43 protein-coding genes (1 of these 43 only partly in view) are annotated in these 57,671 nt (G+C 33.0%); 22 read left to right on the top strand and 21 right to left on the bottom strand.

All coding sequences use genetic code 11. The annotated features are described in order from the left end of the window. Nucleotides 1-379: 379 nt before the first annotated feature. The 7 genes from AAGD29_RS04185 to AAGD29_RS04155 form a co-directional block, all read right to left on the bottom strand. Nucleotides 380-952, bottom strand: coding sequence for a malonic semialdehyde reductase (locus AAGD29_RS04185; protein WP_341758638.1), 573 nt, complete (start codon nucleotides 950-952; stop codon nucleotides 380-382). A gap of 109 nt (nucleotides 953-1,061) precedes the next feature. After that, entirely contained in the window at nucleotides 1,062-1,274 is a 213-nt protein-coding gene (locus AAGD29_RS04180) for a hypothetical protein (protein ID WP_341758637.1), read from the bottom strand. Then, a complete protein-coding gene (locus tag AAGD29_RS04175) occupies nucleotides 1,255-2,133 on the bottom strand; it encodes a hypothetical protein (RefSeq protein ID WP_341758636.1) in 879 nt (292 codons plus the stop codon). Before AAGD29_RS04175 ends, AAGD29_RS04180 begins: the two co-directional genes overlap by 20 nt. Before the next feature lie 13 nt (nucleotides 2,134-2,146). Further along, nucleotides 2,147-2,479, bottom strand: a complete 333-nt coding sequence (locus AAGD29_RS04170) for a ferredoxin family 2Fe-2S iron-sulfur cluster binding protein (RefSeq protein ID WP_341751628.1) — start codon at nucleotides 2,477-2,479, stop codon at nucleotides 2,147-2,149. 16 nt (nucleotides 2,480-2,495) lie between these two features. Next, nucleotides 2,496-4,307, bottom strand: a complete 1,812-nt coding sequence (gene hscA, locus AAGD29_RS04165) for a Fe-S protein assembly chaperone HscA (protein ID WP_341758635.1) — start codon at nucleotides 4,305-4,307, stop codon at nucleotides 2,496-2,498. After that, a complete protein-coding gene (gene hscB / locus AAGD29_RS04160) occupies nucleotides 4,298-4,798 on the bottom strand; it encodes a Fe-S protein assembly co-chaperone HscB (protein ID WP_341758634.1) in 501 nt (166 codons plus the stop codon). Before hscB ends, hscA begins: the two co-directional genes overlap by 10 nt. Nucleotides 4,799-5,097: 299 nt before the next feature. Then, nucleotides 5,098-6,339, bottom strand: a complete 1,242-nt coding sequence (locus AAGD29_RS04155; RefSeq protein ID WP_410521179.1) for an MFS transporter — start codon at nucleotides 6,337-6,339, stop codon at nucleotides 5,098-5,100. 166 nt (nucleotides 6,340-6,505) lie between these two features. On the opposite strand from AAGD29_RS04155, the gene AAGD29_RS04150 reads away from it, so the two are divergent. The 8 genes from AAGD29_RS04150 (at nucleotide 6,506) to lptB (ending at nucleotide 15,260) form a co-directional block, all read left to right on the top strand. Then, a complete protein-coding gene (locus AAGD29_RS04150) occupies nucleotides 6,506-6,811 on the top strand; it encodes an RNHCP domain-containing protein (RefSeq protein WP_341758632.1) in 306 nt (101 codons plus the stop codon). Between the two features lie 793 nt (nucleotides 6,812-7,604). Continuing rightward, nucleotides 7,605-8,324, top strand: a complete 720-nt coding sequence (locus AAGD29_RS04145; RefSeq protein WP_341758631.1) for an outer membrane protein — start codon at nucleotides 7,605-7,607, stop codon at nucleotides 8,322-8,324. Between the two features lie 650 nt (nucleotides 8,325-8,974). Beyond that, entirely contained in the window at nucleotides 8,975-10,426 is a 1,452-nt protein-coding gene (locus AAGD29_RS04140) for an IS4 family transposase (RefSeq protein ID WP_341757292.1), read from the top strand. Between the two features lie 461 nt (nucleotides 10,427-10,887). Next, the gene (locus AAGD29_RS04135; RefSeq protein ID WP_341758630.1) at nucleotides 10,888-11,496 is read left to right on the top strand and encodes an outer membrane protein; all 609 of its coding nucleotides are present in this window, start codon (nucleotides 10,888-10,890) and stop codon (nucleotides 11,494-11,496) included. Nucleotides 11,497-12,107: 611 nt separating this feature from the next. After that, nucleotides 12,108-13,064 carry a KpsF/GutQ family sugar-phosphate isomerase gene (locus AAGD29_RS04130; RefSeq protein ID WP_341758629.1) on the top strand — a complete coding sequence of 319 codons (957 nt, stop codon included), beginning with the start codon at nucleotides 12,108-12,110 and terminating at the stop codon, nucleotides 13,062-13,064. Nucleotides 13,065-13,149: 85 nt separating this feature from the next. Further along, complete coding sequence (gene lptC / locus AAGD29_RS04125) at nucleotides 13,150-13,785, top strand: LPS export ABC transporter periplasmic protein LptC (RefSeq protein ID WP_341758628.1); 636 nt, start codon at nucleotides 13,150-13,152, stop codon at nucleotides 13,783-13,785. A 79-nt stretch (nucleotides 13,786-13,864) separates the two neighbouring features. After that, the gene (locus AAGD29_RS04120) at nucleotides 13,865-14,218 is read left to right on the top strand and encodes an LptA/OstA family protein (RefSeq protein WP_341758627.1); all 354 of its coding nucleotides are present in this window, start codon (nucleotides 13,865-13,867) and stop codon (nucleotides 14,216-14,218) included. 304 nt (nucleotides 14,219-14,522) lie between these two features. Next, complete coding sequence (lptB, locus tag AAGD29_RS04115; RefSeq protein ID WP_410521178.1) at nucleotides 14,523-15,260, top strand: LPS export ABC transporter ATP-binding protein; 738 nt, start codon at nucleotides 14,523-14,525, stop codon at nucleotides 15,258-15,260. 453 nt (nucleotides 15,261-15,713) lie between these two features. Here lptB and pgeF read toward each other — a convergent pair whose 3' ends face one another. Further along, the gene (gene pgeF / locus AAGD29_RS04110) at nucleotides 15,714-16,448 is read right to left on the bottom strand and encodes a peptidoglycan editing factor PgeF (protein ID WP_341758626.1); all 735 of its coding nucleotides are present in this window, start codon (nucleotides 16,446-16,448) and stop codon (nucleotides 15,714-15,716) included. On the opposite strand from pgeF, the gene AAGD29_RS04105 reads away from it, so the two are divergent. From AAGD29_RS04105 to bcp, 3 genes are all read left to right on the top strand, one after another. Beyond that, the gene (locus tag AAGD29_RS04105; RefSeq protein ID WP_341758625.1) at nucleotides 16,449-17,606 is read left to right on the top strand and encodes a palindromic element RPE1 domain-containing protein; all 1,158 of its coding nucleotides are present in this window, start codon (nucleotides 16,449-16,451) and stop codon (nucleotides 17,604-17,606) included. It begins immediately after the preceding gene. After that, nucleotides 17,606-18,331: an SURF1 family protein gene (locus AAGD29_RS04100; protein ID WP_341758624.1), complete on the top strand. Its 726-nt coding sequence runs from the start codon at nucleotides 17,606-17,608 to the stop codon at nucleotides 18,329-18,331. The genes AAGD29_RS04105 and AAGD29_RS04100 overlap by 1 nt, the downstream gene beginning before the upstream one ends. A gap of 282 nt (nucleotides 18,332-18,613) precedes the next feature. Further along, nucleotides 18,614-19,084, top strand: coding sequence for a thioredoxin-dependent thiol peroxidase (bcp, locus tag AAGD29_RS04095; protein ID WP_341758623.1), 471 nt, complete (start codon nucleotides 18,614-18,616; stop codon nucleotides 19,082-19,084). Nucleotides 19,085-19,206: 122 nt separating this feature from the next. Here the strand turns inward: bcp and AAGD29_RS04090 are convergent, their stop codons facing one another. From AAGD29_RS04090 to AAGD29_RS04065, 6 genes are all read right to left on the bottom strand, one after another. After that, nucleotides 19,207-20,697, bottom strand: a complete 1,491-nt coding sequence (locus tag AAGD29_RS04090) for a HAMP domain-containing sensor histidine kinase (RefSeq protein ID WP_341758622.1) — start codon at nucleotides 20,695-20,697, stop codon at nucleotides 19,207-19,209. Between the two features lie 319 nt (nucleotides 20,698-21,016). Beyond that, the gene (locus AAGD29_RS04085; RefSeq protein ID WP_341758621.1) at nucleotides 21,017-22,396 is read right to left on the bottom strand and encodes a S41 family peptidase; all 1,380 of its coding nucleotides are present in this window, start codon (nucleotides 22,394-22,396) and stop codon (nucleotides 21,017-21,019) included. A gap of 7 nt (nucleotides 22,397-22,403) precedes the next feature. After that, nucleotides 22,404-24,386 (bottom strand): DNA topoisomerase IV subunit B, encoded by a 1,983-nt coding sequence (gene parE / locus AAGD29_RS04080; protein ID WP_341758620.1) that lies wholly within the window; start codon nucleotides 24,384-24,386, stop codon nucleotides 22,404-22,406. Between the two features lie 311 nt (nucleotides 24,387-24,697). After that, nucleotides 24,698-24,874 (bottom strand): twin transmembrane helix small protein, encoded by a 177-nt coding sequence (locus tag AAGD29_RS04075; RefSeq protein ID WP_341747906.1) that lies wholly within the window; start codon nucleotides 24,872-24,874, stop codon nucleotides 24,698-24,700. A 62-nt stretch (nucleotides 24,875-24,936) separates the two neighbouring features. After that, the gene (locus AAGD29_RS04070; protein WP_341758619.1) at nucleotides 24,937-27,216 is read right to left on the bottom strand and encodes an NADP-dependent malic enzyme; all 2,280 of its coding nucleotides are present in this window, start codon (nucleotides 27,214-27,216) and stop codon (nucleotides 24,937-24,939) included. A gap of 38 nt (nucleotides 27,217-27,254) precedes the next feature. Further along, nucleotides 27,255-28,184: an AEC family transporter gene (locus AAGD29_RS04065; protein ID WP_341758618.1), complete on the bottom strand. Its 930-nt coding sequence runs from the start codon at nucleotides 28,182-28,184 to the stop codon at nucleotides 27,255-27,257. Between the two features lie 675 nt (nucleotides 28,185-28,859). On the opposite strand from AAGD29_RS04065, the gene yidC reads away from it, so the two are divergent. From yidC to AAGD29_RS04015, 10 genes are all read left to right on the top strand, one after another. Then, complete coding sequence (gene yidC / locus AAGD29_RS04060) at nucleotides 28,860-30,548, top strand: membrane protein insertase YidC (RefSeq protein ID WP_341758617.1); 1,689 nt, start codon at nucleotides 28,860-28,862, stop codon at nucleotides 30,546-30,548. Beyond that, complete coding sequence (gene yihA / locus AAGD29_RS04055) at nucleotides 30,538-31,146, top strand: ribosome biogenesis GTP-binding protein YihA/YsxC (RefSeq protein WP_341758616.1); 609 nt, start codon at nucleotides 30,538-30,540, stop codon at nucleotides 31,144-31,146. Before yidC ends, yihA begins: the two co-directional genes overlap by 11 nt. After that, nucleotides 31,100-32,014 carry an acetylglutamate kinase gene (locus AAGD29_RS04050; RefSeq protein WP_341758615.1) on the top strand — a complete coding sequence of 305 codons (915 nt, stop codon included), beginning with the start codon at nucleotides 31,100-31,102 and terminating at the stop codon, nucleotides 32,012-32,014. The genes yihA and AAGD29_RS04050 overlap by 47 nt, the downstream gene beginning before the upstream one ends. Before the next feature lie 229 nt (nucleotides 32,015-32,243). Further along, nucleotides 32,244-32,531 carry a VirB3 family type IV secretion system protein gene (locus AAGD29_RS04045; protein WP_341753466.1) on the top strand — a complete coding sequence of 96 codons (288 nt, stop codon included), beginning with the start codon at nucleotides 32,244-32,246 and terminating at the stop codon, nucleotides 32,529-32,531. Nucleotides 32,532-32,657: 126 nt separating this feature from the next. After that, nucleotides 32,658-35,072 (top strand): VirB4 family type IV secretion/conjugal transfer ATPase, encoded by a 2,415-nt coding sequence (locus tag AAGD29_RS04040; protein ID WP_341758750.1) that lies wholly within the window; start codon nucleotides 32,658-32,660, stop codon nucleotides 35,070-35,072. 7 nt (nucleotides 35,073-35,079) lie between these two features. Next, on the top strand, nucleotides 35,080-38,013 hold the full coding sequence (locus tag AAGD29_RS04035) for a type IV secretion system protein (RefSeq protein WP_341758614.1): 2,934 nt from the start codon (nucleotides 35,080-35,082) through the stop codon (nucleotides 38,011-38,013). 88 nt (nucleotides 38,014-38,101) lie between these two features. Further along, nucleotides 38,102-40,342 (top strand): type IV secretion system protein, encoded by a 2,241-nt coding sequence (locus AAGD29_RS04030; protein WP_341758613.1) that lies wholly within the window; start codon nucleotides 38,102-38,104, stop codon nucleotides 40,340-40,342. Nucleotides 40,343-40,654: 312 nt separating this feature from the next. Next, nucleotides 40,655-43,561 (top strand): type IV secretion system protein, encoded by a 2,907-nt coding sequence (locus tag AAGD29_RS04025; protein ID WP_341758612.1) that lies wholly within the window; start codon nucleotides 40,655-40,657, stop codon nucleotides 43,559-43,561. A 26-nt stretch (nucleotides 43,562-43,587) separates the two neighbouring features. Next, a complete protein-coding gene (locus AAGD29_RS04020; RefSeq protein WP_341758611.1) occupies nucleotides 43,588-46,305 on the top strand; it encodes a type IV secretion system protein in 2,718 nt (905 codons plus the stop codon). 27 nt (nucleotides 46,306-46,332) lie between these two features. Beyond that, nucleotides 46,333-49,569 carry a type IV secretion system protein gene (locus AAGD29_RS04015; RefSeq protein WP_341758610.1) on the top strand — a complete coding sequence of 1,079 codons (3,237 nt, stop codon included), beginning with the start codon at nucleotides 46,333-46,335 and terminating at the stop codon, nucleotides 49,567-49,569. Nucleotides 49,570-49,638: 69 nt separating this feature from the next. Here the strand turns inward: AAGD29_RS04015 and dnaN are convergent, their stop codons facing one another. The 7 genes from dnaN to AAGD29_RS03990 form a co-directional block, all read right to left on the bottom strand. Next, nucleotides 49,639-50,802: a DNA polymerase III subunit beta gene (gene dnaN, locus AAGD29_RS04010; RefSeq protein ID WP_341758609.1), complete on the bottom strand. Its 1,164-nt coding sequence runs from the start codon at nucleotides 50,800-50,802 to the stop codon at nucleotides 49,639-49,641. An 89-nt stretch (nucleotides 50,803-50,891) separates the two neighbouring features. Then, nucleotides 50,892-51,053 (bottom strand): hypothetical protein, encoded by a 162-nt coding sequence (locus AAGD29_RS04005; protein WP_341758608.1) that lies wholly within the window; start codon nucleotides 51,051-51,053, stop codon nucleotides 50,892-50,894. 487 nt (nucleotides 51,054-51,540) lie between these two features. After that, entirely contained in the window at nucleotides 51,541-53,922 is a 2,382-nt protein-coding gene (locus AAGD29_RS04000; protein ID WP_341758607.1) for an N-6 DNA methylase, read from the bottom strand. An 85-nt stretch (nucleotides 53,923-54,007) separates the two neighbouring features. Further along, entirely contained in the window at nucleotides 54,008-54,226 is a 219-nt protein-coding gene (locus tag AAGD29_RS10265; RefSeq protein ID WP_410521190.1) for a transposase, read from the bottom strand. A 39-nt stretch (nucleotides 54,227-54,265) separates the two neighbouring features. Next, complete coding sequence (locus AAGD29_RS03995; protein ID WP_341758606.1) at nucleotides 54,266-54,484, bottom strand: hypothetical protein; 219 nt, start codon at nucleotides 54,482-54,484, stop codon at nucleotides 54,266-54,268. A 181-nt stretch (nucleotides 54,485-54,665) separates the two neighbouring features. Next, nucleotides 54,666-54,998, bottom strand: coding sequence for a hypothetical protein (locus tag AAGD29_RS10260; protein WP_410521189.1), 333 nt, complete (start codon nucleotides 54,996-54,998; stop codon nucleotides 54,666-54,668). 520 nt (nucleotides 54,999-55,518) lie between these two features. Further along, nucleotides 55,519-56,208 carry a bifunctional (p)ppGpp synthetase/guanosine-3',5'-bis(diphosphate) 3'-pyrophosphohydrolase gene (locus AAGD29_RS03990; protein ID WP_341758605.1) on the bottom strand — a complete coding sequence of 230 codons (690 nt, stop codon included), beginning with the start codon at nucleotides 56,206-56,208 and terminating at the stop codon, nucleotides 55,519-55,521. A 316-nt stretch (nucleotides 56,209-56,524) separates the two neighbouring features. Here AAGD29_RS03990 and AAGD29_RS03985 point away from each other — a divergent pair, with 316 nt between their 5' ends. Next, nucleotides 56,525-57,671 carry the start of an NB-ARC domain-containing protein gene (locus AAGD29_RS03985; protein WP_341758604.1) on the top strand. It continues 1,838 nt past the right edge of the window, so 1,147 of the gene's 2,985 nt are visible here — the first part of the coding sequence; it begins with the start codon at nucleotides 56,525-56,527; its stop codon lies off the right edge, out of view.

The following is a 57,671-nucleotide window of genomic DNA, read 5'->3' as shown; positions in this document are numbered from 1 at the left end:
TTGACATCACCCCTAATGACGATGATTACTTGAGCCTACTATTAATTTATTACATCGATATTTGAGGTTAGTAATAGAATTAATGTCACCCCTACGAAAGCAGGGGTCTAAAAAAACAGCATAGCAGACTACTAAACATTTCTAGTCTCTGCTTACGCAAGGGGGGCTTTGCCATAATTGTTGAAAGTTAGAAGAGGAAGGGGTTTTAAATAGGGTAACGTCATTGCGAGGAGTCGCTGAAAGCGGCGACGTGGCAATCCAGGATACGCGAAGCGTACTAGAAAAAACAGCTTTGCTGTTTACCTAGATCGCCACGGCATCTAAAGATGCCTCGCGATGACGATTATAGAAAAATGTAGGGTACTATGAATAAGAACACTCAGGTAATCTTACAGCACTCATTGAAATCGAGTCTTGGTAGCCGTGGGAAAGGATCATCACCATCTTTGTAACCAATATTACATATGAAATTTACTTGATAAGTTGAATTGCTAAAGAAAGTACTATTTATAGCGTCTTTATTAAACCCCGACATAGGACCACAAGATAATCCCTTACTTCTCGCAACAATCATCAAGTAAGCTGCTTGTAATGATGAGTTGCGAATTGCGGTATCTAGGGCAATCTGCTCAAAAGAGGCAAAATAATCTTTTATACTTGCATCATGAGGAAATAACTTGGGCATTAATTCATAAAACTTAGTATCAAAGGCAAAAATGGCTGTAACAGGTGCTGACTTAACTTTTTCAACGTTACTTGGAACTAAGCATTTGTACAATTTATCTTTTTCAGCTGAACTCTGAACAAAAACAATTCTCAAGGGGCAGCAATTAGCTGAAGTAGGGCCAAGTTTTGCCATATTATAAATTTCTTCAAGTAACACTCTATCAACTGGCTTATCCAAAAACTTATAACAGGTTCTATCTGAAAATACTTCCTGAACATTTCTCATAGTAATACCCCTTAACTTTACCTCAATTCACCCCAATTCAGGATAAGAATTAGTTAATTCTTATCCTGAATTCGCGTAATTCGATATAACAAATTATATCGAACTCATGTTAACTTTCAGTGCTGTTCTCTTCTATAAGCTCATCTACTTTACTCTCTTCTAGTTTAAAATCAAGCAAATTAATTGAACCTATATGTATACCATTATCAGAAAATTCAATATCGAATTTCACCTTTTCATAAGTTGCTAATTCATTATCATCTGTCTTAACTACTCCAAGTAAAGAAGAATCAACAGCTTTCTCAATGATAGTTTTGACCATTTTTTTTAGGTAATAACAAATTATTAGGAATCAATTTATCGACGATATCATGGTAATTAGTCAATTCAAAAGATAATTTACCTTTTGGTAACTTACTATCAAAAAATTGTAAGAACCCTACCAAATCTACTTGGGCATTATCATCACAAGAAAAAACTAAACGATCGATATTTAAATTTCTGATAGAATTTGTATCTTTACCTTGGTTAGTAGCAATATTGATCAGTGTGGCTAAATCAAGCTGTGCTGTTTTGAAATTAAAAAAATCTTCCCCCGCAGAGTACAACAAACGTAATTGTAGAGCTATATTTTCACCGTCCTGAGATTTTGCCTTATTGATTAGGAAAACTAAATCAGCAATATTAAAAATTTCCTTATCTTCCTGAATGAAGGATAATAATTTATTGTTAACTTGCAGAAACTTTACGATAGATTTTAAACTATCTCCATGGGATAATTTATATATAGGTTTATTAAATTTAACTAGTGCTGTAATATATTCCTTGGACTGAACACTATACTCTATTAATTTACCATCAAAATTCTCTTGTTGTTTTATCCCTTGTCCTCCTAAAATCAATCTAGCCTTTTTAAAACTAAAATCAAACAAAAATGTCATTTCCTCAGTAGATATCTCTTTGGAATTAACATGATCGATAAATTTTATTTTTGGCTCGACTAAACGAATTTGAAAGCGAATAGGAAAGCCAGAAACTTTGATTTGGCTATAAGATATTTTAGTATTATCTGTCTCTGAATTCTTTATAGTATTTACTATATTGCTTTTGATAGTATAAGCAATGCCAAACCATATTATGGTGTAAATTAAACAAATAAAAAACAAAATTTTACGTATCACTCTATATACTCAATTATAAGTTAATATTACGGGTAGCAGATGGCAAGCGAACCCTTATACCGTCAAGTTCTTCACTAACAATAATCTGACAACCAAGTCTTGAAGTATGGGTAAGACCAAATGCTAAGTCAAGCATATCTTCTTCTGCTTCAGAAGGATTTTTTAATTTGTGGTAAAATTCCTCATCTACAATAACATGGCAAGTGGCACATGCTAGTGATCCTTCGCATGCACCTTCAAGATCAATGTCGTTTTGATGAGCAATTTCCAAAATAGACAATCCAAGAGGAGCATCCACTATTTTTTCCGTACCATCTTTATCTATAATAAAAATTACTTTAGGCATTAATTATCATTACCTCTTATCTTATTTTATCAATATGCTTACCTTTCAGTAAGTCCAAAGTAGCACTATTTAATCTTTCGTAAAAGAAATGCTCTGTTATAGTCTCAAAAGTTTTGCTACATTCTATAATGTAATCACGGTCATTTGAATCTATTGCTTCTTTCAAAGTTTTAATTGCCATTTCAATTTTTTCCATTTCATTCTTTGCTAAAATATTTGGCGTTTCTCTAATAGCATTTTCTATATTATAAATCAAAGATTTTGTATGAATAATTGTTTCTTGCAATAATTTCTTATTATGATCACTAGCAGCATTTTGATAAGCATTTTCTAGAATGTCGGTAATTTCACTTTCGTTTAAACCATAACTTGGTTTTACTTCAACATCATGTGATATACCACTATTTTTTTCTAGAGCTGACACTGACAAGATACCATCTGCATCAATAGAAAATGTTACTTCTGCTCTTACTCCTCCTGCTTTCATCACTGGTAATTTTAGTTCAAATTTTGCCAGTGACCTACAATCTTCTACCATTTCTCTCTCTCCCTGTACCACATGTAGCTTCATAGAAGTTTGGTTATCTACATAAGTGGTGAACTCCTTAGTAACCGATATCGGTATGGGGCTATTACGAAGAATGATTTTCTCAGTAATACCACCATTTAATTCAATACCGAGTGACAAAGGAACTACATCGATTAATAAGGAATTAACATTTGCCGAAGTTAGGTTCTCTGCCTGCAGGGCTGCTCCCCATACTACCGCCTTATCTGGGTTAATATCCGAGAAAATAATAGTATTAAATGTTTGTGCTAAACTTCTACTAATTAAGGGTATGCGAGTTGAACCACCAACAAGGATGATACCTGAAATATTAGGATTCCCTGCATGTTCTAGCGTATCTTTAGTAATAGATATTGTACGTTCTACCAATGGTAATATTAACTGCTCAAAATTTTCTAGATCTAACTCCAATATCGTCGTCTCCTCGTATATCATAGCAAATTTATTTTGACCACTAAGTATTTCTTTAGCCTTTTTTGCTAATTTTATTAATTCGCTAGATTCTAGTAATTTATATTGATCACAAAAATACTTCATCACTAAGTGGTCAATATCATCACCACCTAAAATATTATCTCCACCAGTGGCGATGACCTGAAATACGCCCGTTTGCATATTTAGAATTGATACATCAAAAGTACCCCCTCCTAGGTCATATACTAAATAACATCCCTTATTTTCTTTATTTAAACCATATGCATAAGCTGCTGCTGTTGGTTCTGCAATTAACCGTAATACCCTAAACCCCGCAATTTTTGCAGCTAGCATTACTTCTCCTCTAGCAGCGTCGTTAAAATGTGCTGGCACGGTTATTACAGCTTGTTTGACTTCCGAATTCAATTTTTGAGCAGCCTGTTTCTTTAAGTACAAAAAGATTTGCCCGGCAACTTCTGGAATCGTCAGTAATTTTCCAGCAAACCTTATTCGTAAAATTTCACTATCTAAATCAATATAGTCTTTCACTAAACTAAAAAACACAGGGTTGTTGCGTATATCAGATAGTTTTTTACCAAAAAGTCTTTTAATAGAACGAAAATTGTCAATTATATTATCATTGCCAACAATAAAGTCTTTACCGTGAAACGCTATAATTGATGGTATAAGTTCTCTGCCATGATCATCTATGATAATTTGTATTATTTGTTTATTTGATAAAGCAATCAATGAGTTGGTTGTACCAAAATCAATACCAACTGCTATATCCTTATCATGTTCATGTTGGTTAGAAGAGCCAGCTTCGCTAATTTCTATTATTTGCATGATTTGATTTTTAGTTGAATATTATTAATTAAATTTTTAAGGTATTTAAATTTTATGGTAATATCAAGAGCGTCTTGCATATTTTGATCTTGAAATGCAGTAGTTAGAGATTCAATAAGTTTTTCCTTTTCAAGGATTTTGTTATTTAGCATATGCTCTAACTTAGTTAATTCTTGAGTAGTTTCAACAAGCTCTAATTCATTCCACACAACATTTAATTGTTCCTTTGAGATACCTTGCCTAACCGTTATTTCATCCAAGACTATATTGTTTAAAAGTAGAAGATACTCAGCTCGGGCTAAATCATCTTTAAGAATTGAATAAGCTTTATTTATATCAATAGAGATAGCCAAATTTTCTTGCCTCGCATTGTTAGTTTTAGCTCTATCTGGATGATATTTTGACTGCATAGCAAAATATTGACGATCTAATATATTTAAGTCAATATTATATTTCCTTTCTACACCTAATAACTCAAAATAACTGCTCATAATCACTTCTAGTAGATCAATTATCAAACCATGACTCTGTGATTATATACTAGAATAATTGTTTAATAGAAAGAAAAATAGGTAGCATAGTAACTCGATAATCAAGTTTTTTAGAATTGTTAAAGAGCCGCCGTACACCCACAAACGTCATCGCGAGGCATCGTAGATGCCGTGGCGATCCCATGAAGTAAGGTCTCCTTCATAAGATTGCCACGTCGCCGCTATCGCGGCTTCTCGCAATGACGTATTTTTAACAATTTTAAAAAACTTGATTATCAAGTAGTAAAGTATCAAAGCTATTAAATCTTACGTATCCTTGAAAAGGCTAGTACAAATAACATGCTAAATAACGTAGTAAATAAAAAAAGTTGAGGCCAATCCATATAGTTTGCACAAATACCAGATAAAAAGGATAAAATAATACGTACGAATGAGCCAAAAGAAGATATAATTGAGTACTGGGTGGCTATCAATTCGCTACTACATAAACTAGAAAAATAAATAAGAATCGCTGTATTACCAAGCCCGCAACAAAAATTTTGCACAGTAATTGTTATAGTAAATATAAGCATATCATGACCTGCTATAGATAAAAACACAAACATTAAGGGTGACAGTAATTGTAGACTACCACATATTAGGACGCTGCGAGATATTCCTATTTTTGCAGTTAAAATACCGCTAATAACTCCTCCAGAGATCATTAGCATGAATCCATATGCTTTTGAAATAGAAGCAATTTCTTGAGAGGTAAAAGACAAGTCAATAAACAATGGAGAACTCATTGCCATAGGAATAGAGTCGCTTGCTTTATATAGAAAGACAAACAGCATAATGAACATCCAGTTTGGATGATTTCGTTTTAACAATAGTAAACTATCACCAATGGCTTGAAAATATTGTGCAGGTGAAATTAAATCAGTAGAGGTGTGTTGAGTTTTTTTTGTAACAGGTTCTTGCATATATAAGGTTATTATAGGTGCAACCATTGTTATAAAAAAGATACATAGATATACAACGTACCAATTAAAGAGGCAAGACAAATATAACGCCCCTGTACTATTAATAAGTATTCCTATACGAAAACCAGTTGAACTAAAAGTTGTAACAATTGAGAGATCCCCTCTTTTTTTAGTCCGTTCTATACGGTATGCATCTAAAACAACATCTTGAGTTGCTGCACAACAGGAAATAATAAAAATTAAAATTGCGGTAATAATTATGTTAACAGGGGGATCTATAATTAAAAACCCACTAACAGTGACTAATAAACATGCTTGGGTAACTAGTGTCCATCCACGACGTTGGCCAAATTTTCGACATATAACAGGTATAGAATATTTATCAATAAACGGTGCCCATATTGGTTTTAAGCAATATGGAATAGATGTTAGAAACATTGCACCAATAATATCAGTTGAATATCCCGCCTGTGATAATTGGTAATGAATAGTAAATGATACTAAAGAAAAATTTACTCCTGCAACTATTCCTAGCAAGAAGAAACAAATAAAATAAGAACGTGTATGATTAGTTAGCATATTCAGGAGTGATATCCATCTTTTCAAACAATTATCTAGACATTACACCCCAATTCGGGATAAGAATTAGTTAATTCTTATCCCAAATTCGCGTATTACGTATTATTTAGTAATACAGCTTTTTTAATAATTTCATATAGTTAATATTGCCAAAAAAAGTTAAAAAATGGTTACAAAAAAGTTTTATAGAAATAAAGAAGATTTTATTTGTGAGATATGTAGTGAATCGATACAAGGAAATGGCTATACTAACCATTGTTCAACATGTTTCTACAGCAAGCATGTGGATATTAACCCTGGGGATAGAGCCTCTAGATGTAACGGACTAATGCAGCCAGTTTCCTATAAACTCGACAGTAAAAAGGGCATAATTCTAACCCATAAATGCCTTAAATGTGGAGAATATAAAAACAATAAACTTGCGAACACAGATAGCGTAGAGAATTTGCTAAATGTTTTCAGTTATAGCTAATACCATTCCCATTATTAACTACGCTATTTAGTGCTACAGTTGTAGTACTAATGTCAAAACGATGTCATCCCAGCTTTCGCAGGGATGACATCGCTTCTAGCTAAGCTAAGATTAACATATACCTAAAACTCGATAATCAAATTTTTATTGAGTTATATAATTCAGGGCATTTTAAAAATCATGAAAAGAAGCTGAAAAGATGTCCCTGCGAAGTCAGGGATCTAAAGAAATAGAGCGAAAGGGTGTGTTAGACTTTTTAGACCCCTGCCTTCGCAGGGGACATAAACCACAGCTGTCGAAAGTTAGAAGAGGAAGCGGTTTTAGAAGTCATAATGACAGTTTAAAAGTTGTTGGCTTATAACCGCTGTCATTGCGAGAAGGCGTAAGCCGACGAAGCAATCCACTTATGGTTACTTTTTTTGGATTGCTTCGTCGACCTACGGTCTTCCTCGCAATGACGTTACCCTATTTAAAACCCCTTCCTCTTCTAACTTTCGACAGTTATGGACATAAACTGTCATGAATTGTAGCCTTCAGAAAAAAACTTGATTATCGAGTAAAACATTTTCGGGTTAGCTATAGATCAGTCTATTGTGTTTTTATTGCCACAAAGTCTCTCTATAACACTATTGATTAATGCTCAGAATAGTTTTTAGTTTGGCATAAGGAAATTAGTATGCTATATATACCAAACTAGGTAGCCTAAGTGGAATTTGGAGAGATTTGTGTTTCACGGGTATTATTTGAGAATCTATAAGGGGGTTCTTGTCTATATAATTTAAGGAGAAATATTATGAAAAAATTGTTTTTAATCGCTGCTACAAGTACGGCTCTTTTAACTTCTGCTACATCTTTTGCAGATGTAGGGCAGTTTTATATTAAAGCCGAAGGTGGTGCGAGTAAGTTGAATAATACGAAAGTGACATGGGAAGGTGCTGAAACAAAGAAAGAAAATAGCTTGAAATTTAAATCTAAAACTAACGCTATTTTGGGTCTTGGTGCTGGTTATTATGCAATGGATAATGTTAGAGCAGAATTGACGCTTGATTTCCTAGTCAATCCAGAATTTACTAATACTACTACTAACAATTTTCCTTCAAAGTATCAAGAAGTTAGAAAAACGACAGCTAAAGGACAAGTGGTGTCATTGTTGCTCAGCGGTTATGTTGATTTGTATGATGCAGGTTTTGCTAAGTTCTTTGCCGGAGCAGGTGTTGGTATGGCTCAAATAAAAGAGAAACTAACTAGGGATTCAACTACAACCTTTGAGGGAAAGGTTGAAAATACTAACAGAGGGTCTGCAACTAGGAAACCCGCTAATAATTTTGCTTATCAGTTAACTGTTGGTGCTTCTGCTAATGTGGCTGATGGTGTGAATGTTGATCTTGCCTATAGTTGGAGAGATTATGGAGAAACAAATTCTAAAAATAAAGATAAGAAGGAGACTGACAAAATATCTAAAACCGCTTACAGAGCTCACAATTTAATGGCTGGCTTAAGATTTGATATTTAATAATAATTTACCAAGTACACAAGTTTAAGTAAGTATAATACTCCTTAAAGGTTGATGTCATCCCCGCGTAAGCGGGGATCTAAAATATCTAACAACACATTATCCATGCTATTTTTTTAAATTCCCGCCTACGTGGGAATGACACCGAGGGTACTTAAGTTAAAAAAACTTGCACACTTAGTAATAATTTATAGATTTATTATTTTTGTTCTACAAAAGAAGAGGGCTTTTAGTAACCCTCTTCTTTTGTTATTTGTAGGGTTGGTTGCAGGGACATTTAAACTTCGGCTTTGTAGCAAAAACGATGTCATTCCCGCGAAGGTTTTGCCCGCGTGGATCACTAATATGTCATCCCTGCGTAGGCAGGGATCTAGAAAAATAGACCAAGATAGGTTGTGTTAAGTTATTTTAGACCCCGCACCGAAGTAGGGGTGACATTGTAAGATCGTATTTGGATTCCCGCCGTTGCTAAGAATGATATCGTTTTTGGTCTTGTAAGTACCATTACTTACGTTGGCTTTTTGATCCACGCGGGCAATGCCTACGCGGGGATGATATCCTTACTATTACCCACAAAATAACAATGGTGAAAAAGAAGTAAAAATAATATACTGATTTGCAATTAAAATATTACATTGTAGAGGTATAGTATGAGTCAAGAAATAATAAATAATTATTTGACCGAGGAATTTAGTGGAGCTATTTTGGGTGATAAAAGGCTGACAAATAGGTTAATAAAGATAGCTGATAATTTTGCAAATATACCTGAAAGCTCAATTAATCAAGCATGTGGAAATTGGGCAGAAACAAAAGCAGCATATCGTTTTTTTAAAAACGATAATGTTAAGGAATCAAAAATATTAGAAGCCCATATTGCTAAAGCAGTAGAAAGAATCAAAGAGCATGATAAAGTTCTTGTTATACAAGATACTAGTTATATCACATATACTAGTCATAAAAAAACTACTGGATTGGGTGTGTTATCAAGAAAAGAGGGAAAGAATGTTAAAAATATTGAATGTAAAGGTCTGATAATGCATACTGCCTTTGCGGTTGCTACCAATGGATTAGCACTTGGGTTGTTGGATCAAAAGATTCACAATAGACCAGCAGTGCCTGAAGAAATACAACAGTTAAAAAAAACTAGTCATGGTAATGCGGTACATATTAAAGATAAAGAAAGTATGAAGTGGCTTAATGCATTACAGAACACTATTAATGCAACGAATAATAGTAATACCCAAATTATAACTGTTTGTGATAGAGAAGCTGATATATATGATTTTTTTGAATTGGCACAAGCTCAGAAATCTAAAGTTTTAGTTAGAGCTGCACAGGATAGAGAAATAAATAAAAAGTCAAAATATTCCAAAAAAGATAGACAATATTTGTGGAAGGTAGTATCGGGTTTCCAGTGTGCTGGAGAAATAGCAGTTAAAGATACTAGTCAAGAAAATAAAGCTAATAGGATTAGACATTTGGAAGTTAGATTTGGAAAATTTATAATGAATCCTCCTGTAAACAATGTAAGACATAAAACAGAAACATTGCCAAATTTACCAGTATATGCCATCAATGTTATTGAGCGTCGTCCCCCTAGTGGAACAACACCATTAGAATGGATGTTACTAACCAATATAGTTATCAATAATTTTGAAGAAGCTATAGAGAAAGTAAGATGGTATTGTTTAAGATGGAGAATTGAAATTTTTCATAAAATTTTAAAATCTGGATTTAGGGTTGAACAATGTAGACTTGCAACAGGAGAAAGATTAATAAAATACTTGACAATCATGAGCATAATTGCTTGGAGAATTTTTTTTATTACTTTAATTGGCAGAACTAATCCTAATCTACCATGTAGTGTAATATTAGCTGAAGAAGAATGGCGAGTTTTGTATGTAAAGATACACAAAGCAGCTCCCCCTAATAATACAATTCCTACAATAAAAAATGCTATAATATGGGTTGCTAAATTGGGTGGGTATTTAGCAAGAAAAAATGATCTAGAGCCTGGTCCTATTGTATTGTGGAGAGGATGGCAACGGTTATTTGATCTAGTTCAAGGTTATCAATTAGCTAACTCTAATATTTGTGGGTAATAGTAAGGATGATATCGACAATAGCTAAATGTACGTTATATCAATTATTAGTTGCGATTTTTGAACTGCCATGAGAGTTATAGTTAAGCCCATAGGATTAGGTGATAAAGAACATAACAATTGTAAATTGTCATTCCCGCGTAGGCGGGAATCTAGATACCTGCTTTCGCAGGTATGACACAAAATTTGTATCACCTAATTCAATAGGTTTCACTATATCTTAAAAAATAAGCTAGCTGATTAGTTTAATTTATAGTAAACTGTAAATTAACCTCAAGTATCACTGCAAGACATCGGTTTAATAGCCTAGGGTGTCATCTCTGTGAAAGTAGCGGGATCTATGCTATTTTTTTAGACCCAGCACTGAAGCAGGGGTGACATCACCCCTAATTGGGATGATTACTTGAGCCTAGTATTAACTTATTACATCGATACTTGCGGTTAAATTAAAAAATAGAATTATGAAAAATTTACTCTTAGTAACGATTATAGCTATTTCACTTTTATTTTCTGTTTCCTCTTTGGCTATTGAAAATCAATTTTATTTGAAAGCAGAGGTTGGAGCAAATAAAATGGCTAATATTAAGTTAAATGATAAAAAACTAAAGCAAAATACCGCTATGTTTCTTGGCGGAGGTTTGGGTTATTATATTCTAGATAATGTTAGAGCTGATCTCATGCTTGCTTGGATTGCTAATCAGCAATCTAAGCATTCTTTTGTCGGTACAGACTCAAAAATTAAGCCTCAAATTGCTACTTTAATGCTTAATGGTTATGTGGATATTGTTGATATAAGTATTTGTGAATTTTTTGTTGGTGCTGGTGCTGGAATTGGTCAACTAAAAAACCAAATTACTAAGAATAATGGTGTATCAGTTTCTAGTGGTAAAAAAAACAACCTAGTCTACCAGCTTACTCTTGGAGTTGCTACAAAGTTAGCCCCAGGAGTAAAAGTTGAAGCAGCTTACAGTTGGAAAGATTTTGGTAGCACAAAAGAAATAAAAAATCATATTAAATCATTAGCATATAAAGGTCATAATGTATCACTCGGCGTCAGGTTGGATGTGTAATACCATTTCCCATTATTAACTACGCTATTTAGTGCTATAGTTGTAGTACTAATGTTAAAACGATGTCATCCCAGCGAAAGCTGGGATCTAATAATGTTTAATAGTCTTTTAGGCTATTTTTTTAGATTCCTGACCGAAGCGGGAATGACAGCTTTGGGGAGTAACTACAACTGTAGTATTAGCGTAGTTAATAATGGGAAATGGTATAATAGCCTTTGCAGGTTATTCTTTGGATTCCCGCCGTTGCTAAGAATGATATCGTTTTTGGTCTTGTAAGTAACCTCGAGTATCGATGTAAGAATAATTATTATTTTCTGCATGCTCGATGTCATCCCTGCGAAGGCAGAGATCTAAAAATGTTTAAGCACTTAATCCTTGCTACTTCTTTAGACCCCTGCCTACGCAGGGGTGACATCACCCACAATAGAGATGATACTGGGTCTAGTATTAACTTGTTACATCGAACTGAGGTTAAGTACCATTACACGCGAATTCGGGATAAGAATTAACTAATTCTTATCCCGAATTGGGGTATTACTTACGTTGGCTTTTTGATCCACGTGGAATGCTACCTTCGTAGGAATAACATCGTTGAACAACTCGGACACTATATGAAAATACCATACCATTGTGATGTTGCTAAAAGGGTTATATTAAAAGAATCTGCTGCATTAGTTGAATTATCTAATAATATTTCTAGTGATTTTAACAATATAGTAGATTATATAATTAACTATAAAGGTAGGATTATTTTAACCGGCATAGGAAAGAGTGGTTATATAGCTCATAAAATAGCAGCAAGTTTTGCTTCTACCGGTACGGCTGCTTTTTATCTGCACCCAGCTGAGGCTAGCCACGGTGATCTTGGTATGGTAACTGACAATGATGTAGTATTCATGCTGTCTAATTCAGGGGAAACAAAAGAATTATTTGATATAATGAAATATTGTAAAAGATTTTCTATAAAAATAATTGCCATGACTATGAATGCCAACTCTACTATAGCAATCAATAGCGATTTCCTATTATTAATACCAAGAATCAAAGAAGCATCTTATATTGCCGCTCCAACAACTTCTTCAGTAATGATGTTATCTCTTGGAGATGCACTTACCACTTCTGTACATGAAGCACGAGGTTTTTCTGAAGATGATTTTCGGTTGTATCATCCTGGGGGGAAGATTGGAGCGAATCTTATAAAGGTAGAGAGCTTAATGCGGGGGAAAGATCAGTTGCCTTTAGTATATGCTGATACCTCATTTACCGATACTATATTGGTTATGAATCAAAAGAGTCTTGGATGTGCTATAGTGGTAGATAAAGATTTGAGTTTGGTTGGTATTATAACAGATGGAGATTTACGTAGACATATTAATGATAAAATAGATATGAAGTATGCTCACGATGTAATGACTTCTAACCCAAAACAAATTTCTCCTTCGAAGTTAGCGGGAGAGGCTTTAGGTGTAATGAATAGTAAATCAATTACTAGCATACCAGTAACTGAAAATAATATAGTGATTGGTATTGTTCATATCCATGACTTACTTAGGGCAGGAATCAGCTGATGAATGTCCATGATAATGTTACCCCAATTCTAGATAAGAATTAGTTAATTCTTATCCCAAATTCGCGTATAATGTTGGCAATATTATGGTTAAGATTTCCTTCATAGATAAAGGTAGTAGTGCTATCATTTCATCTTATAGACGTTCAATTAGTCTATCAAAGATCTTATCTTGTTTAGGGATAGTATTAACCTTATATTTAATTTATATAAATTTAAATCCTATCAGTAATAATTCAAAATCAACTGAGGATAATAGTAGCAATAGTGCTTTTGATCTAAATGATAAACTCGATTATGAAATAAAAATTTCAAATTCAATTTTTAAGGGGTTCAATAAAAACTTAAATCCTTACCAGATTCAGGCTGTGCAAGCAGTTAGGACTTTAGGTAATCAATATAAACTAGAAGAAATTAATGCTACATATAAAATAAGTGACAACAAAGACTTAGTGATCAGTGCAAAAAATGGTATATTAAATGAGAATAGTCACATGTTAAAATTAAAAAATGATGTACAGTTTTTTTTAGGAGAAAGCACATTAAAAGCACAAGAAGCCCAACTGAATCTACTAAATAAAGAAACATATAGTAACACAGGGGTGGTATTATCTTATAAAAATTGTAAAATTACTTCTAATAATTTTAGTGCTACACATGATAATGATATTATAAATTTCAAAGGTAATGTATCGACGGTTATTGATGTATCAGATTTTTAGCATGATTTGCTATGTATTGCTTGTTCTAATCATGAGTTCATCAGCCTATGGGAAACATCCGTACTCAAAGCATTCGAGTATGGATAAATTATATATTAATTCTGACAATTTAGTAATTGATCAAACTAAGAATCAAGCTTGTTTTACAGGAGAGGTGATTTTGTGGTTTGATGATATAATGGTAAAAACAACTAATTTGGAAATTTTTTATAAAACAGTTGATAATAAAAAAACTATTGATTACATCTCTATACCGTCAAGATTGACTGCTAAGAGGAATAATGGTCAAGAGTTACTAACTGCTACTTCTGCAAAATATTTTGTAGAAAGAAAAGAACTAGTACTGCTTGGTGATGTAATAGTACAGAATAAGGATGGTATTATAAAAACTGACAAGCTAGTATATTATACGGAACTCAATAATATAACCTGAACCTGAATTCGATGTAACAAGTTACATCGAATTCAGGTTATATATAGAAACAATCAGGTTTGAAGCGGCTGCCCACCTGATTGTTAAAATATAACACTCCATTCAATATGTGATTTTAATAATTAAAATCACATATTGAATGATGAAAAAAGTTAAAATGCACTCGCGTCAGCCGCTTCAAGAGTGCATTTTTCCTTATAACAAAGCCAGTTCGATATAAGAATTAATAATTCTTATATCGAACTGAGGTTAATATAGATTATACCAAATCAAAAAATTAGTTATGTAAGAAATTTTTTAAAGTATGCCGCATTTAATAATAGAGAAATTACAAGTAAGTAGTATTTCAAAATCTTATAATAAGAGAGTGATCCTAAACGACGTATCTCTTCAATTAAAAACAGGAGAAATAGTTGGTCTTTTTGGTCCAAACGGTGCAGGTAAAACTACCTGTTTTAGTATTATTATAGGACTTACCAAACCAGATAGTGGAGCATTATTTTATAATGATCATGATATTACTCATTTACCAATTTATTTAAGAGCTAGGTTTGGCTTTAGCTATCTTCCTCAAGAACCATCAATTTTTCGTGGGCTATCTGTAGGAGATAATATTAGATTAATGCTAGAGGTTTTAGAAAATGACCAAGAAATTATCGAACAAAAAACATTAGATTTGCTTAAAGAATTTTCTATTCTTCATCTAAAAGACATGCCAGCAATAGGATTATCCGGCGGAGAAAGACGTAGGCTAGAAATCGCAAGAACAATAGCACTAGATCCCAAATTTATTATGCTTGACGAACCACTTGCAGGCATTGATCCGTTAGCAATTGAGGATCTTAAAAATTTGATTGTTCACTTACGTAACCGCAATATCGGCATCCTAATTACCGATCACAATGTTAGAGATACTCTTAATATAGTTGACAGAGCCTATATTATTTACGAAGGAAAAGTCCTATTAGAAGGAACTCCACAAGAAATAGCCACAAGCTATCAAGTAAAGGAAGTATATCTAGGGCAATCTTTTTGTTTGTAATAATAGACTTCTTGCCATCAGCAATTATAAATTCACGCGGGCAAAGCCTCACAACTGTTGAAAGTTTACAAACACCTATACCATAGCACGCGAATTCGGGATAAGAATTTGCCAATTCTTATCCCAAATTCGGTAAAATTATAGAAACAATCAGATTTGAGACGCTCTGCATCTGATTGTTAAGTTAATATTTTGCTAAAATCATGTTTTTAGCTTTGGAAAGGTTTAAAATGCATTCGCGTTAGCCGCTTTAAGAATGCATTTTTCCTTATATTAAAGCCAATTCGGGATAAGAATTAACTAATTCTTATCCCGAATTGGGGTATAGTGTCATTGCGAGCGTAAGCGAAGCAATCTAGGAAACAATCTATAATAAATGATGTTACTGGATTGCTTCGTCGGCCTTACAGCCTTCTCGCAATGACGTATAGAGAAGCTGTATTTACTAACTATTTATGCTTTAATTACAATAGTAGATAATATGGTACGGTTATATAATTCTCCAGTATGGCAGGCACGTCGATAACTTGGATATTTCTCAGGGTTAGTATATGTATCTTCTAGCATCCTTGTTATATCTTTAATACCCGCTTTTTGCAGTTGAAGTTCTACATAAGCTGGTAAATCGAACATATAATGCTTTGTTCTCAAAGAGGCACTAAAAAACTTTGAGTTCTCAGCCCGCTGCTTTATAAAATTATCGTAAAATTCTTGGTCTACCTCATAAGAATATTGTTGAATACTAGGGCAAATAATAGCTTTAATATTTTTTGCTCCTTTCTCATGCATTAGTTTTACTAAATTATTAGTGATACCAGCTTTAGCTCCACGCCAACCACAATGAGCTACCCCTATAACCTTACCATCTTCGCTACTAAGTAGAATAGGAACGCAATCAGCAGTTTGTACTGTTAGTACTAGATTTGTTTTGGTAGTAACTGCCCCATCAGCTTCGGGATCATTCTCAATATCACTATCAGCATCAATAACTTTGTTACCATGCACTTGCTGTAGGATAACAATATTCTCGGCATCATAATGTTTAACTACTGTTAGCCGATTATTCTCGACACTTTCTAAGGTTCTAGAGTCACCCAACTTATTTTTTTTACTATAAATATGACTAGATTGCTTGAAGCTTCCATCAAAAATTTTATAATAAACTTTATTTTTTATAAACTCATCCATATGACCACCCTACAGAAATTTATCCATACACTATCAGATCATTTGCAAAAGAACAATGCTTTACAAAAAATCATTAACAAATTTCGAACAGACTACTCACTAATAGCTTGCATCGGAGTGGAAATAGAATTTTATTTAAGCAAAAATATTGATCCACTCGAATTTCAGACTCTACTTGGAATAGCAGTTAAGAAAGAAAAAGGAGCTAATCAATTTGAGGTAGATTTGCCGCCTTCCACTAACATAATTGAGTATATAGAAAAAATTAGTAGCACTAAGTCTAAAATACAAATTATTGCAGAAAAATTACGGGGTAATGTAAATTTTTCTGCAAAACCATTTGCAAGCGATTATGGTAATAGTATGCATTTTCATGTAAATTTTATAGACTCTTCTGCTTTAATGAATAATAGACTTCTTGCAGAATTCGCTGCTGTTGAGGAATTTATAGGAGACACGGAACGGAAAACCGCAGCGTACTCTAGTGTACGTGAGGATTTGAGTACCGGATCGACGTATAAATTACCAACAGAAGTAGAATTATGCAAGAAGTCTAATGTAGCTAACCCGAATATCATTTACTCATTTGTTCCAACGGAAAAGATGTCATTCCCGCGTAGGCGGGAATCTAGCGTAGGTTGTCATTCCCACGAAAGCGGGAATCTAGATCCCTGCCTACGCAGGGATGATACTGATGTGCTTGATCTAATGGGTCAAAGTATCTGTCATTATATGCTTGACACTTTCTTGATATTCATGCCAAATGAAGATGATTACCTTCGTTTGGATAAGAATTTTATGGCACCAACTAATGTATCTTTTGGTAATAATAATAGAACTGTTGCACTGCGTACCCCTGACCTATCTCCTAAAAGACTAGAACATAGAATAGCAAATCCACTAACTGATCCTTATTTAGCAATTTTTACTATTTTAAACTCTATATTTCTAGGTCTAAAATTTCCTGATAAAATAAATAATATCAACAAAATATATGGCAATGCTTTTGATCAACAATATAATTTAGTGTCATTCCCCAAATCATTAACAGAAGCATTAGAGCTATTTAATTTGGAGTTTTTTATATACCTAAATGATAATAGACAAAGAGAACTAGCTACTCTAGAATCACTACTAGAAATAATGAAGAAATTATAGTGTTACAAACTTTAAAAAAAAGTACTTTAAAAATCGGTAAGTGCCAAGTTCAATTATTACCTTTATTACTTACTATATTAGCATTTGTAATTCTCTTATCACTTGGGTTTTGGCAAATTGCTAGATTACAGGAAAAAGAACAGTTTTTAAGTTCAATGAAAAATAATCTTAATAATCCGCCAATTGATATAAAAACACTTAGTGGACATAAATTATATGCTAAAATAAGGGCGAACGGTCATTTTCTGGCGGGTAAGAATTTACATCTTTATGGACGCAGATCAATGTCCACTGAAAAAGATGGGTATTATTTAGTTACCCCATTTCAAACTGATGATAACAAGATAATCTTGGTTGTACTAGGGTGGTTTGCTGGGAGGTATAAAGAAAATATTGATAATATAATAGATAACTCTATGGAAATCACAGGTGTAATTCTTCCCGGTGAAAAAACAAAGATGTTTGTACTGGATAATGATGTTAAAAACAATGTTTGGTTTACCTTGGATTTAACTCAATGCTCTGATGTTCTTGGCTTAAAATTAGAAGATTTTTATTTAATTATGGAGGGTAATAACAATCGATCTGATATTCTTAAAAGTTTGTCGATTGAAAATTTGCTGAATGTCAGAAATGATCATTTAGAATATGCCATAACTTGGTTTGCATTAGCAATTTCGTTAGCAGTAATTTTTGTGATTTGTAATTTGTCTAAAAGAAATTAGAGTGTATACTCTTCTGCTTTTTAAATCACAGTAGTATACACTCATAGTACCCTACATTTTTCTATAATCGTCATCGCGAGGCATCTTTAGATGCCGTGGCGATCTAGGTAAACAGCGAAGCTGTTTTTTCTAGTACGCTTTGCGTATCCTGGATTGCCGCGTCGTCGCTTTCAGCGACTCCTCGCTAATAGAAGATCAGCAGCCATTTTAATAGTGGTTATATAAAAAATGTAGGGTACTATGGTATACACTAGTTAATAAAATAAATATAAAGGAGTAGTTATGACATTAAAAATAGGCGATACTGCACCAAATTTTACTATGCCAATAGGTGATAATAGTAAAATCAATTTGTCAGATTTAGCAGGAAAGGTTGTTGTATTATATTTTTATCCTAAAGATGATACACCAGGTTGTACTATCGAAGCCGGTGACTTTAATAAATTAAAACTAGAATTTGAAAAAATGAATGCTGTCATTATTGGTGTATCAAAGGATGACTTAAATTCTCACGATAAATTCAAGAAAAAATATTGTTTGGATTTTGATCTTGCATCAGATTCTAATTCTGATACTTGTGAAAAATATGGAGTCTGGGTAGAAAAATCAATGTTTGGTAAAAAATATATGGGAGTTGATAGAGCTACTTTCTTAATAGACAAAAAAGGCAAGATAGCTTACATTTGGCCAAAAGTACAAGTGGCTGGACATGCTGAAGACGTATTAAATCAGGTGCGGAATCTAAAAAAATAAGCCTGAAAGACTATTAAACATTATTAGATCCCTGCCTTCGCAGGGATGACATCGTTTTTGGTCCTGTAAGTACCATTACTTACGTTGGCTTTTTGATCCACGCGGGAATGACATTGGGGTAGTTATTGTTCTATACTACTATCATAAGCAAAAGTTAGTGTTACAGTTGTGCCTATGCCTATTTTACTTTGTAGATCAAATTTACCTTTCATTAGTTCAACCAACTTTCGAGTGAGTGGTAAACCAAGACCAGTCCCTTGATATTTTCTGCCAACGGCACTATCAATTTGACCAAATGTTGAGAGTACTTTTGGAATATCTTTCTCATCAATTCCTATACCAGTATCTATAACTTGCACATAAACTAGTCCTTGAGATTCATTTTTTTCAGCATGAATTGTTATAGAACCTAATGGGTTGGTGAATTTTATAGAATTAGATAAAAGGTTAAAAAATACTTGTTTAAGCCTTTTGGGATCTGCTTTTATAATAATATGATCTTTTGGTAGTTTTTCAATTAATGCTACATTCACTTGGTCAGCTCTTGGTTTCATTATCCTTATAGTAGAAGTAATTAATTTATTTAGGTCTAACTCTACAAAATCAACTAATAGCTTGTCAGCAGATGCTTTTGACAAGTCTAATATATCGGTTATTATACCTAGTAAATGCTTGCCTGCGTTATGAATATCTTTTACATAAATATCATGTTCCTTATTGTAAGGTGTAGACATCATAATTTCTGAAAAACCTATAATAGCATTTAGAGGGGTACGCAGCTCATGACTAACATTGGCAAAAAATTTAGTATGAGCAGAACTTTCATTTCTAACCTTAGTTACTGCTTCCTCTAATGCTTTATTAGCCTCAAATTGCCGATCTATAATTTTTTGTGCATAATTTGTGTTGCTCATAACTATAACTAAAAATATTACTAGAATGATAACAAAAGTTAATAATACTTTTCTTTCAAGCTCTATAATACTTGACCATAAACCAGTAATATTGGTATGTATCTCTAATACACCATCAACAGGATGGTTCAATGGATCACGGTTTATTATTGGGATATAACTTGTTATACAAGATGCTTTCTTTACCTCCCCTGATATATGTAACATGGCTCTAGGAATTAATAGATGAGTTGTTATCCCTTTAAAAGCTTTGTTAAAGGCTTGTTCTATACTCAATTCTTTTAAAAAATATCTATCAATTTTGGTAAGAATTTTTTGATACAGAGTATCTTCAGGAAAATTCATGTGACTTGTGACTTGAATTGGCGAACTAGTTATAATTTTATTACCTTGTAGATCATATAAAGAAATATAGGCATTAAGATTAACAAAAATATCAACTGAAGTAGTTGCAAACCTAATAAAATCTGTATCTTGTAATAAATTTATATAACCAAATTCATGTATCTTATCTACAGCAGTTCTATTCCTATCCCAAACATTTTTTGTATAAACATCAGCTATTTTAATATTTGTTTCTCCGACTTGCTTTAAAATCATTTCTTCAATAATGAAGTAACGATAGTAAATCATATTTACAATAATGTTTATAAATAAGCCAATGGATGACAGTCTAACAATATATTTATTTTGAATCATTAGGTTTGCACATATATTACTTACACATTAGACACAGGACAATATTAAAGTCATAACCAATAGCTGATATTTCCAAAAACGACAAGGTGAGTAATAGTGCTTATATGGCAGCCTAAATGTCATTCCTGCATATGCACCTGCAAAGGCTATTAGATATTATAGATTCCCGCCTACGCGGGAATGACATACTAGTGATCCACGCGGGCGTCTACGCGGGAATGACATCGTTTTGCCATGTTAAGTACTATTCCTTATCTTATCATTTCTAATCATAAAGCAAATGCTCATATTGATTGCGACTTTTAAATTACCCTACCCATTATTTTTTCAATTCATTGCCACTTTTATTAGTCAAGATTAATCCCATAATTAAATCATAAGCTCTAGCAAATTGATAATCTTTTTTATAAAGATCAGATAATTGTTCTACAGTATTTTTTGGTTTGGTATTTTTTGTAGTATCATCTGTTTTCTTAATAAGTTCTTTATTTTTATCTGTAGTATCTACTTTTTTATCATCATTTTTATTATTATCGTTTTTTAGATAATTCTTTAGAGAAGATTCAGAAAATCTACTATCTATTGATTTTGTTTCGTAATACTCAACTTTTGCCATCTCAACCACTATGTCAGGTTCAATACCCTCTGCTTGAATTGAACGACCACTAGGAGTGTAATATTTAGCTGTTGTAAGCTTTATAGCAGCTCTAGGACTAATTGTAGCAAAGCTTTGCACGGACCCTTTACCAAAAGATTTTGTTCCAAGTATTACTGCTCTTTTATGATCTTGCAATGCACCAGCTACGATTTCTGCAGCTGAAGCAGATCCAACATTAATAAGAGCAACAATCGGGACAGATGGTGCTTTTTCTGCAAATTTATTGCTAGTCAATACCGAGTTACTATTTTTGCTTCTGCCTTTGGTAGTGACAATTACCCCAGAATCAATAAAATATTCGCTAACAGCAACAGCCTGGTCTAACAAACCACCGGGATTGCTACGTAGGTCTAATATAATACCTTTTAGGCCATTTTTACTGCCATCTTTTAAAGTTCTCATAGATTTTTTTAATTCTGCAATGGTATGTTCATTAAACATCCCTATTCGTATATAAGCTATATCATTTCTTTCTAAATGAGCTTTTACGGGGGTAATTGTAACTATTTCTCTAGTAAGTTCAATTTCCTTTGGCTTGCTTTCACCTTCCGTGATCACCAATAATTTTACCTTTGCCCCTGGTTCTCCACGCATCTCTCTGACCGCTTTATTAAATCCCAAATTTGATACAAACTCATCATTAACCCCCACAATATAGTCTCCAGCTTTTATACCTGCCTTATAAGCTGGTAGATCATCAATAGGGGAAATGACTTTGATAGCACCATTGTCATACTGCACTTCAACACCAATACCTCCAAATTCTCCTTTAGTGTGGTCAAGAAAATATTCTAGATCCTCATCAGTAATGTAGTTAGAATGAGGATCTAGCGAAGTTAACATGCCATCTATAGCTGCATCAGTCATTTTTTGTTTTTCAGGTTCTTGGACATAGTCTCTATTAACACGTTCAAAGATCTCTTGGAATTGTTTTAAATAAGCTAAATCTGGTAATTCTTTCTTCTTTACTTCTTCAGCAAATGTTATATTAGAAAAAATGATAGAACTTGATAATAATATTGTAATTAAACGTAAGAACATAGTACTCCTAAATATCGAGATTGTTTATAATTGTATCCATCTTAATTAAAGCCTGATTATAAATGAACTGAAAACGCTTTTCTGGTTTCTTGCCCATAAGATCTTCTACCATATTAGCAATATTATCAAAATCATCTATAGTAACTTTTAAAAGTGACCTATTTTTTGGATTCATTGTTGTTTCTTTTAACTGAGCTGGCATCATTTCCCCCAGTCCCTTAAACCTACCAATGTCTATTTTAGCTTTACTATTTTTTAATAATTTAGCAGTTAAATCAGTTTTTTGTTGATCATTTACTGCATAGTAAATTTTATTAGACTGTGTTAGTCGATAAAGTGGTGGTTTGGCAATATATAAATGACCCGATGATACTAGCTTTGGCATACGAAGGTAAAAAAATGTCATTAACAGTGAGGCGATGTGAGCTCCGTCAACATCAGCATCTGTCATAATTATTATTTTTTCATAACGTAAATTTTCTTCTCGGTAATTTTTAAGGCTACCGCATGCTAGTGCCACTTCTAGATCTTGAATTTCTTGATTATTAGTAATCTTTTCTAGAGTCGCATTGGCAACATTTAGAATTTTGCCTCGAAGAGGCAAAATAGCTTGTGTTTCTCGATCTCTTGCCTGCTTAGCTGATCCTCCAGCTGAATCTCCCTCAACCAAAAATAACTCCGTCCCATTAGGAGACGTTCTTGTACAATCGGCTAATTTACCTGGTAGTCGCAATTTTTGTGTAGCAGTTTTACGTAAGGTATTTTTTTCATTACGCTTATTTATTCGGAATTCAGCAATATTGACTATATGGTCAAGTAGTTGGTTTGCCGCTACTTTATTACTGCTCAACCAATGATCAAAATGGTCCTTAATAATGTTTTCTACTATTTTATTAACCCCTAGTGAAACCAATTTTTCTTTTGTTTGTCCTTGAAATATTGGATCTTGGATAAATATAGAGAGAACAATAGAAGAAGTTTCAAGAATATCTTCAATAATAAGTAGAGTTGTTTTTTTATTGCCTATCATTTCTCCGTATATTTTCAAGCCGCGAAGTAATGCATTACGCAAACCTTGTTCATGAGTGCCACCAAGGGGGGTGGGAATAGTGTTACAATATGATTGTATGAAGGGTTGGTATTCATTTTTATGCCAAGCAATTGCCCATTCCACTTTTACGTGATCTTGGTCCCAGTCAATATTACCACAAAAAATCTCCCCACTAACTAAATCGTCATGATTTATTTTTGATATTAAATAATCCTTCAAACCATTTGGAAAATGAATTAGGGCTGTTGTCGGTACATCACTTTTAGTCTCAATCTCACATTGCCACTCTATCGTTACTCCCCTGTACAAATAGGCTTTTGATTTAGCTAATTCATATATTTTTTTAGGAGAAAAACATGATTTTTCACCAAAAATTTCTGGGTCAGGATGAAAATTTATAGATGTTCCCTTTAATTTTTTTGCAACATCTTCACTTTCTAAATCATTCAATTTATGCCCTCTAGAATAAGATTGCTTGAATAATTTACCCTGCTTGTACACTTTAACTTCTAAATAGTCTGATAAAGCATTAACAACAGAAATACCAACTCCGTGTAATCCGCCTGCTGTTTGGTATACATTATTCGAAAATTTACCTCCCGAGTGGAGCTGAGTTAGAATCACCTCCAAAGCAGATTTTTCAGGGAATTTGGGGTGATTATCGACAGGAATTCCTCTACCATTATCAGAAATAGTGATACTGTTATTCACATGCATTTTTATGGTTATAATATTAGCAAAACCAGCAACAGCTTCATCCATAGCATTATCCAGTACTTCCGAAACAAGATGATGCATAGCATTTTCGTCTGTTCCACCAATATACATACCAGGACGTTTGCGTACAGGTTCAAGCCCTTCTAATACTTCAATATCTTTTGCAGTATATGAATTATTAATTTTAGGCTTTTTATCATTAAAACTAAATAGATCAGACATATTATGGTATTAACTTACAAATTTTTCCAAGTTTTTGGGTGAAAAAATAATTCCCTACTTTAAGAGTTGTAAAAACAACTCTTAAAGTAGGAGAAATATACTAACCTCAACTATTGATGTAAGACATCGGTTTAATAGCCTAGGATGTCACCCCTGCGTAGGCAGGGGTCTAAAAAATAGCATAGAAGGTATGTTATATAGTTTTAGATCCCAGCTTTCGCTGGGATGACATAATGGCGGTGACATTACCCCTAATGGCGATGATTACTTGAGCCTACTATTAATTTATTACATCAATACTTGAGATTATACTATTTTGAAAGATAGAGAAAAGCAAGCAAACATACAGCAACTGCCTGAAATATAACCCGTAGCGACATTAATTTTGAGCTAAATTTTTTATCAAATTTCCCACCAATAGCCATAGAGACGATCCCTATCACTAAGACTAATGTAGTCAAGCTTAAAGCAATTAATGTATATATCATTAAAATTCCTCGAAAGAGTTATTATAACCTATTAACAAATAATATAAAATCCGAAAATTAATTTATCTTTTGTTCAAGAGATTTATTGCATCTATACAGGCAAATGTGGCAATTTTTGTTATCTCACTTGCCGATGCTCCCATTTGTACTATTTGTACCGGATATTCAAAACCATTAATTATTGGTCCTATAAAAACACCTCCAGCTAATTCTTGTAATAGTTGCGTTGAGATTGAGGCCGAATGTAGACCGGGCATAATTAATACATTAGCAGGGCTTGATAGCCTGCAAAACTTATATGAATTACGATTAGGGTTCAGAGCAACATTAGCTGACATTTCGCCATCATATTCAAAATCTAGACTCATACTATCTAAAATTCTAACAGCTTCCCGTACTCTATTTGCCTTTTCTCTCATTGGATTACCAAAAGTCGAGAAGGAAAGCAGTGCAACCTTTGGTATCATTCCCATGTTTTTTGCTATATTAGCAGTCTGCAAGGTTATTTCTACAAGGTCCTGCTCATTTGGTAGTTCAGCCACACTATTATCAGCAATAATTATATTATGCTCCTTGGCAATCAGAATGGAATAGCCTAAAATTCTGTTATTTTCTTTGGCTTCTATTACCTTCATAATATCCTCTAAGCTACTATAATAGCTCTTTGTTACACCAGTAACCATACAATCAGCATCGCCACAAGCTACCATGATAGCTGAGAATATATTTCTATCACTTTTAACTAATCTAGCACAGTCACGGTATAAGTAACCTTTACGCTGTAACCGGCTATAAAGAGTATCTATATATTTATCAAGATTTTGGTTAATAGCAGCATTCATTATGGTAATACCATTTAAATCATAATTCATACCTATTCTATTTAAAACAGCAGATATTTTATCATATCTACCAACTAGGATAGGATGAGCATGCGAAGTATCCCGTATGCTCATAGCAGCTATAATTACCTCTTCCTCCTCACCTTCGGCAAAAACTATCCTTTGAGGTGTTGACTGTTGAATTCTCTCAAATAATAGATTCATGTAACAAGAGGTAGGATTTAACCTACTTTCCAGCTCCTTTGCATAATTCTTAACATCAAATTCGGTAATTTTAGCAACCCCACTATCTATAGCAGCTTTAGCTACCGCTACCGGAACAGTGGTAATTAATCTTGGATCAAATGGTACAGGAATTATGTAATTTGGACCAAAAACCATTTTTTTACCAGGATATGCTTTATAAACTTCATTCGGGACAGCTTGTCTTGCTAATTCAGCTAAAGAAGTTGCTGCAGCTATTTTCATTTCCTGATTAATAGTAGTAGCTCTAACATCTAAAGCTCCACGGAAAATATACGGAAATCCCATAACATTATTAATCTGATTATTATAATCAGAGCGTCCGGTAGCAATAATCGCATCGCTTCTAACTAGCTGTATATCCTCCGGAGTAATCTCTGGGTCTGGATTAGCCATGGCAAAAATGATAGGATTTGCAGCCATGCTAGCTACCATTTCTTTCGATACTGTTCCTTTAACAGATAAACCAAGGAATACATCGGCTGACTTCATAGCATCACTCAGAGTCCTAAGATCGGTCTCGACTGCATATAATTCTTTCCATTTATTCATGCCTTCTTGCCGACCTTGGTAAACTACCCCCATTTTATCACATAGTATAACATTTTTTTTGTCTACACTAAGAGCAATTAGTAATTCAATGCAAGCAATTGCCGCTGCCCCTGCACCACTTACGACAATTTTTAGACTATCAAATGAACGATTGGTAAGATAAGCTGCATTAATTAAACCTGCAGCAGTAATAATAGCCGTGCCATGCTGATCATCATGAAAAACCGGTATCTGCATACAGCTTTTTAATTTTTCTTCAATTATAAAACATTCAGGAGATTTAATATCTTCTAAATTAATACCTCCAAAACTGTAATTAAGATATTTTACTGCATTAACAAACTCATCAGGGTCAGTCGTATCTATTTCAAGATCAATAGAATCAATATCAGCAAAGTTCTTGAATAAAACGGCTTTTCCTTCCATTACGGGTTTCGACGCAGCTGCACCTATACTACCAAGGCCAAGAACTGCCGTACCGTTAGTTACTACAGCAACTAAGTTACCTCTAGCAGTATATTTATAAATATCATCTATATTTTTCGCAATTTCAAGACACGGAGCTGCTACCCCTGGCGAATAAGCCAAAGCCAAGTCATGTGCAGTATCCAAAGGCTTAGTTGCCACAATAGCAATTTTACCTGGCTTACCTTTTCGATGATATTCTAAGGCTTTGAGATAATTTATTTTATTCATTTCACCCATGATGTTATTCCTTCTTAATTACTTCAAGTGTTTATTAGTTATATCATCCACATAAGAACTGACAATGATACTATTGAAAAAAGTGTTGTGAACGTAATAATTGATGCCATAGATTCCGGATCACCACCAAGCTGGCGTGATAGAACGTAAGCAGTGCTAGCACACGGCAGACAGCTGTACAGAACACCAACTGATTTAGCAGTACCAGTTATTGACATTAGTGATAATACAATTATTGTGACAATAGGAAAAGCCACTAACTTAACAAAACTAGTAAGCAATACATTTTGTAAAATAGCACCACGCATAGAAAATTTGAGACCTGCCCCAACATTTAGCATACCTATAGCTAAAGCAGAGTTGGACAGGCTAGACAAGGTTTTTTTTATACCAAGATGTAATTCTAAACCAGAATAATTAAAAAGAAATCCAATTATACTAGCTATAATCAAGGGATTTTGTACTATCAATTTAAGTATCAATATAAAGCTAGCTTTAGGCGACTTAGCTACTGAACTATCAGGAATATAACGTGCAAAAATCATTACTGATATGATGTTAGTAAAAATGATCATATAGGATGAAATCACAGATACTATAGCAAGTCCCTCCTGACCCAAAAGAGGACTACTAACACCAAAAAAGATATAACTATTAAAACGTATTGCACCTTGAAAAGTTGAAGTAAACTGAACCTTGTCAAAATTGGTTTTCTTCTGATAAATAATTAAAGCCAAAGAAATAATAGAGGTGGAGATGATTAATGCAAATACTAGTTTTATTATAGACGATGCATTTAAATCGGCTGCAGAGATATTATTAAAAAGCATGATAGGGAAAAGAAAAAAATATGATAATTTCTCTAATCCTCGCCAAAATTCTTCAGAAGTCAACCATTTCCTTTTGATAATACTACCAAACAAGGGAATCAACAAAACAGGTAATGTACCAGAGAAGATTTCGTTCATCAGTTTACAATTATCCCAATTACCAATTGCTAGACAATTAGCAATTGGCTGTAAATAACCTCAAATATCGATGTAAGACATCGGTTTTAATAGCCTAGGGTGTCACCCCTGCACCTTCGGATGTCACCCTAGGCTATTAAACCGATGTCTTACATCGGTACTTGAGGTTAAATATGTGTTACGATTAAAATTTTACCTTGCATAATATCAGAGTTTGATTGCAAATCAAGACGTATACTCAAATGATCCTGATTTGAGTATAAATCAAATTTCTTGATTATTTTGCTTAAATCTTATAGAACTCATAGGGTATGTCTAATGAATATCCTAAGAAGAGGGAGCTATTTTTATTTTATGTACCTAAATTAACCTCAAGTATTGATGTAAGATATCGGTTTAATAGCCTAGGGTGTCCCTGCCTCTCCTTTTATGTCACCCCTGCTTCGGTGCGGGGTCTAAAAAAATAGCATAGAAGATATGTTATATAGTTTTAGATCCCAGCTTTCGCTGGGATGACATAATGGCGGTAACATCATCCCTAATGGCGATGATTACTTGAGCCTACTATTAATTTATTACATCAATACTTGAGGTTAAATTAATTATATATAAAAGACTTAGTGGAATCAAATATTCTGATATATTCTAGTAAACTTAAATTATTTTTAGACCGTGATGAATCATAACATAGTTAACTTGGTAGCTGCCATTGTCTTGTCCCTTGGTATTATTTTTGGATGGCAATATTTTTACGATAAACCAAGATTACAAAAATTAGAACAGCAAAATAAAATATATAATAAGCAAGTTCAAGAGTTAAAGAAAAAGAATGTTCAAGTAGAAGCCTCTGAAGAAGCTGAATCCTTTGTTGCTACCAAGAGAATTCAGATAAACTCAGAATTACTTTCTGGATCGATTGCTTTAAAAGGGTTAAGGTTTGATGATTTGGTTTTATTGAAGTATAAGCAAGATCTATCAAAAGATAGTAAGCCTGTTGTATTATTTGCTCATTCTCAGTCAGAAGAAGCCTATTTTGCAGAAATAGGTTGGTTTGATAAAACTGGTAGTAATATTCTTCCTGACAGTGAAACTCTTTGGCAAGCTGATAGTGATGAGCTTACTCCTACAAAACCTGTGAATTTATCATGGATCAACAAAGATGGGGTTAAATTCTTGGTTACTATCAGCATGGATAGTAATTACTTGTTCACCATAGATCAAACTACGGTGAATGATAGTAAGCAGCCAATATCAGTTCAGTATTATGGACTAATTAACCGTAAATATACTGGCAAAGAGAAAGTGGCTAATATCCTGCATCAAGGACCAATTGGTGCTATTGATGGTAGGCTTAAAGAACATTCCTTTGATGACTTAAAAGATAAAAAGACTGAAAAATTTCTGCAAGGTGTTGTTGATTGGATTGGTATAACAGATAAATATTGGCTAGCTTCCTTAATTCCTGATAAAATTAGTAAGTATAGTGCTAATTTCAATTGTGTAATAAAAAACGGTATTGAAAAATATCAGGTTGACTTCATCTCACCAACTCAAACTATAGAAGTAGGAAACAAATTTACTATATCACAAAGATTATTTGCCGGAGCAAAGAAAGTTGATTTATTGGATAAATACGAAAAGCAATATAATATTACGCTATTTGATCGTGCAATTGACTTTGGTTGGTTTTATATAATTACTAAGCCAGTTTTTAATGCCATGAACTTCTTCTATCACTATGTTGGTAACTTTGGTGTTAGTATCTTGATTGTAACTGTTATCATAAAACTGCTAATGTTTACTCTAGCTAATAAATCATATCGTTCGATGAAAAAGACAAAAAATCTTCAGCCTGAAGTCGAGAGAATTAGGGCTTTATATGCTGATGATAAAATGAGGATTAATCAAGAAGTTATGGCATTGTACAAAAGAGAAAAGGTTAATCCCATAGCTGGTTGTCTCCCCATTATTGTACAAATCCCAGTATTTTTCTCAATTTATAAAGTGTTAAATGTAACTATTGAGATGCGTCAAGCACCATTTTTTGGTTGGATAAAAGATTTATCTGCTAGTGATCCAACAACAATTTTCAACTTGTTTGGATTACTGCCATTTACTTGCCCAAGCTTCCTGATGATTGGTGTATGGCCTATTTTTATGGCTCTGACTATGTTTTTACAGCAAAGGATGAGTCCAGAGCTAGCTGATCCAGTTCAAGCTCAAGTAATGAAATTTATGCCGCTGGTTTTCTTAGTAATGTTTAGTAGTTTTCCAGCAGGATTGCTGATTTACTGGTCTTGGAATAACATTTTATCGATAATTCAGCAATATTACATCAATAAGTTAGACAATAATGTCGGTTGATAAGGTTACAAAACTTTTTCGTCAAGAAGCAAAATTCATTGCTGGTGTGGCAAAAATAAGTCAGTTTCCTAGCATATTTTTGCCAGAAATTGCATTTGTCGGCAAATCAAATGTTGGCAAGTCAAGTTTGATTAATAGTATATGCAATAATTCAAGTCTTGCTAGGGTGTCTAATACTCCTGGTCGTACTAGGCAAATAAATTTTTTCTCCCTTGCCGATAAACTTATGTTAGTTGATCTTCCTGGATATGGCTTTGCAGAAGTACCAATATATATAAAGCAGCAGTGGGAAACCTTAATAGCATATTATCTTAGAACGAGTTTAAACCTCAAATTAGTAAATTTATTGATTGATGCTAGAAGAGGAATAAAGCAAAATGACATAGAGATTGCTAAATTATTACTTTCTTGTAATAAAGATTTTCAAATTGTTTTTACAAAGTCGGATAAGGTAACACATAGAGAAAACCTAACGACGGTAACACAGAATTTTCTTGCAACTTTAGGCTACTCCTGTAATGTAATTTATACAAGTAGCAGGAGTAAAGAAGGTGCAAAAGAATTGCAGTTTAATTTGGCAAAATGCATTAAATTATAAAGAAAAGGAAGGTAAAGATTTTGCCCATGTCAAAGATACTAGCCTAATTAAAGACATAATAAGACGTAGTAGTGAAGTTAGAGATCAAGTCATGGTATTTAAGCTACCGTCATTAATTATTGATGATGACAAATTGTTAACGAATTTTGCAGAGGTAATACAGTTACTTGACAGTTGTGGCATTAAAATCTTTATAGTTCATGATCATACTAATTTGGTAAATGATACGCTAAAATTGTTTGGCTGTGATGAAAAATTTATCAATAATATTAAGGTAGCCGATTATAAAAGCTCGCAAATTATGGAAATGGTTCTGTCTGGCTATATTAATAAGCGTATAGTTTCAAAGCTCTGTAGTTTAGGTTGTTATGCTATTGGTATTTCCTGTAAAGATGCTAATCTTATTCAAGCTAAGAAATCAAAATTATCACATAGGAGAGACAGTAATCAAGCTGTAATAGATATTGGGTTTGTCAGTGAACCAGTTATAATAAACCCTGAGATTTTAATAAATTTTGAAGATAGCAATATTATTCCTGTTATAACACCAGTAGCTAGTGATGAAAAAGGCAATACTCATCTGCTGGATGTAAATCTGACGGCATCGATAATTGCTTCCTCATTAGATGCAGATCATTTAGTATTATTATGTGATGGGTTAGAATTTGCCGGAGAGAAGTATATACGAATACAAGATGTTAATGTATTGAAAGAGATGTTGAATAATACTGTTGATCCTGAAAAAGTTGGCTTGCTTGAAGCAGCTTTAAGTGCTATTCAAAACAGTACCAATTATGTACATTTTCTCAATTCGGCTTTCCCTGATTCAATATTGTTAAGTATGTTTATAAGTAAAGAATATGAGTGAGTTATACCATTTCCCATTATTAACTACGCTATTTAGTGCTACAGTTGTAGTACTAATGTCAAAACGATGTCATCCCAGCGAAAGCTGCGATCTAATAATGTTTAATAGTCTTTTAGGCTATTTTTTTAGATTCCCGCCGTTGCTAAGAATGACAGCTCGGGGTAGTAACTACAACTGTAGTATTAGCGTAGTTAATAATGGGAAATGGTATTATAGAGAGGGGTAATTTATGTCAGGCAGTTTAGTATCAGACCCGTTATTTGTCGGTTTAACAAGACCCGCAATGATATTTGGTGTGAGTATAAAATTTGCAGCACTTAATATGATTATATCTATGTCATTATTTATTCAAAGTAATAGTATTATGAATTTGCTTGTTGCTTTTGTGATTCATATGATAGGGTATGTAATATGTTTTAAAGAACCAAGATTTATAGAATTGCTTTTAAATAAATCTTCTAGATGTAGTCAGTGTCCTAATAAATCATTCTATGGAGCGAATTCATACGGTATTTAGTACTACAGTTGTAGTTACTCACAATATTGTCACCCCTGCTTTCGTAGGGGGGACATCGTTTTTACTACTGATAATCTAGTGATACTACAACTGTAGTATTAGAACAAAGTATAAAATGACAAAATGATAAAATTATCTGTAACAAAAACAGCCAAAGAGTCGAGATCTAGGAAAGAAAAACCTACTTCTCATTTTATTCCTTATAAATGCCATTGGGATAGTAATACTATTTTAACTAAAAATAATGAATTATTACAAGTAGTAAAAATAGGTGGTTTCTCCTTTGAAACAGCTGATGATGAAGATTTAGATATTAAAAAAAATATCAGGAATTCGTTACTTAAAAATATGTCATCAGGCAATATTGTGATGTATTTCCACACGATCAGGAGACGCAAACCAGTGGTTTTTGATGGGCTTGAATATACCTCTGACCCTACCATAAAAATACCTAATGATTTCACAACTTATTTATCAAATGAATGGCGTAAGAAACATGCAGGTTCTAGGTCGTTTTTTAATGAATTATATGTGAGTATTCTTTATAGACCAGATAAAGCTGGGGTTGCTATAATCGAATATTTCATTAAAAAGCTGATGCAAAAGTCTGATAAATCAGCTTGGGAAAATGACATGCGAGATATGCAGGATAGTTTGCGAGAAATGTCCTCAAGAGTAGTTAATACATTCCATAGTTATTCGGCGAGGTTACTTGGCGTACGCAAATCGAATAGTGGCTATTGTTGTGATATTATGGAATTTTTAGGTACTTTGGTGAATTGTGGATCTTCAATGCAAATGGCCGTTCCAAGAAATTCAATAGACCAATATCTTCCAACCCATAGATTGTTTTTTGGTTCTAGATCTATAGAAGCACGTGGTCCAAAGGGTAGAAGATATGCCGGTATATTAAGTATTTTAGAGTATGGACCATCTACGTCAGCTGGCATTTTTGACGGATTTTTACAAATGCCTTTTGAGTTTGTAATGACCCAAAGTTTTGTTTTTGCTAATAGGACAGTGGCGATTAGCAAAATGCAACTACAACAAAATAGAATGATTCAAGCAGAGGATAAAGCTGTATCACAAATTGCTGAAATCTCTCGAGCACTTGATATGGCTACCAGTGGTGATATTGGTTTTGGAGAACATCATTTTTCGCTTCTATGCTCTGATAGTAATTTAAAATCCCTTGAGGATACCCTATCTATGGCTTCTGTTGAACTCTCCAATTCTGGAATTCAACCTGTTAGAGAAAGAATTAATATGGAGCCAAGTTATTGGGGGCAGCTTCCTGGAAATATGGATTATATAGTAAGAGGTTCAACTATAAATACTTTAAACATGGCTAGTTTTGCATCTATGCATAATTATCCATTAGGTAAGGTTTTTAATAATCACTGGGGAGAATATGTAACTGTACTCGATACTACCTCGGGAACACCTTTTTATTTCAGTTTTCATGTTAGAGATGTTGGGCATACTCTGATCATTGGTCCAACTGGTGCTGGTAAAACAGTATTAATGAATTTTTTATGTGCACAAGCACAAAAATTTAAACCTAGAATGTTTTTCTTTGATAAAGACCACGGTGCTGAAATATTTATTAGATCACTTAATGGGATTTATACCACAATTGATCCAGGAGGAGAATGTAACTTTAATCCTTTGCAACTTGATGATACTGGGGAAAATAGAACATTTATATTAGAATGGCTTAAAGTATTGGTTACTTCTAATGGAGAACAGTTATCATCAGAAGATAATAAGATTTTATCACAAGCAGTAAGTGGTAATTTTAAGCTAGAGAAAAAAGATAGAAGATTAAAAAATGTTGTAGCATTTTTGGGCATAGATGGTCCTAATAGCTTAGCAGGCAGGATTGCTATGTGGGTTGGCAAAGGTTCTCATGCTAGAATATTTGATAATGAGGCAGATAATATTGATTTGCAGCAAGCCCGAGTATTTGGCTTTGATATGACTGAATTGTTAAAAGATCCAGTTAGTCTTGCTCCTGTGCTACTATATATTTTCCATAGAATTAGTATTTCTTTAGATGGTCAAAGAACTATGATAGTTCTTGATGAGGCGTGGGCTTTGATTGATAATCCAGTATTTGCTCCCAAAATTAAGGACTGGCTAAAGGTTTTACGTAAGTTAAATACTTTTGTAATTTTTGCTACCCAAAGTGTTGAAGATGCAGCTAAAAGCAGGATTAGTGATACCTTGATCCAACAAACTGCGACACAAATATTCTTACCAAACCTTAAGGCAACTGATATTTATCGTAGTGCTTTTATGCTTAGTCAACGTGAATATATTTTGATAAAAACTACAGATCCAACATCGCGTTATTTCTTAATAAAACAGGGGGTAGATGCGGTTGTTGCAAAAATAAGTTTAGATGGTATGACTGATATTATCAATGTTCTTTCTGGTCGGGTTGAAACAGTGTTATTGTTAGATCGGATTAGAAAGAAACATGGTGATGATCCTGAAAAATGGTTACCGGTATTTTATGAGGAAGTAAAATCACTTTAGTTAATTTATGCATTATAATTTTATAAAAAATTTACTTAGTGGAGCAAAAATATTTGCTAGAATAGTAGTGCTATGCAGTCTAGTAAATTTTACTGTTATCCATAATAGTTATGCAGAAGAACCAAAACAAAAAGATACTTTAGATACTATAATTGATATTCTTTCAGGTTTGACCTGTGAGACTCAAGGTATCGGTGATTTATTACGTACGGAATTTTCTCACACTTGTATACCGGCATCATTTTTTACCTTTGCCGTTGCTAATATAATCTCGCCAGGATTATATGCAAATACCATGCTACGTCTTAAAATAAATGACCATGAATTATTTGATGGAGATTACCCTGGAGGACAATGTGCAAGAAATAATAAAATTGATCCAAATGACCCTAAATTAACCTTTGCATTGTGTAATAATGTTAAGCTAGCAGCTGTTAGAGTACAGGCGATAGCCATTTCTGCTATTGCTATTGCTAAGGCCGTATTAACCGGTTCTGATCCGTGGAAAGATATTATGGAAGCGTGGAAGAGCAATAAAGCATCATTTCATACTATTTATAAGGACACAAAAGATGGTTATTCTAGTGTAATGTTGGACGTACCTATATCAGTTGTTTTTAAAGTAGTAAAAATAAAAGATACCATGTGTGTGGCTGCTCCTACTATATTAGCAGATTGGGTATCAGTTGGCTGTAAGTATATTAGAGAACCTTACCCTGAATCGATTTATGCGACTTTTATGAGTCTTGATGGTGGGACTAAGAAAGGTCCTAATACCGCTACTGACCCAATGGCAATAGTTGATTGTGGTGTATCATCTTCTAGTTGTTACCAAAGAGCTTATAATAATTCTAAGGCAGCCATCGTTATCTCTTCACCATTAATAGAATGTATTAAAGAAATGACGGCAAGATTACTGGTTAGTAAAGATGTTTGTACATTTGATGATATTAATAAAGTAATTAATTCAAGTAAAAGAGAAAGTAGCATATTATTTCAATTTCAACGTAATATGCACCGAACTGTTACCGCTTTATTGACTATATATGTAATTTTCTTTGGTTTTAAAATCATACTTTCTGGTGACGTTCCTCCTAAAAATGAAATAATTAATTTTGTATTAAAGATGTTGTTTGTGACCTATTTCTCTGTAGGTATAAACATTACTCCTGGTAGTAATTCTGACTATAATCGACTAGATGGTATGGTGCAATGGGCTTTTCCTTTATTATTAGGAGGAATAGATACACTTGCTGGTTGGGTTATGAATGCTTCTCCATCAGAGTTGTGTAAATTTGATGGAGAAGTTTACGATAAAAATCTTTCTTATATGGCATTATGGGATTCATTAGACTGTCATATAAGCCATTATTTAGGATTAGATATGTTATCAACCTTACTGGTAGAAAATCAATATAAAAATCATGATTTCAAGAATTTTGACTTTTTTAGTTTCTCAGCCCCACCTTATGTATATTTACTGATTCCTGCTATTATTTCAGGTAACATGACTCTAGTATCTTTGGCACTGTCCTATCCTTTATTAGTGATTTCTGTTGGAGCGTTTATGGTGAATGCTACAGTGATGTGCATGATATCTATAGTAATATTAGGTGTTTTAGCTCCTCTTTTTGTGCCAATGTTTTTATTTGAATATACTCGTGGTTACTTTGAATCATGGGTAAAGTTATTAATATCATTTTTACTACAACCTATGGTAGTGGTAACCTTTATGATTATGATGTTTTCAGTTTATGATTTCGGTTTTTATGGTCACTGTAAATATGAAAGTAACCATATACAAAATAGTATAGAAAGTGGGGGAGATGGAAAAAGAAAGGTAAAAATATTTTATGTTAATACTAAATGGGATGAATATATTGATAAAGACGATGTTAAAAGTTGTAAGAATAGCCTAGGTTATATGCTTAATAATCCACTAGCAACAGTTTTTGATTTTGCTAAAGATAACCTCAATGAGATTGTCAAAAAAAAACCAGGTAGTGGTAGTACAAGCGATCATTTATCTGAATACCAGTTTTTGCAAGGTATTATTATGGGACCCGGTATGTTTTTTGTATCACCCAAATTAGTTTTTGAGAAAATTAAGGATATTGCTCTAGCTTTAATTACTGCCTGCTTTACTTTGTATTTAATGTATCACTTTAGTAGCCAATTAGCAGAGTTTGCAGCTGATATGACTGAAGGTGTACCTCTTAGTGGTGTTGCCATACATCCACAAGCAATATACAAAGCTGGTATGGCTGCTCTTGGAGCTGCTGGTAAAATGCAGGCGGCTGATAAAGTAGCTAGAGGTGCTAGTACTAAGGATCTAGGTGGTGGAGGTGGATCAGCTGGAGATACTAAAGCTACTGGTGGTGAATCAGCAGGAGATACCTTAGACACCAGCGGTTCATCTGGAGATACTGTATCAACAGCAGGAGGAGGTGGTGGCAAGTCTCTAGGTGGTGGTGGACTACCTATCTCTCCAGCCCGTCATATAGCAGAATCTACTGCAGCTGGTGTATCTGAATCGAGTTCTTCAAATGCAGGAGGTTCTTCAAAGGAATCAAGGGTTAATTTGCAGACTATTGACGAACCTATTCTACCTCCAACTAGTAAAATAGTAGAAACAGAGGATTTTGTTAATAGATCACCACAGATGGCTACAAATACGCAAGAATTAGAAAGGACAGTAGAGAAAGCAGGTTCTACTAAGGAATTACCAAAAGAGCAAAAGACCCCTGAGTTACTTTCTAAAACTTTGGGAGGACTTGAGGATTCTACTATACAAGCTGGAAAGGCTGGTGACATTAAACAAGAAATAAAAAATCCTGAGGAAAAAGCTAGGAAGGAGAGTTATCTTAAAACTAGACCAGCTAAGAAAACTACAACTGCTAGAACTAATATAAAAAAAGATGGCTCTGATGAAAATTCATAAAGTCACCAACTGTACAAGTTTAAGTAGGTATAATAGTCCTCATTCCCGCGTAGGTGGGAATGACATTAAGAGAAGCAGGAATGGAACGATGTCATTCGAGCTGCGGCGGGAATCTAAAGAAATAGACAGGAAAGGTGCTTTAGATATTCTAGATCCCTGCCTTCGCAGGGATGACATAAAGGGAAGCGGGAATGACATTAAAGGAAACAGGGATGGCATTAAGGGAAACAGGAATGACACCTTAGGGCTGTTATACCTACTTAAAATTTGCCCACTTGGTAAAGTCATAAGAATTTTTATACAATGTTGTTTGGTACTTTTTTCAAGCAAAGTTTTTGCTGGTTTTGGAGATCCGTGTCCATCAGCTTCATTTGCAGTAGATGGTTATTTAAGACAAAACACAGCTTACGGGCATCTTCTATATAGTATTGATATGACCGGTACTCCTAATGGGTGTGATGCAACTGACCCACAATTTAAATTCTGTCTAAAAAATAAAGATGGTAGTTCTCCAGAGTGTAAAGTTATTACTCTTAATTTAAATGATTCTAAGCGTCTTAGTGAATTAAGCACTGATAATAATCCTGATTTAGGTGGAAATACTTTATTAAAAGATATTATTTTAACAGTAAAGATTGTCGATAACAGATTGTGCCTAGTCATGTCTACCTCAAAAGGACAACTTCCACTAGCTTGTAAAAATACTACCACACCAGCTCCGATACCACCACCAAACGAACAATGCCGGAATATAGGTAAAACTTGTTATATGGGTACTACAAGGAGTCAGTCATTACTTAATTTTTCTGGCTTAGCTGTAGATTGCGTAAAGGAAACTCTTGATAAAGTTTTTTTTCGTTATAGTAGCTGTGATCCAAAAAATGATAAGATTAGTTTGACTGCCCTTAATCCTTTCTCAACCTTCCAAGAATCTTTGAAAATATCTATTAGGGCGGCGTTAATATTATATGTTATGTTTTTTGCTGTTAATATGATTTTAAGCAAAGAATATGGTAATTTAGATAAAATAGCATCTTTTGTTATGAAGCTAGTAGTTGTCACTTATTTTGCTACAGGTCTTGGACCAGCGTATTTTAAGGGTGGAAAGGAAACTACCGAAAATGGTATGCTTCAGTATGGTTTACCATTACTCACGCAGCTTACTCCACAATTTGCCCAAATAGTTTTTAATGCTGGTGGCTCTCGAGGATTATGTGAGTACGATACTAGTAAGTATAAAGATGGTTATAAGTTTTATGCACTTTGGGATGCTGTTGATTGTAGGATAGGTTATTATTTGGGTATGGGGCTATATTATAATACAGAATCCGTTTTAAACGGTATTCCCAATGATGTGCCGGGTGGAACTAAAGGTATTGCTGTAAACTTTAAAAAACCTGGAAAGGAAGCACCAAAGGCATTGAGTAAGGTTGGCGGATTCAGATTTTTTACTGTGATGTTTGGTTTATTATTATCTGGACAAATAATAATAGTAGCATCTGGAATAATATTTTCTGTAATATTTGTTTCAATAATTTTATATTTTATAACACACTATTTAGTATGTCTAGTTACCATATATGTCATGACCTATATTTCCCCTATATTTATTCCTATGGTTTTATTTACTAGAACCAAAGCATATTTTGATGCATGGCTAAAAATTTGTATATCTTGTGCAGTGCAACCCGCAGTGGTAGCTGGTTTTATTGCCTTGTTACTTACTATGTATGATTCGGCAATATACAAGAATTGTGAGTTTATGAGGCATGACTATACGTATAGCAGTGATGTTCAGTTTAGTACTTTTGAGCTTAGATTACCAAATACTAATACTGAGGACTGTAAAAATAGTGCTGGATATAAATTATTACGGTATTATTCAGGGGAAGGTTGGGAGAAGCATCTTTTAATTCTTTTTCCAATTAACTCAATTGTTATAGATGTCGTATCACTGTTAGTAGAGTTACTTTATGTATTAATTTTTTCAATTATTTTTTATTATTTTTCAAAATCAATTAGTCAGTTTGCCGCCGAGCTTACTGGTGGTCCTATCATGGATTCTGTAACAGCTAGTCCTACTAAGATAGTTGATATGGTTAAGAAAGGGGCGGAGTTTATTGCCGATGCTTCAAAAAGCTCCGGTGGAAAACCACCGCAGAAAAATCCTTTAGAAAAACCAAGGAAAGGAGGAGAAGAAGCAAAAGATTCAGGTGGTGGCAAAGCTGATGAAGGTATGGCAGGTTCTGGTGGTGGTGGCGGTAGCGGCGGTGGTATGGGTTCTGGAAGCGGTGGTGGTATGAATGGTGGTGGCGGTGGTGCAGGGTAACAAAAAACGATGTCATTCCCGCGTAGGCATTGCCCGCGTGGATTAAAAATCCAACGTAAGTAATGGTACTTACAGGATCAAAAACGATGTCATTCCCGCGTAGGCGGGAATCTATAATATTTAGTAGCCTTTGCAGGTTATTTTTTAGATCCCAGCCTACGCTGGGATGACATAGTTTTGACTATATATATCATTCCCGCGTAGGCATTGCCCGCGTGGATCACTAGTATGTCATTCTTAGCAACGGCAGGAATCACATTGAAGCTGCTTAAGTGGTAGTAATTAACTTGGATATTATTGTATAAAAATTGTATGAAAGGAAATTTATCAAAACTTATAATGGTATTAGGCATAGCGGCTCTAGTGGTTAGCGTTGTTATGGTATTACTTGCGATGATAGGGTCAGTAAAAATTACCAACGGTTGCCTCCTTAGATATGATCAAGACGCAAAGGGAGGTAGTACTGATCGTATTACTAATACAATCATGCTTAACGCAACAGCAAACTATACTGTTATTACCAAAACAAAACCAGATGGTTCAATTGAGACTGAGTATGATCCTAAACATTATGGAGAATGGTTAAATACTAATTTAGCTGTTACAGATAAGCAGGATATTAAGTTTAAAATAGAGGGTAACATAAGTCTTTGTCGAGCTTATATCCCAAAAAATAATATTCAACAATCTTCAGATATAGATACCAATAATAACATGGTTGCCATCCCTAGGATTGAAGAAACTAATGCAGAACCACTATCTTTAATTTTTGATGCTAAAACTGATGAATGGCGAAATATAGCTGAATTATTTATTAATGATCAGGTTATAGTATCAATTTTACCGGATCACAAGAAATTGCCGGATTTGCCAAATAATATAGCTAGTGTAAAAAATGTCTTTAAGCTTGTTAAGCAAGATGGTGAATTTAAAAATTTTATAGAGACAGCAGATTGTTCAGAAGGCAAGAGAAAATACAGCCCATTATGTGGTAGATATTCAATATATTCTGGGGAGTATGTCAGTGGTTGTAAATGGGTTGATGATTATTATAACTGTAATTATCATAGTTATTGTCCTAAAAGATGTTTTTTGGGATGCCAGTCACGTAAATTTTGTTTCTTAGGTGCTTGTTGTGAGCAATTGTTATGTGACAGATGTGGTGTTTGGAGTAATATAGCAACGATAGCACCAGAACCTTATCGAGATAATAATGATTTTAAATACCCGTGGTCTAGGAAAGTTGATAATGTTAATGATCTATTCACTGATTTTCATCCTGAATGTTCTAATAATTCTAGTGTTGCATCTAGTACGTGTCCTGATGTTGATCATAGTATAAAAGATAAAGCTTATATAGAAGGAGAATACCAAAATAAAAGATATTTCTGGTATTCTGCCGATGGTCCAACAGGTCTGTTATATAGAATGGATAACAGTGAGACTCCAACTAATGCCAAATCTTTAGGAGGAAACTATAAATTTGCCAAAGTAATTGAGGGAGACGAAACGTATGATCCAATAAATAATAGTAGAGCTGCTAAAATCATTTATAATAGGACTCTAGCCGGTACAGCAAAAACCTATTTACAATATCGTTTATGGTCAAAAGATGACAAATATACCAATAATACTGGTGGCTATGTCTTAAATATTAAGCAGACTAAATGTCGAAGAACTAATGGCGAGAGTTTTGATGATGTTGAGGCTAATCGTGGTAAAATACAATATTTAGTAGTACCATATGACGAAAATCCTAACACATCTAGTAAACCTTATACCGCTAATAGTATTAATATGGATGATGCCGAAGGTAATGCGAAGATTACTACAAGTGGCAATGGATATCTATGGATGAGAATTCTCAATAAAAAAGAGGATTATAAAGAAAGTTATGGTAGGTATAAAGTACAATTCTTTACCTCAGAAAAAGTTGGTAGTTTTACTTTAAATATTTTAACTCCTTTATTTGAGTTATTAAAAGGAAAAATTAAAGGTGCAGCTATAATGATTTTCGAGAACATGACCTGCTATGGTGGGGGAGTTACTACTTGTACTAACTTTTTTCACTATATAAAAGCCGTATTAATTCTCTACGTTATGTCATACGGAGCAATGTTTTTATTAGGTATGGTCAAAATCAACCAACAGGATTTGGTAATTAGGATAGCAAAAATTGCTATAGTTAGTGGGTTAATGAATGAAAGTACTTTTGGATTTTTCAATAATTATATATTTGATTTTGTAACTAACTTTTCAGATGGAATCATCTCGAATATGAGTGGCTATAGCATGTTTTCATCGACGAATAAGATAACAAATCCTTTCATGTTCCTAGATGCATTAATGAGTAAAATATTGTTCAGTAAAACTTTTGCTGGTCAAGTGCTTTCTTTAATCTCTATGGGTCTTAGTGGATTGATTTATTTTGTTATAGTATTTATTGCTACAATGATAGTAATCATCACCGCTCTTCGAGCCGTGGCAGTTTATATTATGGCATTTATGGCAATCGCTATATTAATTGGTATAGCTCCATTATTTCTTACGTTTATGCTATTTGATTTTACTAGATATTTATTTGATAATTGGGTGAGGTTTACTTTTAGATATATGATAGAGCCAGTAATTTTAATGGCAGGAATTATTATACTTACTCAGCTATTTACAATTTACTTGGATTTTGCAACTGGTTATAGTGTGTGTTGGAAATGTGCTTTACCTATAAAAGTTCCATTTCCCGCTATCCCAGGTCTTCCTGCGATTTTCTCTAATTTAGAGATTTTTTGTATCAATTGGTTTGTACCTTGGGGAATGGATTCTCGTTCTGGTATGATGGGTTTGAATATGCAACATTATATTGCATTAATTATGATTGCTTATGGAATGTATGGTTATGTTGAATTTTCTGGAAAAATGGTGGCAAAGTTGACTAGTACCGCTGGACCTTCTGCTACATCTATGGGACATGCAATGTCATCGGCAATGGAACAAGGAGCTTTAAAAAAGGTTGGTTTAGATCAGGCATCTAGGAATCAGATTAAACAGCAAGCTGCCGGTAGATTAAAAGATAGGAATAAAGCAATTGATAAAGGGAATAAAGCTAGGTCAAAAGGTGATACCAAGGATAGTGATGGTAACAATAAGGATCAGAATCCAAGAAGTGGTGTTGAGAGTGGTAGTGGTAATGAAAGTGGTTCTAATGCGAATCCAAAGTAATAACTGAAAATGAAGTGAATAATAGGATGAGAAATTTCAGGCATCTAATTTTGTTGGTAGATTTTCTACTTAAGGGGCAAGTTTTTATTGCCTTAGTAGTTCTGTTAGCCTACCATCCTGCCAAAGCTAATGATGATGACAGTAAACTTGATTGGATGAATTCAAGTTTAGATGGGCTTGCAGCTTTATTTTCAGCATGTCTAGAAGTACCAAAATTTAATAGTTTTCAAGAAGGTAGCATTTCTTTAGACCTTGCAAAACCAAATGAATGGAATTCTACTGGTAACTATGTCAAAAAAGATAAAGCAATTAAGTTTGACTGGAGTACTAGGGGAGCTGTAAGTAGTCCAAGAAGATACCGGGTGATTTACCGTATAGATCCAAGATTTGCTAGACCTCAAATATTTATTAAAACTTTTAATTATTTAACTAAACAGTATGAAGCTACTGATTTTCCTAAATTTAAGGCAACTGATCCTACTAAAGATTATACAAGTTTGGCATTTAGCAAAATGCAGAATTATGTAGACTATTTTAATTTTGCTAACAATAGACAGAAAATTCGAGTAGAAAAAGGTGATGTAATAAATATAACTCTCGCAAGAGCAGGAGATTTTTTTAGTGTAGTTACTGACGAAGATTTTTTAAAGTCAGAGCTTGACAATAATATGTTAGGAGTCCCGTCACTTTATACAAATAGCAACCTTGATAATAAAATACTATATTCAACTGCAGAAAAATTATGTGATTCTATTGATCCTTCAAGGGATAAAGTGTGCCAGGGTACTGGAGCAAATACAAAATACAAGGTATTAGATAAATTAGCATTAGTTGGCAAACCGTTGAATCCGGCGATTATACAAGATATGAACCGTTTAGCTATTACAATTTGTCCTGATTTTGCTAATGATAAAGATAACTCTCCAGTATGCTTCTATGATCAAGGGAGAGGAATGAGGATATTGGTAAATAATCAGATTATAAAGAGAGAAGCAGAGAACTTTGTATATTCTAAATTTTTAAAAAAGAGTTTCTTATATTATAAATCTGATATTGCTGGAGATTTAGATTTTTTAACTGATTGGTCAATCCAAGGAATGTTTACTTCCCTAGATAAACCTTTAATGAGTGATTGGACTACATTTTCTGATCTTGATAAACTTAATTTTTATATTAATAGTCCTGCTGTAGATTTAAGTAGCAGTTTTCTACATTTTGGACGCTACATTATGATGGTAGAAGTAGGTAATGGTGATAAGACTGTTAGTGATGCACAACAAAAAGACATAGAAGTTGAATATATTATAGTAAAAGGTGGTGTAACACCACTTGCATCGCTAGTGGGTACACAAATCAACCAAGATTTTTCAACTGATGCTGACAAAGATGGTTATTTATGGATTAGGGTAAAGAATCCTAATAAAGAGGTAATGGGATTAATTAAGGTAAATTATGCTAATTACACTGGAAGTACTTGGTTTTCAGATATTGTATATAAAGGGGCAGTTAAACCTATTACCGATGAGTTTCATAAATTTACTATGAATTTTTATACTAAACTAACTAAAAATGTAACATTACACCGAATCATAAAAGCCGCATTGATTCTTTACGTAATAATATATGCTTTAACCTTTTTAGCGGGTGCTATTCAAATAACTGCCAAAGACTTATTAACAAGAATTATAAAAATCACTTTGATAGTAATACTAATAGGAGATGATAGTTGGAACTTTTTCAATAATTACTTATTTAACGCCTTTATTAAGGGTACTGACTATCTAATGACCAATGTAGTAGGGCTTACTAGTTCTAAAGCTAACATTTTTGGTTTTATTGATCCAATATTTGATAAATATACTAATGGCAGATTTTGGGGGCTTTTATTTATACAATTACTCCAAATTCATAATGGTCTTGCTCTTGTTGCTATCATGACTATTTATTCTCTGACGCTTTATTTTAGAGCCATTTTGGAAGTTATCATAGGTTACGTTATAGCCTATATTGGTCTTGCGATTATGATATCTTTAGCACCATTATTCATAATTTTGGTACTATTTGAGAAGACAAAAAGCATTTTCGATAACTGGTTATCTACTTTATTTAGTTACATGATGCAACCAACCATATTATTAATATTTTTTCTATTAATAGATCAAGTGATGTCTGAACAACTTTTAAAAATTGTGGTAAGAGCATGTTGGGATAGTACGTTCATTCCAATAGAGATAGGGTTAGATCTAACGCATATGGACATACCTATTAATTTTTCTTTCAAAATACCATTTTTACCTGGAATACCTTTCTTCGCACCGGATGTTACGGAAATTAGTAATGCAAAGGATTTATTAAATTCTACCGGGACATTCTTGGTAATATTTACCAGTAGCTTATTATTCTATGCTTATTGCCTAATGTGTTATGGACTTGTCGATTATGTGACTATAGTAGTTGCTCAATTGACGAATGTAACACCTGCAAGGCGGGAAGGTAATTACCAAGAGCCTGATAATCCTACAAAATCTATTATGCAGGATATGGAATCTGTGGCAAGACCAGTAAAGGATTTAGCTTTTGCTCCAGCTAGGATATTTAAGGATAAGGTTATAGATCAAAATTATAAAGCTAGGAAAAGTGAAAATTCTGGCAGCAACAAAGAATATACTGGCAAAATATTTGCCTCAAGAAATGATTCAGACACTGGTGGTGAAGCAGGTGGTGGATCTAATAAAAAGGAATAATTACTATTTAAGCCTAGGTTTTTATAAATGAAGAATATTTTTGTTATTTTATTAATTTCTATGTTGTGCCTTTCAGGGTGTACTGGCGATAGGTGCATTGATGCAGATGATTTTGGCTTTATAAAATTTGTAATTTCTTCAAGATATAAAAAAGAAGAGTTAAGCGGGCAACAACAAGATAATCAAACAGCTCCTTGGATCAATACTGGATATAATGTAAATGGTCAACCACTTACTATGTTGGTAAAAACTTGGGATTATTCTAAAGGAGATAAAAACAACTCTACAGAATTATCAGCTTGGAGTGCGTGGTATGGTCAGGAAAATAATACCAATACTTTATCTGAATTTTGTAAGAGACTACAAGTATGCCAATTTATAGATGGCATCATGTGTACTAAAAGTAAGGATGCTAGCATTAGTAATGCACCATGTTTATTTAAAAATGGTGTAGGGCTATACATGTTAATTGCTGAGCGTGATACAAATCCTAATCTCTCTTTGGATACACAACGTACACCAAAAGGCATTACCGCCCACCTTGGTACACCTCTTGTTGGTTATGCACTTTATGATCTTAATAAAAGAGGGGAATTAGTAAAAGCTGGAGGAATAAGTTATCAATATGCAGATGAGGATAAAGTTAAATACGTTCAATGCCCATTATATTTTAAGATTTTAGATAAATTTTACGATGATAATAATGGTCAGTACCGTGTAGTTATTAAATCTGGGGTCACTGACACTAGACCTGACCCTATTGAATTTTTAACGAATTTAATAAAAGCTGAGTTATTTGGTGATGGCAAGAATACAGGGCTAGTTAGGTCAATTTACGAGGGTATTATTAAAACACCGGGGTATCGTGTATCTGTTTCGGCTTTGTTAACTTTGTATATTATGTTTACAGGATTTTCTTTCCTGATTGGTAATGTTAATCTCACACATACTGAATTAATAATTAGAGTAGTAAAAGTTAGTATAGTATCTACGTTACTTAGTTCAACTAGTAGCTGGCAATTTTTCCATGATTACTTATTCGTGTTTTTTATGGAAGGGGTAGCGGAAATATTACAAATAATTAAAGAAACAGCAGCTACCGGACCTGGATCTTGGAGTATTATAGGTTTAATGCTAGCCCCGCAAACTATGGCAAAATTATTTTCATTACTATTTGTCGATCCGTTAGGATTTATATATATAATTTTATTCTTGATAGCCCTTTATTTTATCTTCATGATGGTATTTAAGGCTACTATTATATATCTTACAGCACTGATAACCGTTGGGATGATTATCATAATGGCTCCAATATTCATTTGCTTTATGTTATTTGGTATCACGCGTTCATTGTTTGAAAACTGGTTAAGACAGCTGATTTCCTATGCACTACAACCAATTATATTATTTACTGGTATTGCTTTTATTTCAATGATTATCAGAACAGAAATATATTCTTCACTTGGTTTTGGGGTATGTAAGTATGACTTCCCAAATTTAGGACCGATAAATGACCTATTTGGTAGTATGAATGAAGATCTAGACACTAGTCTTGGAGACTCAATATTTTATTGGTGGTTTCCATCTCCAATGAAAGCTGGCAAATTTTCTAAAACAAAGGCTAATATATTAGTGCCTGTCGATCATCGCAGCGATGATGGTTCTCCTGATGGCAAACTATGTTTAGCTTATCAATGTATTGAGGAAAGATATGTTGAATTACCATTTTTAGATCCAGTCAAAGATTTAACAAGAATTCATAATTTTTTCAGTGGTAAGTTTGTTCAGCTGGATGGATTGTTGTTAATTTTTGTATGTGTTTATTTACTAAGTAAATTTAATGATATAGCTGTTTCAAGTGCTAAATTCTTATCTAGCACCTCAGGTAATCTAACAAATTTACAAGCGATTGGACAAGCTGCTTATGCCCCTATTCAACAGCAAATAGAGAGACCTGCAAATTATGTTCTAAAGGCTGCTAAACAAAGGGCAAATCAAGCAATCGAAATAGCAACCATGCCCATTGCCAATGCCTATGAGAACATGATGATTGAGGGCAAGTGGTTGATAGAAGGGGTAAGAAAAGAAGCTCTGAATCCAAGGACAGTAAAATCTAGTGTTTTAGATGAAGTAAAAAGAACTTATGGTATAGATTATGAAGATGTTCATGCTCAAGCTGATTACCAAAAGGGTATTAGTGAGGTTATTAAAGCAATTAAACCGGATGGAACGGATAAAGAATTTGAGGGTAATAGTTACTCCGAACTTCGTGATTATTTAGCGGGTCTTAAATTTGGAGAAGGTAAAAAACTTGACAAAGATCAGCAGAAAGAGCTTGATGATTTAATGAAAACTAAAGATGGTAAAACTTTACGAGAATTAGCGAGTGATGCAAAGTTTACCAAAGATTTTCAGGAAGCTTATGTGAATGCACATCAAGCAATGTCAGCAAGGGGAGTAGGGTTATTTGGTAAAAATATAGCACCACTCAAAAGTTGGCAAGAGATGAATAGGCGTATTGATGAAAAGAGAGAGCTACGTGATAAGAAACGTAAAAATATAGGAGAGAGAATATATGCTGGTTATGAAGGATTAAAACGAGAGGCACTTACTGCTATTGTGGGTAAAGATTTACGGGATGCTTTTGAGGGTAACTTAACTGGAGCAGAGTGGGAAGATTTTAATTATAATGATCCAAGACTTAGAACCCATAGTGAATCACTTAAGGATCAGCAACGATCTTTGGAATGTCAAGAACTTCTAACTAAAATCAATAAAGAAACCATTGCTGTTCAGGGAGATATTTCATCTCCTGAATATCTAGCCAAGCTTGAATTACAGGGTAGAACAGCAGATATTGCATATTATGCAGAACTATCTAACAAAAAACTTGCCTTTGAGATATATGATGCTTTAGCTAAAGGTGAAAGTGATGATGGAGAGAATCCCGTGTTGATGGGCGAGCGATTCATGCGAGAAAAATCAACGGATACTCAAACTCGTAATATGATTGACAGTGCTTATAAGATTGAGCAGAAAACAATAGATAACGATAGATATGTACGCAGACAGGAACATTATGAAATTATGCGTGAGAAAGCTGAAGCTAATAGGGACAATCAATCTTTAGAGTATAGTAAAGCAGTACTAAAGAAAATAGAAGAAAGAAAAGAACTTATTAAAAAAGAAGTTAGATCTCACATTGATGGAATTAATCAATATCGCTTAGATGCTAGAATGCCTAAATATGAGAAAAAAGATTAGCTTTTTCAAAGCAAAAGATATATCGAACTGAGGTTAGTATTAACTTGTTACATCGAATTAAGGTGAATATTAAACCTTAACTGGCATAATCACAAAAACATCTTTAGGATTCTGAAGGGTTTTCAATAACATTGGTGATGATGCATTTAAAAAGTATAGTTCAACTTGGTTTGCTTTAGTAGCACTTAACACAGCACTTAGTGCGTCAGTAAGATATTTAGGATTAAAACCTATAGACAGATTATCTTCATGATCAAAAATGCATAAATTACTTTCATCTAGAGAACATGGTATGCATTCTTTAGCCACGCCTCTTGCTTCTCCAGAAGCGGTAATTTCAAGCAAGTCTTTTGATAAAATCAATTTTATTGCTTGAAATTTGTCTATAGTTATTGTCGCTACTCTATCTATAGCATCAGTTAGCAACTTGGTATTAATAGTAAGTTTATAGTTGTTCTCTACTGGGATAAAAGCTTGATAATCCGGAAAAGTTCCATCAATTAGTTTTGATACCATCATAATATCATTGCAAACAAATTTAATCCTATTAACACTTAGAAAAATTTCAATTTCCAGTTGAATATTCTTGGGGTCTTTCAGTATCTTAACAATTTCCTCGAGAGTCTTTTTAGGTAAAATAACTCCAAACTCGCTAGCATTATTGGATATTTTTACTACTGACACTGATAATCTATGCCCATCGGTGCTAGCCATACAACATTCTTCATCTTTTACATAGAAATAAACACCATTAAGATTATAACGAGTTTCATCAACGGATACCGAAAACAAAGTACCGTCGATCATTTTAACAAAATCACTACAAGATATTTTTAAAGTAGTTTCAATATTAATATCATCTAACGCAGGGAACTGGTTAGCATGTAGGGTTAGTAGGTTAAAAGCACAATTCTTTCCTAAAATTTCAAGATGATCTGTTTCATTTGAAACACTGAGCGTTACATCATTATCAGATATCTTTCTTATTATGTCATTTAATGTTTTAGTAGATACCATTATTTCGCCTTCACTTATTACTTGAGCTGCTACTTTTTGGCTTAAATATATTTCCATGTTAGTAGTTATTAGCTCTAGCTTACCATCCTTAGATGATAATTTAACATGACTAAGTTCAGCAATTACGTTATGTTTTTCTACCACAGAATTGGCAAAAGCCAAAGCCTGAGTTAATGTTTTTGTCTCAACTATTATTTTTAAGTTATTATTATTCATATTATTTAGTATTTATAATAGCTGCAAGATACATAAAACCACCATTAGTTCTAATGTAAGTTATATTGTCACTCTATACCTCATTGACATTAGGTACATAGATCGTTTTCGTTTTTCCTGATTTGATCAAGCAAGTAACTATGAATTTTATGCTGATTATCCTTCACAGAAACAGCTTTCTTCTTATGCAGATAAATAGCTTCTATGCCCATTATCTCCATATATTTGTGTATTCTATCCTTACCTAACATTAGACTTCTTTCGAAACTAGGTATGAGATAAGGGTTTTTAGAAAAAATTAATCGAAAAACCGTAAGCAGTACGACAAACGTACGTGAGGATTTTGAGATTAATTCTGACGACAAAACCACCTCTCAGATGAAGTCTCGAAAGAAGTCTATTAAAACCATTTTCTAATAATTGCCTATGTATACAACAATATCCAAATTCAGGATTATCGGTATATATTTCGTCTATCCTAAAATATTCAAGTTGTATGGCTACTAACAAACTGCTTCTAATAGTTTGTTTATGTTTTTACATAATGTATAGCATTTTGTTTGGTGCTACTTTGTTTCTTTGCCATTCGTTTATCCTAAGTATAATTTTTATTATATCTTATTACAAAACAAAACTACCTGCTTTTTTGTCTAAATTTTTCAGTCCATTATAGACAACAGCATAAATAATTAATCGCAATCATCCCTTAACGGACGATTAGTTGTAAACCTATATCTTTCAATCAAAGAAATAAAATGAGTTATGGAGTTTAGATTGAAAAAAAGCATCCACTATGCTATTTTTCATATCCATTTCTAATGATTTGATTTTATTTTTAAAATCTTCAATTTCCTGCTCTTTTATTTGATATAATTTAACAATATTTTCTTGCTCTTCTAGCCTTGGTACTGGTATTTTTATCTTTTTTATATCTGTATTATTAAGGTGCAATATATTAGCTCCTCTTGCATATTTAGCCAATTCACTTTTTAGTGGATAGCTTAAGACTAAAGATAAATACTGCGGATTTATTCTATTTTTATCATGTATTCTGATAATGTTAATATCGCTACCTATAATAACATTGCTTTTGCATAAAGTTCTTGCTATTGCAATGCCGTCTGCATCGGCAGTTGTTGTTGCTGGTATTAATACATCACCTTCTTGTGATAAAACTTTTCCTTTTAAATCGGTTTTGCTGTAGATTTTTTTTATAAATAGATTATTATATAATGTGTACAATTCTCCATATAAAATACATTCATATTTTCCATTACTATCAATTTTTGTTTTAGACAAGCCGTTTCCTTTTAAAAACTCTATATCATCACACTTTTCAAGTTCTTTTAAAGAAAATTTTTGAAAAGCAAAATTATCAATAGTTTGTTCTTTATATTGATTAATTAACAATACATACTGATTATGTTGTATTCTATCTTGATAAAGTATATCAAAATTAATTTTCTTTAATCTATCAATATCATCAATATTTAAAGAAGTTTCTGATAACAAAATATCAATATCGTTTTGTCCGTGTATTTTTTTTCTTGCTTTGTTTAGAGTATATCCATCGTTTCGTAAATCAAAATACCATATATGATTTTTTGATTTATTTTGTTTGTTCTTTACAATCAAAATATTACTTTTAATACTTGCATCCGCAAAAGCTCCCTTTGGCAAAGATATTACATTTTCTAAACTATGTTTTTCAACTAAGTCTCTTCTAAGCTGTGTATATGCTTTATTGCCATTGAATAAAATACCTTCTGGCACTATAATACCTGCTCTTGCATTTTCATTTTGACTATTTAAAGCATCTAAACAATGCAATATGCCGCAAACTTCTGCAGATTTCCCATTATATTCATATTGAGAAAGATAATCTGTCTTTCTTTTACTTCCAAATGGAATATTTGTAATTACAACATCAAATTTATTAGTTTGCTTTTTTTCATAGCTATCTTGCCTTGTTATATTTGAATGTCCGTCTCCAGCTAAAATCATATTCATTTTAGCAATTCTAAACATTGTGGAAAACTCACCACCAAAAACAGTTTCATTTTTTAGTTGTTCTATTGTATTTTGATTAAGTGGCATTCTTCTTTTTATATACTTAAAAGACTCTGTTAGCATTCCGCCAGTTCCACAAAATCCATCATATACTTTTTCACCAAATTGAGGATTGAGAAGTTTTACCATTGTTTTTACAATATGTCTTGGTGTAAAGTATTCTCCAAAATCTGTTTCAGCTCCTCCATAATTTCGTAAAAAATACTCAAAAGCATCGCCTTTTATATCAGTGCTTGTATCGGATAACCATAAATCATCTAAACTTGCAATAATGTTATTTAAGATATGTTCCTTGCCATTTAATATTTCCATTTTTGACAATACTTCTCCGCCATAAGATTTCTTAAAATAATCAAATGCTTGTTTATTTAGAAAATCTACTAAATCCAGTCCTTTTTTATTTTTAAAATTATTCCATAGATAATCTTTTGGAGGTAGATTTATAATTTCGTCGTTCATTTCCGCAAGTTCACTAATAACTTTAAGGAACAAGATATTTGAAAACAAATCTACTCTATCAAGGCCTCCTCTAATACCCATATCTCTGAGGTCATTATTAATAGTTTTAAATATAGATATTAATTCTTCTCTTGACTGTAAGACTTTTCTATCTATTGAATTATAGATATTATCTTGTAAGAAATTTAGTAAAGTTGATTGATTTAATAATTCGTCAACTTCTTCATTATTTAGAATTAAATTTGCCTGTTTTTTTATATGATAAGTCTTAGTGTATATTCCATCAGTTACGAATACAATAGGGGCATTTAATATTTTTGCATATTCTATTCCTTGTTCTTGTGCTTTATTTATATCCTCAAATGGCTTTTTTGCTTCAATGATTGCAATTGGTTCGTCTGAATTGTCTCTATATAAAATATAATCAGGTCTTTTCCTTCCTAAAAGTTTTTCTTGTTTTTCTGTTTTTGCTCTTTGTTTATAAACATTACAAGAATTAAGATTTTTACTATCGTCGTTCCATTTTAAATATCTTAATTCGTTATCTATTGCAGTTTCAATATCTCTTTCAACTAAATTAGAATATTTCATAATTAAATACCAAACTTTTTTATTGTTAAAACCATATTAATCTGAACTACTAAAAGGCTAAAGCCCTTTCTGTAACAATTCTCCACTATAATACCGTTTGCTTCACCAATAAGTTAAACATACAATTCATATCCTTGTTATTGTATCTAAATGCAAATTCATCTACATACTTTTGAAGATGTTTAGCTGATACGTGATGATAAATTCCTAAGATACCACGCTTTAGAGTTTCCCAAAAGTTCTCAATGTTGTTAGTATGGACGTCGCCGTTAGCAACATATTCTTTCGTATGATCATCAAGTATATTGTTGTCCTTAAACTCATCGCTAATAATTACGCTATCTTAAGTTATAACTTGGTGCAATATATCTAATAGTTGTTTACCTGTTAATTTCTTGCCCTCGTTGTTTTTTATCATTACTTTAGCAAGTACTGATTTGTTAATTCTATCAACACAGCCGACAACAACATTCTTTTTAGTACTACGACCTCTTTTATTAACTGGTGGTAAATCGTCATTATCATCATTCTTATTATTGCTTTTTCTAGCCTTTCCGCCCACGTACGTTTCGTCTACTTATATTAGAGTGCCTAGGAATTGTTGATTTTCAATATTGCCCATAACAAACTTTTAGCATATGCCAAGCTGTTTTATAGGTAAACTCCTACCTCACGCTGTAATTGATAACCTGATATACCTTTCTTACTATTCAAAAATAAATGAATAGTGTAAAACCATTTTCTTAAATCGGTTGACGAATGTGCAAATATCGTTCCCTAAAACACTGAAAAAATCCTACCACAAGAATTACATTGAAATTTTTTAGGCGTATTTCTTCTAACCGTAATTTTATTACTTTTGCAATAATTACAATGTGCTTTATCTTGAGGTTCTTATATCTAAAAAATATGTTATAAGTAATTATAACATATTTTTTAGATATAAGAACTATCATTTCGCGTACTTTTTGTAAACTAGTCTTAATAGGAATTAGGGTAAGTTCATTGTTATTAAGATTAAAAACTATTTCATCACCTTCTTTAAGTCGAAGAGATTTACGATAAATGGCAGGGATAGAAACTTTACCACCTTTAACTCAATGATAAGGTACTATAGTTAAGCCCATAGGATTAGGTGACAAAGAACATAACAATTGTAAATTGTCATTCCCGCGTAGGCGGGAATCTAGATACCTGCTTTCGCAGGTATGACACAAAATTTGTATCACCTAATTCAATAGGTTTCACTATAGTTTGACTAGTGAGACCATCAAGGCTTGACCTTTAGATTTAGTATAAAATAAAAAGTTATCATATATAACCTCTTTGGCTTGACGGTCAAAGGAGAAAATATATGATTAAGAACCAAGAGCAACTTGATAGTCTAGGTTCTGACGAAACAGGAGAATCTTAATTAACAATGGCAGCCCTTTGGGCTGCTCAATACCGTCAAGCCCCTCGCTTAGCGAGGGCGTTCTGACTTAATTTCAATTAAATATAACACGATGATTTCCTGTGAAGAACAGAATCATTTAAAATATTTAAGCAGTTTCGGAGAAATATAAAATGGTATAGATATACTTTCTTTACACTATTCTACTCTTCCCTTGTGTTATTTGCAATAAATGCGACAGAACCCTTCAATTGTATATCATACAAATTATGACAAAGATTCTCAATTACCCGCTCATAAACAAAGAGTTCTAATATAGTCCAATTAAACCCGCTCAAAATATTATAGGCGTTATTGATCTCAGTATTAATATAAGCTGTATTAAGCTTATAATTAGAGAGTAACTTTCTTAATTTTGTTTCCTGTGTCTTTTTATATTCATCATGGTTAGCTGTGCCAAATTCTGCTGTATTATGCATTTTTCTGCTACGTATTTGTATTTCTATATTACGTTCATAGATATCAACTATGACATGTAAGGAACGGTAGCCATTATCCTTAGGATGAGTAATAAAATCTTTAGACTTTTCTACATTAACAGAATAGATATTGTAAATAATATCCAATACTTTATAACAGTTTTTTTTTGTATCAACTACAATCCTAAAAGCAATTAGGTCCTTTAATTCTTTCACAGTGATAGCTTTTTTTAATATCTTCTTTAAAGCAGAACAAGGGTCTTTTAATCTGTAATGTATTTCAGCAGCTATATTATTTCTATGTAGTTTAGTGCTAATAGTACCTATGATATTACGTAAGTCAGTAGTATTTATACCTTGCATAATTAATACTCTACTAAATTGCTGTGAACTTAGTTTTAAAATATTTATCATAAAATAATCAGCTTTTGCTCTCTGTAATTAACTATTAACCCCATATTAGTCCACTAAACTCCAGAAAAGATATAACTATTGGAACTTTATTTTTAAATTTATGGAGGGAAAAGGCTGATCATTTTGCAATAACTTAAGTGCAGTTTAACTCCCCTACCTACTTATTGGAAGAATTCATTAAAACCTAAATTAGAATTATTCCAACTCTTAAAAAAACAGTAAGTATTATACATAAGTAAAAAACACATAGGCATGAATGTAAAAATTTATCTATTATTTATGTTTGTATACTATTTTATAATCTTATAGTTATAAAATGTTAACCTTATATAATAATTTAAATAAATTAGATTTTATGGAAGATCAAGAGATACTATGTCCACAAGAGATGTATGAAAAACATTTACTAGTAATTAACAATATTAGATTCACATCAAGAGAGATGGATGTAATAGCATGCATTATGCATGGGAAAAACATAAAAGGAGTAGCTAATTTTTTATCAAATGAGGATAAACAAGTCGAGACAAGAACTATTGAAAGTCATATTTCTAATATCAAACGGAAAATAGGAACAAATGCCCGAGAGGGCATTATAAACTTTATGGAAAAATCTGATAAATATAAACTAATACAAAGTTATTATTGCAGTTTATTAATTCAACAAGAATTCAAGAAAACCTTAAAAGAAATTTCAATATTAACAAAGTCTTATAATATATCTTTTTTTATTGTTTTGCAGATGCTAAAAAACAATGATTTAAACTTGATGATTAATAAGATACGTAGTGATTTACAGCTTATAGGCATAACAGTTTATATAGAACTGCAAGAAGATTTTGATAATGTTCCTATAGTTCTAAGGCATAAGGAGACACATGGAGAAGGTAAAAAGCAATGTACTATCTATGTTTGTGCTGTAAATGAAACTAATATATCCAAACGACAAAAAGATAGTAAGTCTGTTACTATGTCTAATGATCAGGATATATCTAAAGTATTTTTCCTTATAACACAGAAAGAGCAAAGTGTAGAATTTTTACCTAAACAAACTAATTTTGAATATATTAATCTTTCTCTATTTAAACAATATCATTTTATTTTTTTAGAAATTATCACAAGAATTTTTTCTAATACGAATGTAGATAATATTATGTCAAGTAAGTCTAGTTTAGTTTCTCCTCAATCTTATTTGACAGACAAAAATATTCAAGCTAAAGTTAGGAATATTTACCTACCAATAGTTAGTATATTGTTTTTGATTATTTGTAGTGCTTATCTTTTTATATTTAGCCCAGCTGTTAAAAAAACGGTTAAAAGTCAAGAAGCAGAAATACCCTACCTTAAACCACAAGAGTCAATAATATTTCCTAAGAATTTGACTAGTTGGAATATACCTAGACAAGATAATGTTTTTGTTGGTAGAGAAAAACTATTAAGTAATTTATACAGTAAATTACATC

The sequence above is a fragment of the Candidatus Tisiphia endosymbiont of Ditula angustiorana genome (assembly GCF_964026425.1).
GTDB lineage: Bacteria > Pseudomonadota > Alphaproteobacteria > Rickettsiales > Rickettsiaceae > Tisiphia.
This window is presented reverse-complemented; position numbering and strand designations above follow the sequence as displayed.

Excerpts from the sequence above, each read along its gene's own strand:
- AAGD29_RS04185 (WP_341758638.1), bottom strand. The coding sequence starts at position 952 with ATGAGAAATGTTCAGGAAGTATTTTCAGATAGAACCTGTTATAAGTTT.
- AAGD29_RS04180 (WP_341758637.1), bottom strand. The coding sequence starts at position 1,274 with ATGGTCAAAACTATCATTGAGAAAGCTGTTGATTCTTCTTTACTTGGA.
- AAGD29_RS04170 (WP_341751628.1), bottom strand. The coding sequence starts at position 2,479 with ATGCCTAAAGTAATTTTTATTATAGATAAAGATGGTACGGAAAAAATA.
- hscA (WP_341758635.1), bottom strand. The coding sequence starts at position 4,307 with ATGCAAATAATAGAAATTAGCGAAGCTGGCTCTTCTAACCAACATGAA.
- hscB (WP_341758634.1), bottom strand. The coding sequence starts at position 4,798 with ATGAGCAGTTATTTTGAGTTATTAGGTGTAGAAAGGAAATATAATATT.
- AAGD29_RS04155 (WP_410521179.1), bottom strand. The coding sequence starts at position 6,339 with ATGCTAACTAATCATACACGTTCTTATTTTATTTGTTTCTTCTTGCTA.
- AAGD29_RS04150 (WP_341758632.1), top strand. The coding sequence starts at position 6,506 with ATGGTTACAAAAAAGTTTTATAGAAATAAAGAAGATTTTATTTGTGAG.
- AAGD29_RS04145 (WP_341758631.1), top strand. The coding sequence starts at position 7,605 with ATGAAAAAATTGTTTTTAATCGCTGCTACAAGTACGGCTCTTTTAACT.
- AAGD29_RS04140 (WP_341757292.1), top strand. The coding sequence starts at position 8,975 with ATGAGTCAAGAAATAATAAATAATTATTTGACCGAGGAATTTAGTGGA.
- AAGD29_RS04135 (WP_341758630.1), top strand. The coding sequence starts at position 10,888 with ATGAAAAATTTACTCTTAGTAACGATTATAGCTATTTCACTTTTATTT.
- AAGD29_RS04130 (WP_341758629.1), top strand. The coding sequence starts at position 12,108 with ATGAAAATACCATACCATTGTGATGTTGCTAAAAGGGTTATATTAAAA.
- lptC (WP_341758628.1), top strand. The coding sequence starts at position 13,150 with ATGGTTAAGATTTCCTTCATAGATAAAGGTAGTAGTGCTATCATTTCA.
- AAGD29_RS04120 (WP_341758627.1), top strand. The coding sequence starts at position 13,865 with ATGGATAAATTATATATTAATTCTGACAATTTAGTAATTGATCAAACT.
- lptB (WP_410521178.1), top strand. The coding sequence starts at position 14,523 with ATGCCGCATTTAATAATAGAGAAATTACAAGTAAGTAGTATTTCAAAA.
- pgeF (WP_341758626.1), bottom strand. The coding sequence starts at position 16,448 with ATGGATGAGTTTATAAAAAATAAAGTTTATTATAAAATTTTTGATGGA.
- AAGD29_RS04105 (WP_341758625.1), top strand. The coding sequence starts at position 16,449 with ATGACCACCCTACAGAAATTTATCCATACACTATCAGATCATTTGCAA.
- bcp (WP_341758623.1), top strand. The coding sequence starts at position 18,614 with ATGACATTAAAAATAGGCGATACTGCACCAAATTTTACTATGCCAATA.
- AAGD29_RS04090 (WP_341758622.1), bottom strand. The coding sequence starts at position 20,697 with ATGATTCAAAATAAATATATTGTTAGACTGTCATCCATTGGCTTATTT.
- AAGD29_RS04085 (WP_341758621.1), bottom strand. The coding sequence starts at position 22,396 with ATGTTCTTACGTTTAATTACAATATTATTATCAAGTTCTATCATTTTT.
- parE (WP_341758620.1), bottom strand. The coding sequence starts at position 24,386 with ATGTCTGATCTATTTAGTTTTAATGATAAAAAGCCTAAAATTAATAAT.
- AAGD29_RS04075 (WP_341747906.1), bottom strand. The coding sequence starts at position 24,874 with ATGATATATACATTAATTGCTTTAAGCTTGACTACATTAGTCTTAGTG.
- AAGD29_RS04070 (WP_341758619.1), bottom strand. The coding sequence starts at position 27,216 with ATGGGTGAAATGAATAAAATAAATTATCTCAAAGCCTTAGAATATCAT.
- AAGD29_RS04065 (WP_341758618.1), bottom strand. The coding sequence starts at position 28,184 with ATGAACGAAATCTTCTCTGGTACATTACCTGTTTTGTTGATTCCCTTG.
- yidC (WP_341758617.1), top strand. The coding sequence starts at position 28,860 with ATGAATCATAACATAGTTAACTTGGTAGCTGCCATTGTCTTGTCCCTT.
- yihA (WP_341758616.1), top strand. The coding sequence starts at position 30,538 with ATGTCGGTTGATAAGGTTACAAAACTTTTTCGTCAAGAAGCAAAATTC.
- AAGD29_RS04045 (WP_341753466.1), top strand. The coding sequence starts at position 32,244 with ATGTCAGGCAGTTTAGTATCAGACCCGTTATTTGTCGGTTTAACAAGA.
- AAGD29_RS04035 (WP_341758614.1), top strand. The coding sequence starts at position 35,080 with ATGCATTATAATTTTATAAAAAATTTACTTAGTGGAGCAAAAATATTT.
- AAGD29_RS04030 (WP_341758613.1), top strand. The coding sequence starts at position 38,102 with ATGTCATTCGAGCTGCGGCGGGAATCTAAAGAAATAGACAGGAAAGGT.
- AAGD29_RS04025 (WP_341758612.1), top strand. The coding sequence starts at position 40,655 with ATGAAAGGAAATTTATCAAAACTTATAATGGTATTAGGCATAGCGGCT.
- AAGD29_RS04020 (WP_341758611.1), top strand. The coding sequence starts at position 43,588 with ATGAGAAATTTCAGGCATCTAATTTTGTTGGTAGATTTTCTACTTAAG.
- AAGD29_RS04015 (WP_341758610.1), top strand. The coding sequence starts at position 46,333 with ATGAAGAATATTTTTGTTATTTTATTAATTTCTATGTTGTGCCTTTCA.
- dnaN (WP_341758609.1), bottom strand. The coding sequence starts at position 50,802 with ATGAATAATAATAACTTAAAAATAATAGTTGAGACAAAAACATTAACT.
- AAGD29_RS04005 (WP_341758608.1), bottom strand. The coding sequence starts at position 51,053 with ATGTTAGGTAAGGATAGAATACACAAATATATGGAGATAATGGGCATA.
- AAGD29_RS04000 (WP_341758607.1), bottom strand. The coding sequence starts at position 53,922 with ATGAAATATTCTAATTTAGTTGAAAGAGATATTGAAACTGCAATAGAT.
- AAGD29_RS03990 (WP_341758605.1), bottom strand. The coding sequence starts at position 56,208 with ATGATAAATATTTTAAAACTAAGTTCACAGCAATTTAGTAGAGTATTA.